Raw genomic sequence first — 55,083 nt, 5'->3', positions numbered from 1 at the left:
CGGCCAGGTTCTCGTAGTCGCCGTCGAAGTTCCAGGTGCTCTTCTTCAGCACCTCGAAGGCCAGATTGTCCTTGCGGTAGGAGGCGAAGTCGTACTTCTTCTTGCGCTCCTCGGTGTCGGTGACGTTGGAGAAGGCCACGTCGACCTTGCCGCTGTCGACGCCGACGAAGAGGTTCTCCCAGGTGAAGTTCTTGATCTCGGGCTTGAGTCCGAGGACCGCGGCCACCAGTCGGCCGAAGTCGGGTTCGGAACCGGTGAGGGTCTTCTGGTCGCTGCCCACGTAGTTGAGCGGCGCGGTTCCCGCGGGCAGGGCGCCGATGCCGATGACGAGCTTGCCGCTCTTGCGCACCGAGGCCGGCAATTCGGCGTTGATGGACTTCACCTCGGAGACCTTCAACGCGGTCTCCTTCGCCGCCCCGTTGGACAGTTGACCCACGGTGACCGTGCCCGCGGACCCGGTCTTGGCGGCGGCCTCGCTGTCGCCCCCGCAGGCGGCGAGTCCGGTGGCGAGGGTGGCGACGGCGGTCGCGGCGGTGACGCCGCGTATCAGGCCGCGTCGGGTCAGGCCGCGAAGGGAGAGGTGCGTAGGCATGGCGTGGCTGTCCTTGTCCCGCTGGTGAGCGTGATGAGAGATGAGAGTGACGAGAGAGATGAGAGTGCTGAGAGTGATGGCGGTGATCGGAGACGTCAGGAGGTCGGGAGGTCGGGGAGGTCAGAGGACGCTGGCGAGGAACTCCCGGGTCCGTTCGTGCCGGGGCCTGTCCAACACCTCGGCCGGCGGCCCCTGTTCGACGATCCGGCCACCGTCCATGAAGACGATCCGGTCGGCGACCTCCCGGGCGAAGCCGATCTCGTGGGTGACGATGACGAGGGTGGTGCCGCTGGTCGCCAGGTCCTTGATGACCGCGAGTACCTCGCCGACGAGTTCGGGGTCGAGAGCCGAGGTCGGCTCGTCGAAGAGGATGACCCCGGGCCGCAGGGCGAGGGCGCGGGCGATGGCCACGCGCTGCTGCTGACCGCCGGACAACTGCCGTGGATAGGCGCCGGTCCGGTCCCCGAGGCCCACGCGTGCGAGCAGTTGGCGGGCGGCTTCCCGGGCCGCCGGCCGGGTCAGCCTCCCGGTGGCGACGGGGGCGGCGGCCACGTTGTCGAGGGCGGTCAGGTGCGGGAAGAGGTTGAAGTTCTGGAAGACGAAGCCGATCCTGCCGCGCTGGGCGAGGATGGCGCGCTCGCCGAGTTCCTTCAGCCGTTCTCCGTCGCGCCGTACGCCGATCAGTTCGCCGCCCACGCTCACATGGCCGATCTCGGGCTTCTCCAGGTGGTTGACGACCCGGAGCAGGGTCGACTTGCCGGAACCGGACGGCCCGAGGATCACGGTGACCTCGCCGGGCCGGATGGTCAGGTCGATGCCGTCGAGGACCCGGTGGGAGCCGTACCACTTGTGGACGTCGTGCACCTCGATCGCGGCGGGGGCGGGCTTGTCGAGGGTCTGGTCGAGGGCCTGTGCGCTGCTCATACGGCGGCCTCCCGGCGCAGCCGGGCCCGCAGGTCGGCCAGGCCGGCCCGGGCTCTCGTGAGCGGTGTCGGGGGCAGGGTGCGGGTGGCGCCCCGGGCGTAGTGCCGCTCGACGTAGTACTGGACGACGGACACGGCGCTGGTCAGGAGCAGGTACCAGACGGTGGCGACCATCAGCAGCGGGACGACGTCGCCGGGATAGGTGTTGCCCATCGACTGCACCGTGCCGAACAGGTCCAGCAGGGAGACGTAGAACACCAGGGACGTGCTCTTGATCAGGCCGATCAGCTGGTTGACGTAGTTGGGGGTGATGGATCTGAGCGCCTGCGGGAAGACGATCCTGCGGAACCGGTAGACCCTGGGCAGGCCGAGCGCGGCCGCCGCCTCGTGCTGGCCCTGGTCGACGGAGAGGATCCCGCCGCGGACCACCTCGGCCGCGTAGGCCGCCTCGTTGAGGCTGAGGCCGATGACGGCGATCGCGACGTCGGTGGCGAGCTTGGACTCGTCGAAGCTGACGAAGGCCGGCCCGAAGGGCACGCCCAGGCTCAAGGTCTTGTACAGGGCACTGAAGTTGTACAGGAAGATCAGTACGACGATCAGCGGGACGGAGCGGAACAGCCAGGTGTACGTCCAGCTGACCGCGCGCAGCACCGGGCTCCCGGAGAGCCGGCCGAGCGCGAGCAGGATGCCGCCGACCAGTCCCAACACGGCGCTCAGGGCGGCGACTTCGAGGGTGACGAGGAGGCCGTCGAGGACGGTCGGGCGCAGGAACCAGTAGCGGAAGCGGTCCCATTGGTAGAAGGGGTTGGTCACCAGGCCGTGCAGGATCTGCGCGACGACGACCAGGACGACGGCGGTGACAATCCACCGCCCGGGCTTGCGCAGCGGCTGGACCCGCTGCGCGGACAGGGGTCTTGGGGGTCTCTCGACGGGTGGCGCCTCGACGAGGGAGAGGGCGGCGCCGGGGGGTTCGCTCATGGGCGGGCTCCGTGGGAGTCGGACCCGGGACGGCGGCGAGCGGCAGCGGGGCCGCGACGGCACTACGGCACGAGGCGGCACACGGGATCGCGCGGAACCGGGAGCTGGGCGGACAACGTCACCTCGCACGCCCGGTGGGCGTGCGGAATCGCGAGGGCCGGAAGGCTGGACCGGGAAGTGGAGGTCAGCCCCGACAGCGGGCTTGGCCCGGTGCGGTACACAGTGCGCTGTTGACGCGGAGCAGATCGACGGCCCGGTCGGCGACCAGGAGCTGGGTGGACGACGGTACGCAGCCCTGGGGGCGGCTCGGCGCCGTCCTGGGAGCTGCGTACATGGCGTCACCTGTCACTCTTGTGGCCCGCGTGGGGCCTCGCGCTTACCGAAATCGTCGTCCGGTCCGGTCGTCACCTGGGGCACCCCACCGCGACGCGAGGGTTGCCGGTCAGCGAGCCAGGGCTTGGCGCTGACGCTCATGACCGTTCTGAGCGGCCAGTAAGGCAGTTGAACGCCCCCCATGTCAACGTCTGTCCGCGAAGCGGACATCGACGACCCGGCCTCACCTGCCGAAAGTGTCCGGGGCGTCCGCTGCGTGGCCGGCCCAGTCCAGGATCTGGACGGCCGCTCCGGCGGCTTCCAGGCCCGCGCAGCGGCCGTGGTGGCGGCGGGCGATGCCGTCGAGGTCGAGGTGGCGGCCGAAGGCGGGGTGGGCGGCGAGGCGGCGCGCGTAGGCCCACAGGGCGCGGTGGCCGGCGATCCGGTGCACGGCACCGGCGTCGAGGTGGCAGCGGTGGACGGTGTCCAGCTGCACCAGGGTCACGAACAGGTCGATGTCGGCGGCGGTGAGCCGGTCGTCCACCAGGTACCGCTCACCGGTCAGCCGGTTCTCCAGCCGGGCCAGGGTGTCGAGCAGTACCTCCAGGGCCGCGGCCCGCTCGGCGGGGTCGGCGTCGGCCCGTCCGGCGCGCTGGGCGGCCTCCTCGACGCCTTCGGCGCACATCCGCTCGACGGCCTCGGCGACGTCCTCCGTCCCGGCCGGGTACAGGCGGGCGGCGTTGCCCTCGCGCGGGAAGCGGTCCAGGTCGCGCAGGATGTCGGGGGCGTGGGTGCTGACGATGCGTCCGGACCAGTCGTCGCTGAGTACGGGCGCGAGGGCGGGACCGGCGTAGTGGTGGGCGCTCGCCTCGTACAGCGGGTACAGCGCCGCGTGACCGCCGCCGGGGTGGTCGGGCTCGGCGGGCAGGAAGGTGACCGGACAGCTGTCGTCCAGTGCGAGGAGGCTGTGTGCGACGGCGAGGCGCAGTCCGTCGGGACAGGCGGTGGACAGATGCAGCCGGTAGCGGTGCGGCACGGCGTAGTGGCCGCTGCGCGCGTCCCGGCCGATCCGGCCCCGGAAGAGGGGGGCGGGGCGGTGGGCGGTCGAGGCGGCGGCGAGCGGAGTGATGGACATGCGTCTCCCCTGGGCGTGAGGTGCGAAGCGGACGGGCGCGCCACCGGACGTCGCCGGGCACCGGCGGGCGGTGCGCGCAAGGGGCCGGGCTCGGGGCCGGGCGATGCGGACGAGGGGCCGGGTCAGCGCCGGCCGCTGATCGCGCTGCAGACGCGCTGCAGGTCGATGTGCCGGCGGGAGGTGAGCAGGGGTGCGCGCAGCGGCGTGCGGCCCGTCCGGGCGGCGAGCGTCGCGAGGCGCGTCATGGTTCCCTACCCGTTCACTAGGATTCCCTTACTGGAGTGTCGATCCGGCTCCGGGTGACGTCAAGGGGGCGTCCACCCCTGGGACTCCGGGCTGGCGGGACCCGCCGAGGTCTCCTCAGCCACAGAAACATGTGACATAGTACTGCCGTGGCGAACCGACTGAGCTGCGATGTCGTGGTCGTCGGGGCCGGGATGGTGGGCGCGGCGTGCGCACTGTACGCCGCCCGGGCCGGTCTCGACGTGCGGGTGGTGGACCGGGGTCCGGTGGCCGGCGGCACCACCGGCGCCGGAGAGGGCAACCTGCTCGTCTCCGACAAGGAACCGGGTCCCGAACTCGAACTGGCCCTGCTGTCGGCCCGGTTGTGGGCGGAGCTGGCAAAGGAGCTGGGTTCCGCGATCGAGTACGAACGCAAGGGGGGCCTCGTGGTCGCCCGGACGCCCGGCGCCCTGGCGGCGCTGTCCGGCCTCGCCACCCGGCAGCGGGCCGCCGGCGTCGCGACCGAGCCGGTGGACGAGGACCGGCTCCACGAACTGGAACCCCACCTGGCCCCCGGATCGGCGGGCGGCGTGCTGTATCCGCAGGACGCCCAGGTCATGCCCGCGCTCGCCGCCGCGCGGCTGCTCCAAGCCTGCGGTGTCCGCCCGCACACCGGTCGCGCGGTGACGGGGCTGCTGCGGGCGGCGGACGGCTCGGTGCGCGGGGTTCGCACCGAGGGCGGCGACCTCCACGCGCCCGCGGTGGTGAACGCGGCCGGGACCTGGGGCGGCGCCGTCGCGGCACTCGCGGGCGTACGCCTGCCGGTACTCCCCCGGCGCGGCTTCGTCCTGGTCACCGAGCCGCTGCCCCGGATGATCCGGCACAAGGTGTACGCCGCGGACTACGTGGCCGACGTGGCCAGCGACTCGGCCGGCCTGCGCGCCTCGCCGGTCGTGGAGGGCACCGCCGCCGGACCGGTCCTGATCGGCGCCACGCGCGAACGGGTGGGTTTCGACCGTTCGTTGTCGCTGACGGCGGTACGGGCACTGGCGGCCGGGGCGATCGGGCTGTTCCCGTTCCTGGAGCGGGTCAGCGCGCTGCGGACGTACGCGGGCTTCCGGCCGTATCTGCCCGACCACCTCCCGGCGATCGGCCCCGATCCGCGGGTACCGGGGCTGTTCCACGCCTGCGGGCACGAGGGCGCCGGCATCGGACTCGCCACGGGAACAGGCAAGTTGATCGCACAGGCGCTCACTGGGAAGACGGCGGAGCTGGATCTGACACCGTTCCGGCCGGAGCGCTTCGACACCGAGGGAGGTCACACGCCGTGAATTCGCAGGAGTCGGCCCGGGCACGACCGGGCGAGTCCTTCACCGTCACCTTCGACGGCCGGCCGCTGGCCGCGCTGCCCGGCCGTACCGTCGCCGCCGCCCTGTGGGCGGCCGGCGTGACGGCCTGGCGCGGCACCCGCGGCGGCGGCCGCCCCCGCGGCGTCTTCTGCGGGATCGGGGTGTGCTTCGACTGCCTGGTCACCGTCAACGACCGCCCCAACCAGCGAGCCTGTCTGGTCCCGCTGCGCCCGGGCGATGTGATCCGCACGCAGCTGGGGACGGGCCGGGACGATGACTGAGCGCCCGCATCTCGCCGTCGTCGGGGCGGGCCCGGCGGGACTCGCGGGGGCACTGGCGGCTGCCGCACGGGGCGTCCGGGTGACCCTCCTGGACGCGTCCGAGCAGGCGGGCGGCCAGTTCTACCGTCAGCCCGCCCCCGCCCTCGGCGCACACCGGCCACGGACCCCGCTCCACCGCCGGCGCGCCTGGGAGCGCCTGCGCGACGGACTCGCCCGGCAGCGCGCCACCGGCCTGATCCGACACCTGACGGATCATCATGTCTGGTCGGTGCAGCGGGACTCGCCGGCCGGTCCGGTCACCGTGCACGCGTTGCGGGGCCCCGCGCAGGAGGAGGGTGTCGCCGTCCGCGCGGACGCCGTCCTGCTCGCCACCGGCGGCCACGAGTGGGTTCTGCCCTTCCCCGGCTGGACGCTTCCGGGGGTCGTCACGGCGGGCGGCGCGCAGGCCATGCTCAAGGGCGGTCTGGTGCTGCCCGGCCGGAGGGTCGTCGTCGCCGGGACCGGGCCCCTGCTGCTGCCCGTGGCCACCGGGCTCGCGGCGGCGGGCGCCCGGGTGCCGGCGCTGGTGGAGGCCGCCGATCCGGCGGCGGCCCTGCGGCGGGCGCCGGCCCTGGCCGCCCGGCCGGACAAGCTCGCCGAGGGCGCCGGGTACGCGGCCCGGCTGGCGCGGCACGGGGTCCGCGTGCTGCCCCGGCACGTCGTCGTGGAGGCGCACGGCACCGACCGGCTGACGGCGGTCAGCGTCGCCGCCCTCGGCCCCGACGGGCGGACCAGGCCCGGGAGCGGGCGCCGTATCCCCTGCGACGCCCTCGCCGTCAGCCACGGCATGCTGCCGCACACCGACCTCGCCGAGGCCCTCGGCTGCACCCTGACCGGCACCGGGGTACGGGTCGACGCCGAGCAGCGCACGGATGTGCCCGGGGTCTGGGCGGCCGGCGAGAGCACCGGGATCGGCGGCGCGGCCCTCGCCCTCGCCGAGGGCCACATCGCCGGCCGCTCGATCGGCGCCCGGCTCGCCGGCACCACCCCCAACCCGCGCGACTGGGCCGCCGCCGGCCGGGCCAGGGACCGGCTGCGCCGCTTCTGCTCGGCGCTCGACGCGATCTGCGTCCCGCACGCGGGGTGGGCCGAGACGGTCGCCGACGACACGGTGGTGTGCCGCTGCGAGGAGGTCACCGCCGGGGAGGTGCGGACGGCCGTCGACACCCTCGGCGCCCGCGACCTGCGCACCGTGAAACTGCTCAGCCGGGCCGGGATGGGCTGGTGCCAGGGCCGGATGTGCGCGCCGGCGGTGGCCGGCCTGACCGGCTGCCCGCTCACCCCGGGGCGCCGGCCGTTCGCGCGACCGGTACCGCTCGGCGTGCTGGCCGCCCTGCCCGACCACGATACGACCAAGTGATATGTCACACCTCACGTCCACCCTACCGATCGGGGGAACCCAGCCATGACCCACCCACAGCCCACGTCACCCCATCGGCCCTGGCGCGGCATCCTCGTCGCCACCGCCCTCCCTCTGCGCGACGACCACTCGATCGACTACGACCGGTACGCCGAGCACTGCTCCTGGCTGGTCGCGAGCGGCTGCGACGGCGTCGTACCGAACGGCTCGCTCGGCGAGTACCAGGTGCTCACGCCCGAGGAGCGCGCCCGGGTGGTGCGCACCGCCGTGTCCGCGGTCGGCGGTGCGCGCGTGATGCCCGGGGTCGCCGCGTACGGCTCCGCCGAGGCGCGCCGCTGGACCGAGCAGGCGGGCGAGGCCGGCTGCGCGTCGGTGATGCTGCTGCCGCCCAACGCCTACCGCGCCGACGAGCGGTCCGTCCTCGCCCACTACGCGGAGGTCGCGCGGGCCGGCCTGCCGGTGGTGGCGTACAACAACCCGGTCGACACCAAGGTCGACCTGGTGCCCGAACTCCTCGCCCGGCTGCACGGCGAGGGGCACATCCACGGCGTCAAGGAGTTCTCCGGTGATGTGCGCCGGGCCTACCGGATCGCCGAACTCGCCCCGGACCTGGACCTGTTGATCGGCGCCGACGATGTCCTGCTGGAGCTGGCCGTGGCCGGCGCCAAGGGCTGGGTGGCCGGCTACCCCAACGCCTTCCCCCGGGCCTCGGCCGAGCTGTACCGTGCCGCCGTGGCCGGGGACCTGACCACCGCGCTCCCCCTCTACCGGCAGCTGCACCCGCTGCTGCGCTGGGACTCACGGGTGGAGTTCGTGCAGGCGATCAAGTTGTCCATGGACGTCGTCGGGCGGCACGGCGGCCCCGTGCGTCCGCCGCGCCTGCCGTTGCCGCCCGAGCCGGCGGCCGTGGTCCGCGCGGCCACCGAGAAGGCCGTGGCCGCCGGACTCGTCTGACAGGGAGGCACGACCATGCGCAGCGAACTCGTCCTGCACGCCGTGGACTCGCACACGGAGGGCATGCCGACCCGGGTGATCACCGGCGGGATCGGCACCGTACCCGGCGCCTCGATGAACGAGCGGCGGCTGTACTTCCGTGAACACCGCTCGGCCGTCAAAGAGCTGCTGATGAACGAACCGCGCGGGCACCGCGCGATGAGCGGCGCGATCCTCCAGCCGCCGAGCCGCCCCGACTGCGACTGGGGGGTGATCTACATCGAGGTCTCCGGATATCTGCCGATGTGCGGGCACGGCACGATCGGGGTGGCCACCGTGCTGGTCGAGACCGGCATGGTGGAGGTCGTGGAGCCGGTGACCACCATCCGGCTGGACACGCCGGCGGGGGTGGTGGTGGCCGAGGTGGCGGTGGAGAACGGCGCCGCGCGCGAGGTGACCTTGCGGAACGTGCCGTCGTTCGCCACCGCCCTGGACCGCGAGGCCACCCTGCCCGACGGCCGCACGGTCACCTACGACCTCGCCTACGGCGGCAACTTCTACGCGATCCTCCCCCTGGACGCCTTCGGCCTGCCCTTCGACCGCTCCCGCAAGGACGACATCCTCGCGGCCGGGCTGTCCCTGATGAACGTGATCAACGCGGAGGCGGAGCCGGTGCATCCCGCCGACCCGTCCATCCGCGGCTGCCACCACGTCCACCTCTACGCGCCCGGTGCCACCGCCCGGCACTCCCGGCACGCCATGGTCATCCACCCGGGATGGTTCGACCGCTCCCCGTGCGGCACGGGAACGAGCGCGCGCATGGCGCAGCTGTACGCGCGCGGCGAACTCCCCCTGCGCACCGAGTTCGTGAACGAGTCCTTCATCGGCACCCGCTTCACCGGGCGGCTGCTGGACACCACGGAGGTCGCCGGAGTCGCGGCCGTACTGCCCAGTTTCACCGGCCGGGCGTGGATCACGGGGACCGCGCAGTATCTGCTGGATCCCACCGACCCCTTCCCGGAGGGGTTCGTCCTCTGAGAGTCCACTAGACTCCCTCCGGTGATGCGTGACATGGCACAGAATCCGCAGGACGCAGAAGGCATGCCCGTGCTCCCCCGGCTCGGCGGCCGGCGGAGCAGCTTCCGCGAGCGGGTGGCCGACGCCTTGCGCGCCGCGCTGATCGCGGGCGAGCTACGGCCCGGCGAGGTCTACTCGGCGCCGTCGCTCGCCGCCCGCTTCGGCGTCTCGGCGACCCCGGTGCGGGAGGCCATGCTGGACCTGGCCAAGGAGGGGCTGGTCGACACGGTACCCAACAAGGGCTTCCGGGTCACCGCCGTCTCCGACCGGCAGCTCGACGAGTACACGCACATCCGCGCGCTCGTCGAGATCCCGACCGTGGTGGCGCTGGCCGGTACCGCAGACCGTGTCTCGCTGGAGGCGCTGCGCCCGGCGGCCCGTGAGATCGTCACCGCCGCGGCGGCGGCCGACCTCATCGCCTACGTCGAGGCCGACACCCGCTTCCACCTCGGCCTGCTGGCCCTCGCGGGCAACGCCCATCTGGTCGAGGTCGTCGCCGACCTGCGCAAACGCTCCCGGCTCTACGGTCTCACCGCGCTGGTGGAGGCGGGCCGGCTCCTGGCCTCGGCCCAGGAACACCTGGAACTGCTGGACGCCCTGCTGGAGAGCGACAAGACCGCGGTGCACGAGATCATGACCCGGCATCTGGGACACGTCCGCAGCCTGTGGGCGTCACCGGGGAGCTGACAGCGCACCCGGGAGACACCGCCCGGGAGGCACCCTGTCAAAGGACGCCGCACATCTGGCGGCGCAAGGGTCCAAAAACGACGCTTTTTGCACGATTCGGCGAGCCGGACGGGACAAGGAGCGGCGATTTTGAGCCGGACAGAAGCGTCCCCGACCATGGGCCGGTCCCGGCGATCCCGGGAACGTCAGTTCCATGAGAGGCGCACCACCCATGCACAGCACCGGAACCGTACCGAAGTCGGCTCCGGCCTCCTCGGAGACCCGCCCGGTTCCCGTCGAAGACCCCCACGGCGACACCGGCAGACATGCCCGCCGGTTCGGCCTGCCCGTCGCCACCGCCCTGGTCATGGGCAACATCATCGGTGGGGGCATCTTCCTGCTCCCCGCCTCCATAGCCCCCTACGGCACGGTCAGCCTGCTCGCCTTCGGTGTGCTCACCGTCGGCGCCATCGCCCTGGCACTGGTCTTCGGCCGGCTCGCCGCACGCGACCCCCGCACCGGCGGTCCCTATGTCTACGCCCGCGAGGCCTTCGGCGACTTCGCCGGCTTCCTCGCCGCCTGGTCGTACTGGATCACCACCTGGGTGTCGAACGCGGCGCTCGCCGTCGCCGCCGTCGGCTACCTCGACGTGCTGGTCCCGGTCGGCGGCCACGCCTGGACGGCGTGCCTGGCCGCCCTCGCCCTGCAGTGGCTGCCCGCGCTCGCCAACTTCGCCGGCACCCGCTACGTGGGCGCCGTGCAACTGGTGGCCACTGTCCTGAAGTTCGTCCCGCTGCTGCTCGTCGCGGTGGGCGGCCTGTTCTTCTTCGACCCGTCCCGGCTGGGGCCGTTCAACTCCAGCGGTCACGGAGCCGTGGGGGCGGTGAGCGCGTCCGCGGCCCTGCTGCTGTTCTCCTACCTCGGCGTGGAGTCCGCCGCCGTCAGCGCGGGCGAGGTCGAGAACGCCCGGCGCAACGTCGGGCGGGCCACCGTCATCGGCACGGCGGGAGCCGCCCTGGTCTATCTGCTGGGCACTCTGTCCGTCTTCGGGACGGTGCCGCACGACCGGCTGGTCACCTCCACCGCACCCTTCTCCGACGCCGTGAACACGATGTTCGGCGGCAGCTGGGGCGGCACGGCGGTGGCCCTGGCCGCGCTGGTGTCGATGACCGGCTGCCTGAACGGCTGGACGCTGCTCAGCGCCCAGACCCCGTACGCGGCGGCGAAGGACGGCCTGTTCCCGGCGGCCTTCGCGCGGCGGCGCCGGGGCGTGCCGACGGTCGGCGTCGCGGTGACCGTCGTCCTCTCCTCGCTGCTGACCGCGTACAACTACCTCTCCGGCTCGGGGCAGGTCTTCGAGGTCCTGGTGCTCGTCACCACGTTCACCGCGACCGTGCCGTATCTGCTGGCGGCGGCAGCGCAGATCTTCCACCTCGTCTCCGGCCGGGGCCCGGTCGACCGGGCGCGGCTGGTCCGGGACTCGGTGATCACCACGGTGGCGGCCGTCTTCTCCCTCTGGCTGATGGCGGGCGCCGGTTACGCGGCGGTCTACCAGGGCGCGCTGTTCCTGTTCGCGGGAGTCATCGTGTACGCGATCCTGGCGGCCCGCCGGCAGCGGGGGCCGGCCGGGGCCCCCGAGGACGCCAGGACGGCCGATACCACCGGGTCCGCCTGACCGCTCGGTGCCGGCTGTCGGCTGCCGGCGCATACGAGAACCGGGAGGCGCCGAGCGGGCGCCTCCCGGTCGAGGTCGACGGCGAGGAAAGCGAAGGAACTGGTTTCGTTAAAGGAGTTGAGAAGGAAGCCCCTTCATGGCCTCGCCGCGGGCAACGCTAGCACTCAGCCCGGGATCAGGTCGCGCAGATTTTCGAGGGTGATGATCCGTGAGTCCGGATGCAGTCCCTCGGGACGTTCGAGGCCGATGTACATCACGGGCTCGTCCGGGACCGGCTCACCGTCCCACAGGTCGGCGGTCGTGGTGCCGCCGGACATCAGGTCGACCAGGTATCCCACCGTCAGCTGCTCGCGCTCCACGATGGCGCGCACCACCTTCGACACGGATGCCTGGTTCTCCTCGACCCGGTTGGCCGACGAGATGCCCTTCAGATACAGGTGCAGCCACTTCGCGCGCCACCGGCCGTCGCCCCCGCGCTGGAACACCAGCGGCAGCGCGACCCGGCCCATCCCCCGCAGCTCCGACTTCATCCGCACCGTGCGCGGCTCGAACGGCCGGCCCTTCTGCTCGTCGTCGCGCAGCATGAAGCCGAAGAACGACTCCTCGACCTCCTCGAAGCCTTCGCCGGCGTAGATGTTCACCTGCGGGACGATGAAGGTGCCGCGCACTCGGCCCAGGGACAGGCTGATGAACTCCGAGGCCCCGTCGGGAGCCTCGGTGATGTCGCCCGAATGCCTCCCTCCGACGGCACTGAGCGACGTGTAGGAGAGCCAGGAGTCGGTGCTGTAGTCGGCGTGCAGAAGCAGCGCGGACAGGTCGTAGTCGGTCCGGTCCCTGGTCTGCTTCCAGTACACGAAGAAGCGCAGCTGTTCGCCGTCGACCGCGGAGACCGACCCTCGCGGCAGTACGCCGAGCCCGGCCGCGGTTGCCCGGCCGCTGAGCGGAAGCGCCACGTCGAGGACATCGGGGCCGAGCAGCAGCCGGCCCGGCGCCGGGAGCCGGCGACGCATCTCGGCGTCGAGGGCGGCGATCAGACGATCGCGGTCCGCGGCCGGTACCGGCGGCCGGAAGTCGGGGGTCACCCAGGCGCGGCCCCGGCGGTTGACGAAGATCCGGGGTTCGCCGCTCTCACGTGCCCGGTTGTGGAGATGCTCGCGGACCGAGAGCACGACCCGGCCGGAGACGTGGGGAGCGGCCCGCACCGCGGCGGCCACCACCGCGTCCCGTTCCTCCTGGTCGGCGGCGATGCGCAGCAGGAGGTCCAGTGCGCGGAACAGCTTGCCGGGAGCGGACGTCAGCGATTCCGCCGCCCCACGGACGTCGCGGGCGTCGAGCAGCTTCTCGATCCGGCTGTCGAAGGACGGTGCCTCCTTCTCGCCCCGCGCGACCGCGAACACATCGGCCGCGTGCGGCCAGCGCGGGTACTCGTGCGGGTGGAGGCGTTCGCCGAGCCGTTTGAAGGGCTCCCGGTGCGCGTGCACATCGGCGAGCTTCGCGGGGTTCGCGGCGATCACGGCGTCGAGCCCCGCGAGCAGTCCCCGCCGCAGCGGCCGCGACAGCGCCCGAAACCGGGTCGGCTCCCGCAGCGTCACGTCGCCGCCCGACAGCGCGCAGGCCAGCCGCAGCACATCGGTGACGGTGTCGAGGAGGAGGTCCGCCCCGACGCCGAGCCGGGCCTCGTTGATGATCGCCCGGTTCTCCCGGACCGGGATCGCCTCCGGCTGGGGGCCGAGCGCGCACCGCTCGGCGAGGGCCTTGAGGTCGCGCAGGTCGTCCTCGCCCAGCGGGGTCGCGCTGCCGGCCAGGGCCAGGTAAAGGTCGGTGAGCTCGTCGTCCAGGTCCCGGCCGAGATGCAGGACGGTGATCCGGTCGCCCGCCGAGGCGATCAGTTCGTCCTGCGCCGCGAGCATGTCCTCGTAGGTGTGCTGGTACCGGCCGTACGTGGGGAGGCTGAGCAGGTCCAGCACCCCGTCGGCCAGCTGCGCCGACACGCTCTCGCGCGACTTGTCGTCGCCGAGTGCCTTCGCCACGCACCGCATCCAGAACTCTTCGGTGTCCGGCACGTTCGCCGGGAAGTCGATGAAGTACGCGTTGTGCCGGACGTGGTCGCCCACCATCTCGCTCACGGTGCGCAGCGTCCGCTTGGCGGTGTGCACGACCGCGGCCTCGGACAGCCCCGCCAGGCGCTCGAGCAACTCCGCCGAGAGCTTGAACCCCACGGATGCCAGCGCCGCGTCGAACTGCCGTGCGGCGACGGCTCCTTCCCCGGCGGAGCCCCTGGGGAAGGAAAGGCGGTGGGTGTGCCGGATGACCAGCGATTCGAAACTGTGCGCCATTCCGGGATGATCGCAGAGGTGCGCGAGCCGGTGCACGGGAGTTTTCGTACGCAATTCGACACTGGCGACCCCTCGCCCGAGCAGGTCGCCGACGCCATCCGTCTCCCCAACGCAACCACCGGCCCCGAGAGGCCACTTGGAGAGGGAAAACGCAACTTCGACATGGTTCGCGCAGGCGGCTACCTTCACCTGGTCCCCGGCGATCGCCCACGGTCGCAGGGGAGTTCCCCCAGCCTGAGCCACCCGCGGGTCCACACCAGGCACCCCCGACCAGGGAGAGACGCATGCCCCGTCTTGCGCTGTACACGTTCGGTGTCCTGAAGTCACCTCTCGCCGATCCCGCACCTCTCACGCACGAGTTCTACGACATCGGTGGGGCCGTCTACCGGCAGTTCAGCCGGCAGCCGGGGTACCTCGCGCACGCTGAAGCGGCAGACGGTGACCGGGGCATGCTCTTCGGGGCCGACTGGGGTGCGTGGGGAGAGTTCGCCGTACCGACTTGGTACGGCAAGGGCCGTACGGCGGAGACCACCGCGCTGGCCGCGACCCTCTCGCTCTGGACCGACCTCGGCCCCGCCTTCGACGCCGTCTACACCGGTGTGCACCGTGAGGCGCTGAACAGGCGTTACGACTGGTTCGAGAGGACAGGGCACCCGAATCACGTGGCCTGGTGGATCTCCGACGGCGTGATACCCATCTGGCAGGACGGGGTGTCCAGGCTGGAACACCTGCGCGACCACGGCCCCGCGCCGCACGCCTTCACCTTCCACCACTCGTACGCCCCGGACGGAACCAGGATCGAAGGCAGCGGAGCGAAGAGTGACCAGGTTCGCCGACCCCCGTCCCCACCTGGTTCCCAAAAATGATCAAGGGCCGGTTTCGGATGCCTCCGAAACCGGCCCTGACCTGCGACTGTCTCCAGTCGGGACGACAGGATTTGAACCTGCGACCCCTTGACCCCCAGTCAAGTGCGCTACCAAGCTGCGCCACGTCCCGCCGCGCTCTCACCCGGGATGCCCCGTGTGATCACGCAGGTCAACCCTACCGCACCGGCGCCGGTGCCGGTGTCCGTGTCGGCTCCGCCGGGGCGGCGTCCAGGGCGGGGGCGGGGCGGCGGGCCGGGACGAGGAGGGCGGCGCCGGCCGCCGCCAGGCACAGGAGGGTGAGCAGGGCCCAGCCGTGGGTGTAGCCGGAGGCGTAGGGCAGGCCGGAGGGCTGGAGCCGCCCGGTGACCAGGACGCTGGTGAGCGCGGCGCCGATGGAGCCGCCTATGGTGCGGAGGTTGGCGTTCATGCCGGTCGCGGCGCCGGTCTGCTCGGGCGGGACGCTGCCCACGACGAGGTTGGCCATCGAGGCGAAGGCCAGTCCGATACCGAGCCCGAACAGACCGGCGACGACGGCGATCTGCCACTGCGCGTCATGCCAGAGGGTAAGGAAGCCGCAGGCCAGCGCGCCCAGCGCGGCACCCGTGGCGAGCAGGGCCTTGGCGCCCACGCGCGGTTCCAGCCGGCCGGCGAGGACACCGGAGACGAACATCGCGACGAGCATCGGCAGCATGAGCAGGCCCGAGGCGGTGACGCCGGCGCCGAAGCCGTAGCCGGCCGCGGAGGGCGTCTGGACGAATCCGGGCAGGAAGGACCAGATCGCGTACATGCCCGCGCCGAACAGGAGGGCGGCCGTGTTGGTCGTCCACACCGCGGGCTGCCGCATGACGCGCAGGTCGATCAGCGGGCTGCGGGAACGGGCCTCGGAGGTGAGCCACAGGGCGAACAGCACGGCGGCGGCGGTGAACAGGGCGAGCACCTTCGGCGAGCCCCAGCCCCAGTGGCCGGCCTGGCTCAGCGGGAGCAGAAGGGCGACCAGCCAGGCCGAGAGCAGCGCGGCACCGGACCAACTGATCCTCCCCTGGGCCCTCTTGGGCGACTCGGGAACATAGCGCAGGGCGATCACGACGGTCGCGGCGACGATCCCGACCGGGATCCAGAACAGCCAGCGGTAGTCGAGCGCGGAGACGATCGGCCCGGCGGCCACCATGCCGACGCCGCCGCCCGCGGCGATCACCGCGGAGAGGTTGCTGATGCTGCCGGCGACCTCGGCCGCGGCGAACTCGTCCCGGATGATGCCGAAGGACAGCGGGAAGAGGGCGCCACCGACGCCCTGGACGACCCGGGCGACGATGAGGACGCCGATGCTCGGGGCCAGCGCGGCGAGCAGACAGCCGGCGAGGACGGTCACCAGGACGGCGACGAGCGTGCGCTTCTTGCCGGCGAGGTCGCCGACCCGGCCGAGTATGGGGGTGAAGACCGACGCGGACAGCAGGTACGCCGTCATCACCCAGGTCGCGGTGGACTGCGAGGTGTGCAGGGCGTGCTGCACGGTCGGCAGGGCCGGTGCGATCAGCGACTGCAGCATGGAGAAGACGCCTGCACCGGTCGCGAGGACCGCGAAGGTGAGGCGGGTGGACGTGCGGGGCATGGGGAAGCCTCTCCGGAATCCGGGACGCGGAGGACGGGCATGACAGGAAGCGGGCCGGACGGCCCGTGCGACAGGGGCGCGCGGGCTGGACGGCCCGAGCGACAGGCATGCGGCGGGCCGGGCACCCGGACGCGTCCGTCCACGGTGCGGCCACCTCCGCACTGCTAAAGTGGAGGTACCCCTCCACTGTAACGGAGGTACCCCTCCGTTTCAAGGAGCGGAGGGGTACCCCCGGTTCACTGGGCCGCGAGCCCCGCCGCGAGCCCCGACCCTTCCCGCAGGAGGCAGCAGTGACGGCCACGCCGTTCCCCGTCGGCGAGATCGTGGCGACCCGCCGGCCGCACCGCAAGGACGCCGCCCGCAATTACGACGCCCTGCTCACCGCCGCCCGCGAGGCGTTCGCGGCGCACGGCTCGGAAGCCTCCCTGGAGGACATCGCCCGCCGCGCGGGCGTGGGCATCGGCACGCTGTACCGCAACTTCCCCACGCGCCGCGACCTCTTCGAGACCGTCTACGCGGACGAGGTGAACGTCCTGTGCCGGGCCGCCGTGGAGCTGGCCGGGCGGGAGCCGTGGGAGGCGCTGACCGCCTGGCTGGACCGGTTCGCCGGCTACATGGTCACCAAGCGGGCGGTGCGCGAGGCCCTGGACAACCAGTCGGACATCTTCACGGCCTGCCGTGACTCCATGTACGCCGCCGGCGGACCGCTCCTGGAGCGCGCCCAGCGGGCGGGCGTGGTGCGCGCGGACATGGACTTCAGCGATCTGCTGCGGATGGTCGCCGGGATCACCGCGACCGCCTTCGACGACGACGCCCAGCGCGACCGGGTCCTCGCGATCGCCCTGGACGGGGTGCGCGCCGTCCGCTGAGCCGCGCCCGCCGAGGGCCCGTGCGCGCGTGGCCGGCCGACCCACCGCCCTACTTGATGAGCGCGTTCGCCACCACCACGATCACCCCCAGCAGCGCGTCCCCCAGCCCGACGAGTACGGCGCCCGGCCAGCGCCGCGCCGACCAGCGGGCGGTGATCAGGCCGAGCACGAACAGGATCATGATGTTGAGGACGAACGCCACGAACTCGACGCCCTTGGCCGGCCACCACTTCCACCGCGCTCCGGCGAGCAGGAAGACCGTGGGCAGGACGGCCGCGACGAGCGGCCACTCGTTGCGCAGGGCCCGCAGGAGGTCCCAGCCGCGGTGCGGGACGCGCTCGGCGATGTAGTGGGCGTAGCCGTGGGCGAGGGCGGAAGCGCACGCGGTCACCAGCACCCACGCGGCGTCGTAACCACGGACCTCGGCGGAGGTGTGCCCGTACTGGGTGAGCGCCGCGACCATCGAGCTGGCGAGGACGGCGCCGTACACCCCGCCGAACAGCACGATTTCGCGTGAGTCGTGCCGGCGCGGCGGTGCCGGGCCGGCCGCCGGGGAGTCAGCCATGCTCCCCACGATCACCCGCCCCCCACGCCCCCGCCAGTCCGCCCCCGGTCCCCGCCGCCGGTTCGGGCCCGCACACCCCCGGCGGTCCGTGCGTCCGACGAAGTGTCCGCCGACCAGGCCCGATGCCCCACACACTGTCCACGGCGGCGGAGGGCGGACGCTCGCTAGGGTCGGCGGCATGACGCACAGTTTCGCCCTGCACATACCCGACGCCTGTCTCGAACCCGAGCCCCTCGACCCGGAGCAGATCGTCTCCGGGAACCCGGAGGTGACCGGCAAGGTGGTGTGGGAGTCCCCGGACGGCCGGCAGCTCCGCGGGATCTGGCAGATCACCCCGGGCGTGGTCACGGACACGGAGGCGGACGAGCTGTTCGTGGTGGTGAGTGGCTCGGCGACGATCGAGGTGGAGGGCGGTCCCACGCTGACCGTGGGGCCCGGCGACATGGCGGTGCTGCGGGCGGGTGACCGGACGACGTGGACGGTGCACGAGACGCTGCGCAAGGCGTACGCGATCAACCTGTAGGGCCGCTGCGGGCGAACCCGGCCGGGGCGACCCGGCCGGGACCCGGCCCCCCGGCACGGTGACGCGCCGGCGGTACGAGGGCCACCCCCTCCGGCACCCCCTACGGAAGCCGGCCCACCGGCACGGGTGGCGGCCCCGTCGTTCCCCGGATCTTCAGCATCGGCACGGCCAGCAGCTCGCGCCCCTCGCCCGCCGTCCGCTCGAAGCGGTCCAGCAGACAGCGGGCGGCGCGCCGGCCCAGCTCGTGCGGGGCGGTGTCGACGGTGGTCAGCCACACGTGCCGCAGCCGCGCGATGCTGGTGTTGTCGTAGCCGACGACCGACACGTCATGCGGCACGCTCAGGCCCAGTTCCCCGGCCGCCGAGAGCGCGCCGACCGAGGCGATGTCGTTGACGGCGAAGAGGGCGGTGGGCCGCTCGGGGCGGCCCAGCAGCCGTACCGTCCCTCGGTAGCCGCCCTCCTCGGTGAGGTCGCCGGGCTCCACCAGGGGTTCGGCGCCGTGCTCCCGCATGGCCGCCTCGAAGCCGCGCCGGCGCAGCGCTCCGACGGCGCCGTGGCCCGCGAGGTGGGCGATCCGGCGGTGGCCGAGGCCGAGCAGGTGTTCCGTGGCGAGGCGGGCCCCGCGCTCGTCGTCCCCGGCGACGACGTCCACGCCGGGCGGCCGGGGCTCGCGGGCGCCCGCCACGACCACCGGTATCCGCCGCGCGAGGGCGTCGAGGCCGTCGGCGTCCGGGACCGTGCCGACCACCACCAGCCCGTCGACGCCGAGGTCCAGGAAGGGCTCGGCGAGGCGGTGGCCGGTCCGCCGGTTCAGGCGGGCGTCGGCGAGAAGCATGTGCAGGCCGGCCGTGTGGAGCACGGAGTCCAGGCCGTCGAGGAGGTCGACGAACCAGGGGTTGCGCAGGTCGTCGAGGAGGACTCCGACCGTGCGCGTGCGCTGTTCGCTCAGGCTGCGGGCGGCGGCGTTGGGCCGGTAGCCCAGTTCGCGCACCGCCCGCAGGACGGCGTCCCGCTTCTCCGCACGGACCGGACCCGAGCCGCGCAGCACCAGGGAGACCAGTGACTTCGACACTCCGGCCCGCTCGGCCACGTCACGGATCGTCGGAGGTCTCATGGGATGGACCGTTCCATGCGGCCGAGCCCGTGTCAAAGGGCGACGTCAAAGGGAACCTTGGCACGGTCGGAGGCGATCGGGCTTGCACGCCGGGCGCTTGACAGGGCCTGCATGTCCGGACATGGTGACCGGGACAGGTGATGGACCGGTCCAAAAAGGGGCTGTCATGGTGGATGAGCTCGGTGTGGCCGTCGTCGGATTCGGCTGGATGGGACGGGTGCACACCCAGGCGTACGCCCGGCTCCCGCACCACTACCCCCGGCTGCCGCTGCGGCCGCGGCTGGTCACGGTCGCCGAGGAGGTGCCGGGGCGGGCCGAGGAGGCCGCCGAGCGGTTCGGGTTCGCCTCCGTCACCCGCGACTGGCGGGAGGTGGCCGCCGACCCGCGCGTGCGGGCCGTCAGCATCACCGCGCCGAACTTCCTGCACCGTGAGATCGGCGTGGCGATGGCCGAGGCCGGCAAGCACATCTGGATCGAGAAACCGGTGGGTCTGACCGCCGAGGACGCGCGGGCGGTCGCGGACGCGGTCGCCGGAGCCGGTGTGCAGGGCGCGGTCGGCTTCAACTACCGCAACGCGCCCGCCGTCGAGGCCGCCCGCGACCTGATCGCCGACGGCGGGATCGGGGCGGTCACGCATGCCCGCGTCCGTCTGTTCAGCGACTACGCGGCCCACCCGGACTCCGCGCTGACCTGGCGGTACGAGCGAAAGCGCGGGGGCAGCGGGGTGCTCGGCGACCTGGCCTCGCACGGCGCCGACCTGGCCCGTTTCCTGCTCGGCGAGATCGTCTCCCTCACCGCCGACACCGCGATCTTCGTGCCGCGACGGGCCCGTCCGGCCGGCGCCACCGCCGGTCACACCCTCGCCTCCGGCGGCGCACCGGGCCCGGTCGAGAACGAGGACTACGTCTCCTGCCTGCTGCGCTTCGCCTCCGGCGCCCGCGGGGTCCTGGAGGCCTGCCGGGTCTCGGTGGGCGAGCAGAACGGCTACGGCTTCGAGGTGCACGGCACGAAGGGCGCGGTGTTCTGGGACTTCCGCCGGATGAACGAGATCGGGGTCAGCCGGGGCACGACGTACCAGGACCAGCCGGTGAGCACGGTGTACGTCGGCCCGGGCGCCGGGGAGTTCGCCGCGTTCCAGCCGGGCGCGGCCAACGCGATGGGCTACGACGATCTGAAGGTCATCGAGGCGTACCGGTTCGTCCGCTCCATCGCCGAGGGCAGTCCGTACGGTGCGACGCCGACGGACGCCGTGCGCGCCGCGGCCGTGCTCGACGCGATGGAGCGGTCCGCTCAGCAGCGCTCCTGGGTGGATGTGGCCGGTGGCTGAGCGAGCCGCGCGACACCTGCGGCGAGGGCGTCGACCACCGGGCGCGGGGGTACGTCGGCCCCGCCGGTGGTGCGGGCCGGCAGCGGCAGTTCCACCTGGACGCCGCCCAGGCGGGCGAGGTTGACCGGGTTGCGGGGGTGCAGGCCGCGCAGGGCGGGCGGGATCTCCGCCAGGTCGGTGACGGCCTGGAACCGGGGCGCGAGGGCGAGCAGTTCCTCGGCGAGGACGGTCGCGGCCTCGCGGTTGCCGCCGCCCAGGAAGAGGGTGTCCCAGGCGTGGGGTCGCATGTGGCCGTGCAGGGAGACGGTCAGCCGGACGCCGTCCAGGAACTCGCGCAGGAGCGCGCTGCGGGCCGCCACCATGCGCGGGGAGGGGATGTGCACGGGCCGACGGGCCCCGGGCTGGGTGAAGACGAGGCTGGTGGCGCCGCAGCGACGGGCCACGAGGGCGGCCAACTCGGCCGTGCCCCCTTCGTTGCTGCCATGCAACGCCAGCAGGCCGACGCCGTCGCCCGGGACGAGCGTGGCCAGCAGCGGTACGCCCTCGATCTCCACGTACTCGGTGCGGCTCATCGGAACTCCTCGCGCCGGGGCGGCGTCATTCGGCCGGCCGCGCGGGCATGTTGTACGGGGTGACGACCTGGATCGCGGACGGCAGCGCCGGTCCGGCCGGGGGCAGCGCGCCGTGGGCGCGCATCACGTGGTGGCAGGCCTCGCGCAGGTCCTGGCGCAGATCGTGGTGGAGGACGGCGGACAGCCGGTGCTCGCGCAGCAGGCGGGTGTTGACGTGGTCGAGGTCGTGGGCGACGAAGACCGCGCAGTCGCGGCCGGCGTCGGCGAAGGCGCGCAGGGTGGCGTCGTTGCCGCCGCCGATGGAGTACACGGCCCGGATCTCCGGGTCGCGGACGAGGGCCGCGCGGACGAGGTCGTACTGCGTGGCGTCCAGACCCTGGCCCTCGGTGATCTCGACCAGGGTCCGCTCGGGGTGCCGGGCCCGCATCACGCTGCGGAACCCCATCTCCCGCTCCTCCTCGTTGCGGAAGAAGCCGCTGCTCAGGCTGGTGAGGACGTTGCCGGGGCGGTCGCCGAGCCACTGACCCATGAGGTAGGCGGCGGTCGCGCCGGCCGCCCGGTCGTCGATGCCGACGTAGGCGAGGCGGCCACTGGCGGGCAGGTCGGTGACGAGGGTGACGACCGGGACACCGGCGGCTCTCAGCCGTCCGACGGCCGCGGTGACCTCGGGAACGTCCGGTGCCTTGAGGATCACGCCCTGCGAGCCACGCCGGGCGATCCGGTCCAGGGTGGCGACCAGTTCGCGGACCGGCCCGGTCTCGCGGAAGTGGAAGCGGCAGCGCACCACCGCGGGGTGCAGGGCGGGCAGTTCCGCCTCCAGCGCGGCGCGTACGGCGGTGGTGAACCGCTCCGGCGCCTGCGCCACGACGTCGGCCATGAAGGTGCGTCCGACCAGCCGGACCTGGGTGCGCTGCCGGTCGAGGTCGGCGATGGCCCGGCGCACCTCCCGGGCGGTGTTCTCGCGCACTCCTCCCCTGGCGTTCAGCACGCGGTCCACGGTGGCCTCGCTCAGGCCCGCCTGTCGGGCGATCTCCCGGATCGGGAACGGATGGCCCATGGGCTCGGCTCCTTGAGGGGTTTTTGATGGTCGCGTGCTGGTTGTTCGAGGGGTTTGTACTGACAAGAATGACAGCACCGCGCCGTTCCCGTGCCGAAAGAAGGACACCGGGCGGACTCGACCGACTTCCCCCGCGACCCGTTCGCTCTCAAGGAGCACTAGGAGCAGTATGCGCATCGGAATTCTCGGCCTCGGCCGCATCGGCGCCTTCCACGCCGAGACCCTGTCCGCCCTGGCCGGCGTGGAGTCGCTCGTCGTCGCCGACCCGTTCGCGGACGCCGCCAAGGCCGCGGCCGAGCGGTTCGGGGCGCAGGTCGCCGACTCGCCGGAGGCGTTGCTGGCGGCCGGGGTGGACGGGCTGGTGATCGCGGCGGCCACCGACGCGCACCCCGAGCTGATCCGGGCCGGTGTGGCGGCGGGCGTGCCGGTGTTCTGCGAGAAGCCGGTGGCCCGCACCATGGCGGAGGGCGTCGCCGTGCTGGAGGCCGTGCGGGGCCGTGGCGTCCCGGTCCAGATCGGCTTCAACCGCCGCTTCGACGCGGGCTTCGCCGCCGCGCGGACGGCGGTACGGTCCGGTGAGCTGGGCAAGCTGCACACGGTCCGCTGCACCACCCTGGACCCGGCGCCCCCGCCGCCCGCCTATGTGGCCGCCTCCGGTGGGATCTTCCGGGACTGCTCGGTGCACGACTTCGACATCCTGCGCTGGGTGACGGGTCGCGAGGTCACCGAGGTGTACGCGGTGGGCGGCAACCGGGGAGCCGCCCACATCGCGGCGACGGGAGACGCCGACACCACCGGCGCGCTGCTCACCCTGGACGACGGCACCCTCGCGGTGGTCTCCAACTCCCGCCACAACGGGCGGGGTTACGACGTGCGGATGGAGTTGCACGGCTTCACGGACTCGGTCGCCGTCGGTCTGGACGACAAGCTGCCGGTGCGCTCGCTGGAGCCCGGCGTGAGCTTCCCGGCCGGTGTGCCGCACGACTTCTTCATGGACCGGTTCGCCGCCGCCTACCGTGCCGAACTCGCCGCGTTCACCGAGGTCGTGGCCGGCGTCCGCCCCTCCCCCTGCACGATCGAGGACGCCCTGGAGGCGGGCTGGATCGCCGAGGCCTGCACCCTGTCCCGGCAGCGGCACCGTCCGGTGACGCTCGCGGAGGTGCGCGGGACCTGACCGCGACAGGCCCGCCACACGGCCCGCCGCCGGACAACCCGCCATCGGGCGTCCGTCGGCGGGCACCGCGTCACCGGGCGTCCGTCAGCGGGCAGTGCGTCGGTGAACGTCCCGTCGGCGGGCGTCCGTCGGCGGGCACTCCTCGTCGAGTGATCCGTCGGCGCGCAGTGCGTCTACGGCGGTGCGGGCGGGCGCTTCGCCCGCGCCTTTCCCCGCGCGGACGGTTCGGGACCGCGCCATGGCCGAGCGGGCTCACGGCGCGGTCCCGTACCGCGGCTCACAGGCAGTAGCGCACCAGCCACTCGTCGGGATTGTAGGAGTCCCGCGCCGGGTCCCGGGGCAGGGCCTGGCGTGTCTCCACCGTGTCCTCGGGCCGCACCCGCTCGGGCAGCGTCCCGAACCGGGTGTGTCGGGCGCTCTCGGCGGCGTCCGGCGCCGGTTCCCCGTCCCTCACGTGCGGTTCGTGCTCGGCGTTCGCCTGTTGTGTCATCTCGGCCTCCCCGGGATCGTCGAACCCGTACCCGCCTTGGACGTCGCCATGGGGATTTCGGTTGCGGGTGCGGGCGCCGCCGGGTGGAGTCGGCGGATTTCCGGTGTGCCGCCGCCCCTTCGAGGCGGCGGCACGCCTCAGGCGCCGCAGGAGCGCAGGAAGCGGCGGGTGCGCACCGCGATCGGCAGGGGCTTGTCCGGCTCGCACGGGTACATGTCCTGCTCGACGATCGCGAACAGCTCGACCCCGAGCCGCTGCGCCGCCTCCAGTACGGGCTCCAACGCCGGTACGCCCAGCGGGGGTTCGCACATCACACCCCGCTGCACCGCGGGCCCGAACGGCACCTCGCCCGCGACCACCTCGGCGAGGATGTCCGGGTCGACCTGCTTGAGGTGCAGGTAGCCGATGCGTTCGCCGTAGGTCTCGATCAGCTTGACGCTGTCACCGCCGCAGTAGGCGTAATGCCCGGTGTCCAGGCAGAGGTTGACCAGTTCGGTGTCGGTGGAGTCGAGGAAGCGTTCGACGTGCCGCTCGGTGTCGAGGTGGGTGTCGGCGTGCGGGTGCACCACGAGGTCGAGGCCGTAGGTGTCCTTGACCTCGTGGCCGAGCCGCTCCATGCCCTTGGTGAGATGGGCCCACTGCTCGGCGGTCAGCTCGGGCGGCTCCAGGATCTCGGCGGTCTTGTCGTCCCGCCAGAAGGACGGGATCACCACCAGGTGCCGCGCACCCATCGCCTGGGTGAGCGCGGCCACCTGGGCGACGTGTTCCCAGGTCTCCCGCCAGACCGCCGGGCCGCGGTGCATACCGGTGAAGACGGTGCCCGCCGACACCTTCAGGTTCCGTCGGGCGACCTCTTCGGCGAGGCGTGCCGGATCGGTGGGGAGGTAGCCGTAGGGGCCGAGTTCGATCCAGTCGTAGCCCGCCTCGGCGACCTCGTCGAGGAAGCGTTCCCAGGGAACCTGCCGCGGGTCGTCGGGGAACCAGACACCCCAGGAGTCGGGGGCGGAGCCGACCCGGATGCGGTCGAGGGAGGCCGGGTGCGTCATGTCAGGTGGTCCCTTCCTCGGCGGCCGTCAGCGGTGCGGTGAGGTCGCCGTCCTCGGGCAGTTCCGCCACGTCGACGCCGCGCACCTGGGCCAGCTCGTGCTTGAGCGCGGCGAGTTCCGTGCCGCCCGCCATGTGGTTGGTCAGCTCTTCCAGGCTCACCTCGCCGCGGTCCGCGCTCAGCTCCAGGGTGCCGAGGCGCAGCACGCTGAAGTGGTCGCCGACCATATAGGCGTGGTGGGGGTTGTGGGTGATGAAGATGACGCCGAGGCCGCGGTCACGGGCGGCGGCGATGTATTTGAGCACCACACCGGACTGCTTGACGCCCAGGGCGGCCGTCGGCTCGTCCAGGATGAGGACGCGGGCGCCGAAGTGGACCGCGCGGGCGATCGCCACGCATTGGCGCTGGCCGCCGGAGAGGGTGCCGATGGGCTGTTCCAGGTCGTCCAGGAGGATGCCCATGTCGCGCAACTCCTGGTCGGCGGTCTTCTTCATACGGGCGATGTCGAGGCGACGCAGGGGCCAGGGGCCCCGGGTCAGCTCGGAGCCGAGGAAGAAGTTGCGCCACACGGGCATGAGCGGGACGGTGGCCAGGTCCTGGTAGACCGTGGCGATGCCCCGGCCGAGGGCATCGCGGGGGCTGGCGAAACGCACCGGCAGCCCGTCCACCAGGAACTCGCCCTCGCTGTGGTGGTGCAGCCCGGAGATGATCTTGATGAGGGTGGATTTGCCGGCGCCGTTGTCGCCGAGCACACAGGTCACCCGGCCGGCGTGGACCGTGAGGTCGACGCCGTGCAGGGCACGGATGTTGCCGTAGGACTTGCCGGCGCCGCGCAGTTCGACCAGGGGGCCGTCCGCCGGGGAGGGGGTGTCCCGCAGAATGGCGCCGTGCGCTGGGGTTCCGTTGTCAGTCATCGGTCACCTCCGGGTCGCCGTGCGCTGGACCCATAGATTGATCAGGACGGCACCGAGCAGCATCACGCCGAGGAATGCCTTGAACCAGTCGGGGTTCCAGCCGGCGTAGACGATGCCCTGCTGCACCATGCCGAACATGAAGGCGCCGAAGACCGGGCCGATCGCGGAGCCGTAGCCACCGGTGAGCAGACAGCCGCCGATGACGGCCGCGGCGATGTAGATCAGCTCCTGGCCGACGCCCTCGCCCGACTGCACGGTGTTGAACGAGAACAGGTTGTGCATGCCGACGAACCAGGCACCGAAGCCGACCAGCATGAACAGCGAGATCTTGGTGAAGGCGACCGGGACGCCGACGGCCCGGGCGCTGTCCTTGTTGCCGCCGACGGCGAAGATCCAGTTGCCGTACTTGGTGCGCAGCAGCACCCAGGTGGCCAGGGCCGCGAAGACCAGCCACCAGACCACGGTGATCTTCACCTGGACCCCGCCGACGTCGAACGACGAGGCGAAGACCTTCCTTGCCTGGTCGAAGCCGTCCATGTCGCTGATGTCGTCGGTGGCGACGTTGCCGGTGACCGACTTGGTCACGGCGAGGTTGACGCCCTGCAGGATCAGGAACGTGCCGAGGGTGACCAGGAAGCTGGGCAGTCCGGTCTTGACCACCATCCAGCCGTTGAAGGCGCCGATCGCGAGGGAGGCGATCAGGGCGACGATGACGCCGGACCACACGTTCAGGGTCAGCTGGTAGCTGAGCATGCTCGCGGTGAGCGCCGAGGTGATCACGGCGACACCGGCGGACAGGTCGAACTCGCCGCCGATCATCAGCAGGGCGACCGGCAGCGCCATGATCCCGATGGTGGACGACTGGTAGAGGATCGTGGCCATCGAACTGCCCTGGCGGACCGAGGGCGCGACGATCAGGAAGAAGACCAGGACGGCGGCGGCGCCGAGGAAGACGCCCACCTCGGGCCGGGCCAGCAGCCGCAGCGCCGGCGAGCGATGGGCGGTGCGCCCGTCGGTGGCCTTCGGGCCGGACCCCGGCGGCTTGCCCACCGCTGGCTCTGCCTGCTGGGGCATGCTCATCACCGGGTGCCCTTCGCGGCGTACTCGGCGACCTTGTCGACGTTGGACTTGTCGACGAAGGCCGGACCGGTGAGCACCGGCTGCTCGCCGCCGCCGCTGTAGTTGCCGTTGTTCTTGTAGAGCCAGAGGGAGTCGACCGCCAGATAGCCCTGGAGGTAGGGCTGCTGGTCGACGGCGAACTCGATGCCGCCGTTCTGGACGCCCTTGACCAGTTCCTTGTTGAGGTCGAAGGTGGCCACCTTGGCCTTGCTGCCCGCGTCGGCCACGGACTGGACCGCGGTGAGGGCGAACGGGGCGCCGAGGGTGACGACGGTGTCGATGGAGCTGTCCTGCTTCAGCTTGGCCGTGATCGTCGACCTCACGGACGGCATGTCGGTGCCGTTGACGTACAGCGTCTGCGTGTCGCCCTTGAACGTCTTCCTCACCCCGTCGCAGCGCTGGGTCAGTCCCACGTTGCCCTGCTCCTGGATCACACAGGCGATCCTCTTGGCGCCGGTGGTGTTCAGCTTCTTGCCAAGGGCCTCGCCCGCGACGTTCTCGTCCTGCCCGAAGAACTCCAGCAGACCGAGGTTCTTCCAGTCGCTCAGGCCCGAGTTGAGGCCGACGACCGGGATGCCGGCCCCTTCCGCCTTCGCGAGCACGTTCTTCATGGCGTCCGGCTTGGCCAGGGTGACCGCGATGCCGTCGACCTTCTGGTCGATCGCGTTCTGCACCAGGTTGGCCTGGTTGCCGGCGTTCGGGTCGGCCGAGTAGACGAGCTTGACGTTGTCCTTGGCCGCGGCGGCCTCGGCGCCCTTGCGGACGGTGTCCCAGAAGGTGTCGCCGGGTGCCTGGTGGGTGATCAGGGCGACCGTCATCCGGGGGGTGTCCGCCTTGCCGGCCGCGGCGTTCGCCGCGGCCTCCTCGGCCTTCTTGCCGCCATGGCTGCTCGCGCAGCCCGTGAGGGTCAGGGCCGCCGCGGCGGCCGCGGCCACCCACGGCGCCGGCCTGCGGGAGCGCGAGCGAGAAGAGCGGTCCATCTTTCCTTGCACCTCACTGTGCGACGGGGGAGGAACGCTGTTGCGTTGGGACGGGATCCAAGTCCGTGACGGGCCCACTGTCAATACTTTGTTAAGACATCATTTCACTCAAAGGTCCGAATGTAAGCACAAATCCGAGGTGCTCCTCGCGCGCACACCCCGTCTGCCCAGTACACCGCAGCCGACGCCGGACGGCACCGGCGTCGGCACCGACCCTGGTGACGATTACGTTTCGGGCAAGAGCCCACGGGGTGCTACGCGCCTATTGACGGGTGCGCGGGCGGCGGGCTGTCATTACGCCCATCATGTTCGGTCGAGTTGGTTTCTGAGCGGTTTCGATGACCTTGCCCTGATCAGCTCATCCCCTGGCCGAACCCTGATTCCTCAGGAGCCGCCATGCGCCCCTCCCCGTCCGGTCGGTCCGCCCTCGCTCCCAGCCGCCGTTCACTGCTGCGCACGGCGGGCGGCGCCGCCCTGCTCGCCGGTGCCGGGACACCCCTGTTGACCGCCTGCGGCGGCAGCGGTTCCTCGGCCGACCCCAAGACCGTCACCCTCGGCTCCAACGCCTCGGACGCGGTACCGAAGAAGGCCTTCGAGAGCGTCTACGCGGCCTTCGGCAAGCGGTCCGGCATCCGCGTCGCCGTCAACACCAAGGACCACAACACCTTCCAGGAGCAGATCAACTCGTATCTGCAGGGCACACCGGACGACGTGTTCAACTGGTTCGCCGGCTACCGCATGCAGTTCTTCGCGGCGAAGAAGCTGGCCACACCGCTCGACGACGTATGGACCGGGATCGGGGACGCCTTCCCCGAGGCGATGAGGAAACTCAGCAAGGGCGAGGACGGCAAGTACTACTTCGTGCCGATGACGACGTACCCCTGGGCGGTCTTCTACCGCAGGAGCGTCTTCCGGCAGTACGGCTACGAAGTACCCACCACCTGGGACGACTTCGTGGCGCTGCTGAAGCGGATGAAGAAGGACGGCCTGGTCCCGCTCGCCTTCGGCGACAAGGACGCCTGGCCGGCGATGGGCACCTTCGACCAGATCGACTTCCGCCTCAACGGCTACGACTTCCACGTCGGGCTGATGGCGGGCAAGGCCTCCTGGACCGACGCCCGGGTGAAGGCCGTCTTCGACCACTGGGCCGAGATCCTCCCCTACCACCAGGACGGATTCATGGGCCGTACCTGGGAGGACGCGGCACAGACACTGGTGGCGAAGAAGGCGGGCCTGTACCTCCTCGGCTCCTTCGTGGCCCAGCAGTTCACCGACAAGGCCGACCTGGACGACCTGGACTTCTTCGCCTTCCCTCAGATCGACCCGGCGCACGGCCAGGAGACGGTCGAGGCGCCGACCGACGGCTTCATGATGAGCAGGTCACCGAAGAACCACGCGGGTGCCGTGAAGCTGCTGGAGTACCTCGGCAGCCCGGCGGCCGAGGCGCTCTACCTCAGAACCGACCCGAGCGTGGTCGCCGCCTCGAACAAGGCCGACACCTCCGCCTACTCGCCCCTGCAGAAGAAGGCGTTCGAGATGATCGGCGCCGCCAAGAACCTCACCCAGTTCATGGACCGCGACAGTCGCCCCGACTTCACCTCCACCGTGATGCAGCCCGGACTGCAGAAGTTCCTCCAGAACCCAAAGGGTGTGGACGGCCTGCTGTCGTCGATCGAACGCCAGAAGAAGACCATCTTCGCGTCCTCGTGAGCGGCGCCGTGACCACCGACACGACGACCAAGAGCCCGGGGCCGGCCGCCACGCCGCCCCCGGGCGCCGCGCCCCGGAAGAGGCGGGTCACACAGGGCCACCGCCGGCTGCTGACCCGTCGCGACCGCCTCACGCTCGCCGTGATGGCGGGTCTGCCCACCCTCCTGCACGTGGCCCTGGTCTGGGTCACCGCCATTGCCTCGGTCCTACTCGCCTTCACCACCTGGGACGGCATCGGCTTCGACTCGATCCGTTGGGTGGGCCTGGACAACTTCCGCCAACTCTTCGCCGACAACCCGCAGTTCTGGCCCGCCGTCCAGCACAACATCATCTGGTTCGTCGTACTGATCCTCGTCCCGACGCCCTTCGGCCTGTTCCTGGCCTTGCAGCTGGACAAGCGGATCCGGCTCAGCCGGGTCTACCAGACCGCGTTCTTCCTGCCGGTCGTCATCTCGATGGCCTGCATCGGATTCGTCTGGCAGCTCGTCTACAACCCGGACACGGGCCTGATCAACAGCATCCTCGGCGCCAACAGGCCGGGGCACTACATCGACTGGATCGGCGATCCCGACCTGAACCTGTGGGCCGTCCTCGTCGCCGCGTCCTGGCGGCACACCGGCTACATGATGATCCTGTACCTGGCCGGCCTGAAGAGCGTCGACCCCTCGCTGCGGGAGGCGTCCGCGCTGGACGGCGCCGACGAGTGGCAGTCGTTCAGACACGTCGTCTTCCCCACCCTGCGGCCGACCAACACGGTCGTCCTCGTCGTCACCGTCATCGAGGCACTGCGCGCCTTCGACCTGGTCTTCGTCTTCAACAAGGGCGCCCAGGGCACCGAGTTGCTGTCGATCCTGGTCACCGACAACATCATCGGCGAGTCCAGCCGCATCGGTTACGGCTCCGCCATCGCCGTCGTCCTGCTGGTGATCTCCCTCGCCGTGATCATCCCGTATCTGATCGCGGCCTTCCGGAAGGAGCGGCGCGCATGAGCGGCACCACCACCGCCCCGCCGAAGCGGCGCGCCCCGGTCCGCCCCGCGCGCGTCCTGCTGCACGTCTTCCTCTCCGGCACCGCCCTGGCCTGGCTCGCGCCGCTGCTGTGGGCGGTCTTCTCCGCCCTGCGCCCGTACGGCGAGACGAGCGACAAGGGCTACGTCTCCTGGCCGGACACGCTGAACCTGGACAACTTCACGCATGCGTTCCAGCAGTCGGACATGGCGCACTACTTCGGCAACACGCTGATCATCGCGGTCCCCGCCGTACTCCTCACCCTCTTCCTGTCGTCGATGGTGGCCTTCTACGTCAGCCGCTTCGACTTCCGCCTCAACCTCGCCCTGCTGCTGGTGTTCACGGCCGGCAACCTGCTGCCGCAGCAGGTCGTCATCACGCCGCTGTACCGGCTGTACCTGCTCACCGACCTGCCGGGCGTCACGGCGAGCGGCAAGCTGTACGACTCCGCGCTCGGCCTGGTCCTCATCCACGTCGCGTTCCAGTCGGGATTCTGCGCGTTCGTGCTGAGCAACTACATGCGCTCGCTGCCGCACGAGCTGACCGAGGCGGCACTGGTCGACGGCGCCTCGGTGTGGCGGGTGTACTGGCAGATCACCCTGCCGCTGTGCAAGCCGGCGATGGCGGCCCTCGCCACCCTGCTGTCGATCTGGATCTACAACGACTTCTTCTGGGCGCTGGTGCTGATCTCGACCGGCGAGAACATGCCGATCACCTCGGCGCTGAACAACCTCTCCGGCCAGTACTTCACCGACCCCAATCTGGTCGCCGCGGGCTCCCTGCTGACGGCGATCCCGACCCTGGTCGTCTACTTCGTGCTCCAGCGTCAGTTCGTCAGCGGGCTGACCCTGGGCTCCGCCAAGGGCTGAGCACCAAGTCCGTTCTGTCGCCCGGCAGTTGACCGGCGCATGGCCCTTGCGGTGTCGTCCCACCCCTGGTGGGATGCGCGGCAGCACGAACGACGTCGGCCCGGAGGTGTCCTGTGCTGCGAGCGATCCTGACGGCGGGCGCGGTCATCGCCGCGCTCCTCGCCCCGGACACCGCCCACGCCGCGGAGTCCGGGCAGGGCATACCCCGGCTGACCGACGGGCACGGGCGGGTGCTCACCCTGCGCGGCTGGAACATCGAGGACAAGACGCACCGGGGTGCGGCGGCGCTGTCCGAGATCACCGAGCGCCACTTCCGCGACCTGCGGGCCCAGGGCTTCGACTTCGCCCGGCTCCTGGTCTTCTGGGACGACCTGGAGCCCCGGCCGGGACACTACAGCCAGGCCTACCTGGGCAAGATCGAGCGGATCCTGGACTGGGCCGAGCGCTACGGCGTCAAGGTCCTGATCGACGCCCACCAGGACGTCTTCGGGCCCGCCTTCGGCCACCGCGGCATACCCGCGTGGGCGACCAGGACCGACGGACTGCCGTTCACCGCGCACCCGGACGACTGGTTCGCCGAGTACTTCGAGCCCGCCGTGGAGCGCGCCTTCACCCACCTCTACGACGACCCGGACCTGCGCCGCGCCCAGGTCCGGATGTGGCGGACGCTGGCCGCCCGCTTCGCCCACCACCCGGCCGTGTTCGGCTACGACCTGATCAACGAGCCCATGGGCGAGCCGCGCCCCGGCGAGGACCGGGCGACGGCCGCCCGGCGGATCGAACGCGATCAGCTGACGCCGATGTACAACCGCCTGGCGGACGCGGTCCGTTCGGCCGACCGGGACGCCTGGGTGTTCGTCGAGCCGACGCCGGTCGTGGGCGAGGGCGTACCGACCGGCCTCGGGCGCGTCCACGGCCCCCGGATCGTGTACGCGCCGCATTTCTACGACACCGCCATGGAGGCGGGCGCGGACTACGATCCCGGGGCCGGCTGGATCGAGGCGTACGAGCGGGCCGTCACCGAGTACCCGAGGCGGTACGGGGTCCCGGTGGTGGTCGGTGAGTGGGGGCCGCCCGACAGCACGCTGCCCCACATGGGCCGCTTCTACCGTGACGCGATGGCCTCGCTCGGCCGCTACGCCTCCGGCTGGGCGGGGTATGTGTGGTGCTACGGCGGTGGATACTGCGCGGTCGACGACACCGGCGCATTCCGGCCGCACAAGGAGCTGACCGCCGAGCCCTACGCCGAGCGCGTCGCGGGCACGCTCCGCTCCGCCGGGTTCGACGCGGATCGGGGCGTGTACCGGCTTCGGTTCCGCTCGGCGCCGCACCACCGGTCGGTGAGCGTGCTCTCCCTGCCGGCCGGCACCTGGCACGTCACGGCCCGGGGCGGCGCGACGGTGGTCCGCGAGTGCGCCGGCCGGGCACTGCTGCGGGCCGCACCGGACCGCACGGTGACCGTCACCGTCACCCGGGTCCGACCCGACCGGCCGGGGAGCCGCCCCTCGTCGGCGGCTGACCGCGAGGGCCGCTCCCCGTCAGCACGGGGTGCGGTCGCGGTGCGGCGAGCGGGCCCAGGGCCTCGGTGAGCCGGAGGACGGCGGCCGCGGCGCCCCTCCAGAGAGCCCAGCGCGGTCAGCAGCCACTGTCTGCGGTGGCCGGGCAACGGCTCGCCAAGCGCCCAGCGCAACAGGGGAAGGGCCTCCCCGACCCGACCCTCCCGGACGGCTCCCGGCCAGGACCCGGACGATTGCCTCGGATTCGTTGTCGACCGCACCGGAGCAGCGGTGCGACGCGACTGGGACCGCGTGCTGTACGGCCCCGGGCACCCGTGCCGGCGTGGCCCGACACCCTGGGCATCGCGCCTGCCCAGCCCGAACTCGCCGATGCGGACTCCAACGGAAGACCGTACCCGCCGGGCGGGGCCAACTCGCCGGATCTGCTCTGAACGAGGGCGGCAACCAGCCCCTGGCTCAGTACTTCTCTGCCCCTGCTTTCCTGTCGACCTGTTGCTTCTCGGCGGTGACATGGCTGTTACGGCCTGTGAAGCCGCCCTGGCGGACGGCGCCTCCGCCCGAGGTCGGCGAGCCCCGACGGCCGGCTGTGGTGGGCGCCGCGGCGCGTAGCCTCGGGGCCAGTACCGCGCGCAGCGCCGGGGTCAGGCTGTGACGGATCTCGGACGGCGTGAGGGCGGCGGGGGTGGGGAGGGGGTTGAGGTAGCGGGTGTAGATGAGGCCGCCGAGGATCGTCACTACGGCCGTGGCGCGGGCGGTAGCGTCCCGGCCGCCGAGAAATTCAACGAGCCGGGCCAGCAGCTCGCGTTCCAGGTATTCGCGGATCACCTCGGCGGCTTCGTCGCCCTGGATGGTGAGCCGCTGGAAGCCGGCGTCCTCCCACAGGTCGGTCACCGCGTCGATCAGGCGGTCGGGGAGGGTGGCCGGATCGCCGCCGAGGACGTCGTCCACCGCCAACGCATTGGCGCACTGGAACTGCATCACGTCCGCGAACAGGCCCTTTTTCGAGCCGAAGTGGTACGCGATCAGCGCCGGGTCGACTCCGACGGCCCCCGCCACCGCGCGCAGGGTGGTGCTCCGGTAGCCGTGCTCCAGGAACAGTGAACGGGCCGCCGAGACGATCGACTCACGGGTCGGCGGGTTGCCGCGAGGGCGGCCTCGGGTGCGGGCGGGGGCAGGGACGGCGTTATTCATCAGCGTTGAGCCTGCGTTGAGCGAGCAGCACAGTCAAGGGCGTTCCCGCCACCACACGAAGGGATGACCCGACACCATGCGTATCGCAGTCTTCGGCGCCAACGGACCGACCGGCCGCCGCCTCACCGAGCAGGCCCTGGCCGCCGGCCACGAGGTCGTCGCCGTGACCCGCAGACCCGGCTCCCTGTCCGCGCGGCCCGGCCTTGCCGTGGCCGTCGCCGACGCCACCGACCCGGCGGCTGTCGACGCCGCGATCGACGGCACGGACGCCGTCCTCTCCGCGCTGGGCGCGCGCTTCAGCAAGGGGACCATCACCACGTACTCCGTGAGCGCCACCGTCATCACCGGGGCCATGGCCCGCCACGGCATCAAGCGGCTGCTCGCCGTCAGCTCCAGCATCGCCGACCCGAACTGGCGCCCTACCGGCGCGCATTTCTTCAACCATGTGCTCGACCCGCTGGTGAACCGACGTCTCGGCCGTACCCTCCACGAGGACATGCGCCGTATGGAGGCCGTGATCCGTCAGACGGGCCTCGACTGGACCTTCGTCCGGCCTTCGGGCCTGTTCGAGCACCCCGTCGTCACGGACTACCACACTGCCGAGACCAGCGCCGACGGCGTCTTCACCGCCCGTGCCGACCTCGCCGCGAGCATGCTGCGCGAAATGACGGAGCGGCGGTACGTCCGTACGGCCATGGGCGTCATCACCACGGCCGTGAAGCCGAACATCGCCAAGCTGATCTGGAACGAGGGCGTGAAGAAGAAGTGAGCCGCCCCACCTTCCAACTTTCGTCCGTCGCACGAGCGTTCCTCACTCTCCCGCACACGGCCACCCTCACCACCCTCCGTCCCGACGGCACTCCGCACGTCACCCCCGTCCGCTTCACCTTCGACGCGACCACCGGCCTGGTCCGGGTGACCACCCGGGCGGGGGCCCGCAAGGCCCGGAACGTGAAGGCGGCCGGCCCGGCGGCCCGTGTAGCGCTCTGTCAGGCGGACGGCTTCCGCTGGATCACACTCGAAGGCCGGGCCGCCGTCACCGATGCCCCCGCTCACCTGGCCGAGGCGGTCCGCCGCTATACCGTCCGCTACCGCGCGGACCCGCCCACCCCCCTGGACCTGGTCGTCGTCGAGATCGCCGTCGACCGCGTCCTGAACCTCAACCTCTGAATGCCCCGTATCGAAAGCGAAGTGACACCGCCATGCCCACCCTCCCCGTCCTCGATTCCACCCTCTATTACCGCGAGTCCGGCGACCCCGACGGGCTGCCCTTCGTCTTCCTTCACGGCAACCCCACCTCCTCCCACCTGTGGCGGAACGTCCTGCCGGGGGTGGCCGCGCCCGGCCGCCGCCTTCTGGCCCCCGACCTCATCGGCATGGGTGAGTCCGGCAAGCCCGACCTCGCCTACTCCTTCGACGACCACGCCCGCTACCTCGACGCGTGGTTCGACACCCTCGGCCTTACCGACGCCGTCCTCGTCGGCCATGACTGGGGCGGCGCGCTCGCTTTCGACCGCGCCGCCCGCCTCCCGGGCACCGTCCGCGGCCTCGCCTTCACGGAGACCATCATCAAGCCGCTGGTCGGCGACGAATTCCCCGAAGCCGGGCGGAAGTTGTTCGCTCTCCTACGCACCCCGGGGGTAGGCGAGGAGATGATCCTGGAGAAGTCGCTGTTCATCGAGGGGCTCCCGGACACACTCGCCACCCCGCTCGACCCTGCCGACCTGGAGGTCTACCGCCACCCCTTCCCGACCCCGCACAGCCGCCGCCCGGTACTGGCGTGGACGCGCATGATGCCGCTGGACGCCGAGCCCGCCGACGTCGTGGGCCGCATCGAGCGGTACGACGCCTGGCTGGCCGCCAGCCCCGAAGTCCCCAAACTGCTCGCCGCGTTCGAGCCGGGACCGGGCTCGATGACCGACCAGGGGACCGTGGCCTGGTGCGAGGAGAACATCGCGTGCCTGGAGGTCTCCCGCCACGGCCTGGCCGGCCACCACTCCCCGGAGGACCGCCCCGAGGAGCTGGCCTCGGCGATCAACGACTGGGCAGACCGTCACGGGCTGGCACGCCCGTAGGCATCCTGGATCACGGCGGTGCCGATCCGCGCCCCTCGACCCCATCCCGGACCTGTGCGAACTACGCGCCGGCGTCGTCCTCCACCAGTTCGAAGCCTCCACGCAGCGCACCTTGACCGCGTCAAGGTGCGCTACAGCCCCTTCAAAATGCACTGGTCCTCAAGCGGTCCCCAAGAATGATCAAGGGGCCGCTTCAGATCTCCTCTGAAGCGGCCCCTGACCTGCGACTTCGAAAAGTCGGGACGACAGGATTTGAACCTGCGACCCCTTGACCCCCAGTCAAGTGCGCTACCAAGCTGCGCCACGTCCCGATGCGCTCACTCACGGTGACCCGCGTGATCGCGCGAACAGCACTTTACCCCACCCGCGGGGGTGCGCCGAAAGCACCCGGGCGGCGCGGGGGACAATCGGCCGTATGACGATCGCAGGCGCGGGCGACGGCCGGGGCGGGGACACCGACGGCCGGGACCGGGACGTGGACGGACGGGCCCGCAGTACGCGCCCCCGGGACGGGCTCGGCCGGCCGCTGCCCCACGGCGTCGAGGGCGTCCCGCGGCAGCCCGAGGGTGTCGTACGGACGCCCTCGGAGACGGTCGCCGAGGCGCAGGCGCTGCTGGACGCCGGGAAGCCGTTCCACGCGCACGAGGTGTTCGAGGACGCCTGGAAGTCGGGCCCCGAGGACGAGCGCGCGCTGTGGCGGGGGCTGGCCCAGCTGGCGGTGGGACTCACACATGCGGCGCGGGGCAACGCGGTCGGCGGTGCCCGGCTGCTGCGGCGGGGAGCGGGCGGGGTCGAGGAGTGGGCGGCCCGGCGGGGCGCGGACCGGCCCCACGGGATGGATCTGCCCGGGCTGGCCGGCTGGGCACGCGAGCTGGCCGGGCGCGTGGATCGGGGGGCGGGTCCGGTGGACGCGCGCGCCGAGGCACCCCGGCTGACAGGGCACGCGTCCGGATGACGCCCGCCGGGGCGCGCCCGCGGCCGGCGGGAGATGCGGAGCCGGTCGCCGGGCCGCCGGGGGCGTGCGGCAGACTCGGGGCGTGCGAAAGATTCATGTCATCGGTATCGGTGCGGGCGACCCCGACCAGCTGACCCTCCAGGCGGTCCGGGCGCTGCGGAACACGGACGTGTTCTTCCTGCTCGACAAGGGTGAGGTGAAGAGCGATCTGACCGGGCTGCGCCGGGACATCCTGGACGCGCATCTGCCCGAGGGTTCCTATCGGGTGGTGGAGGCCCGGGACCCCGAACGCGACCGGCGGACGAGCGGGGCGGCGTACCCCTCGGCCGTCGAGGACTGGCGCAGCGCGCGCGCCGGGATCTACGAGCGGCTGATCGGCGAGGAGCTGGGCGAGGACGGCACCGGCGCCTTCCTGGTGTGGGGGGACCCGGCGCTCTACGACAGCACGCTCGGCATCCTCCAGGAGATCCTGGAGCGCGGCACGGTGGTGTTCGACTACGACGTGGTGCCCGGCATCAGCAGCGTCTCCGCGCTGGCCGCACGGCACCGCACGGGCCTGAACCGGGTGGCGCGCCCGGTGCAGATCACCACGGGCCGGCGGCTGGCCGAGGGCTTCCCGGACGGAGTGGAGGACGTGGTCGTGATGCTGGACGCCCAGCAGACGTTCACGCGCTACGCGGACCAGGACATCGACATCTACTGGGGGGCGTATATCGGCACCCCGGACGAGATCCTGGACTCCGGTCCGATCGCCGAGGCGGCACCGCGCATCGAGCGGCTTCGGGAGGAGGCGCGCGAACGCAAGGGCTGGATCATGGACACGTATCTGTTGCGCAGGAACCCCGGCGGAAGCTGAGGTCCGCGGTGGCGCCGGCCGGCGCTACCGCAGCAGCAGCTGTACGCCGCCCACGACCGTCGCGGCGATCACGAGCCGTTCGAAGAGCCGCTGGTCGATCCGGTGCACCGCCCACTTGCCGAACAGTGCCCCGGGCACGACGAACACCACGAGCGCGGCGTCCAGGAGCAGGGAGTGGCCGTCGATCAGGCCGAGCCCGGCGCTGAAGGGCACCTTGGACACGTTGACGACGAGGAAGAAGAAGGCGGACGTGCCGAGGAAGCCGAGCTTGCGGAAGCCGGCGGAGAGCAGGTACATCGACATCACCGGGCCGCCCGCGTTCGCGACCATGGTCGTGAAGCCGCCCAGGACGCCGTACGAGCGGGCCTTCATCCGGCCGGCCCGGGTGGTCACCGCGTCCGGTTCGTCCGCCGCCTCGGCCCGGCGCCGCCGCCACAGCGTGACGCCGGCCATCAGCAGCAGGATCGCCCCGATCGAGGTCCGTACGATCCCGTCGTCGGCCCACACCAGGAACAGCGTGCCGGCCACCACTCCCGCCGCGACGGCCGGGAACAGCCGCCACAGCGTGGGCCAGTGGGCGTGCCGCCGGTAGGTGAGGACGGCGAGTACGTCGCCGGCGATCAGGAGGGGCAGCAGGACGCCGGTGGAGGCGCGGGCGGGCAGGACCGCCGCGAAGATCGCGAGGCTGACCGTGTTGGCCCCGCTCACGGCGGTCTTGGAGAAGCCGACGAGCAGGGCCGCGGCGGCGAGCGCGGCGAACTCCCAGCCGGATATGTGCCAGAGCGTCATCGTGTTCATGCGGAGGCCGATGCTATGCGCACGCATCGGCCCGCGCGGCACCGTCTCGCCGTTCGGTCCGTCGGGGCCTCTCGGTCACGGGCGGCCGGTGTAGCGCGTCCGCAACTCCCGCTTGAGCACCTTCATGCTCGGTCCGAGCGGCAGCGTGTCGGTGAACTCCACGCGCCGCGGGTACTTGTGCCTGCCCAGGTGCTCCTTGGACCACTCGGTGAGGGCGGCGGCGTCGGGGGCGGCGCCCTGCGCGGGTACGACGACCGCGCACACCTCCTCGCCGTGCAGTTCGTCAGGCAGGCCGATGACGGCGACCTGGGCGATGCCCGGGTGGCGCATCAGGACCTCCTCGACCTCCCTCGGGTACACGTTGTAGCCGCCCCGGATGATGACGTCCTTCTTGCGGTCGACGATCCGCAGGAACCCGTCGTCGTCCTTGGTGCCGAGGTCACCGGTGCGGAACCAGCCGTCCACCAGCGCCTCGGCGGTGGCCTCGGGGCGGCCGAGATAGCCGGAGAAGACGTTGTGGCCGCGGATGACGACCTCGCCCACCTCACCGGCCGGCAGCAGTTCGACGCGCCCCTCGACCTCGGCGCGGGCGATCTCCACGTCGATGCCCCACAGCGGGTGGCCGATGGTGCCGGCCCTGGTGCCGAAGACGGGCTGGTTGACGGTGGCCGTCGGCGAGGTCTCCGACAGCCCGTACCCCTCGTGGATCTTCGCCCCGAACGCGGCCTCGAACCGCTCCAGCACGGCGACGGGGAGCGAGGCCCCGCCCGAGACGCACACCCGCAGCTCGGGCAGCGCGGCGGCGTCGGCGGCCGCCGCGGCGAGGGCGACGAACATGGTCGGCACGCCGTGGAAGGTGTTCACGCCCTCCTCGACCATCAGCTCGATGGCGCGGGCCGCGTCGAAGCGGGGCAGCAGGACGAGCGTGGCGCCCGCCCGCCAGGTGGAGTTGAGGGAGACGGTCTGGCCGAAGGCGTGGAACAGCGGCAGCGCGCCGAGGGCGATGTCGTCGGCGCGGATGTCGTTGGCGTCGAAGGCGTTGACGGTCGCGTTCATCACCAGGTTGAAGTGGCTGAGCACGGCGCCCTTGGGGACGCCGGTCGTGCCGCTGGTGTAGAAGATCACGGCGGGGTCGTCGGCGGCCCGGGTGACGTAGGAGGCGAGCGGCTCGGCGTCGGCCGCGAGCTTGTCGAACTCCTCGCCGAGGACGACGACTCGGGCCCCGGCGGCGGCAGCGGCGGCCCGGCCGGTCTCCGCCTGGGCGGGGTGTGCGAGCAGCAGCGTGGCACCGCTGTCCCGGAGGACGTGTTCGACCTCCTCGGCCGACAGCAGCAGGTGCACGGGGACCACGACCGCGCCGGTCGCGGCGATCGCGTAGTAGGCGACCGGGAACTCGGCGGTGTTGGGGGCCATGAGGGCGACCCGGTCGCCGGGCCGTACGCCGAGGCCGGTGAGCGCCCCCGCCCGGGCGAGCGCCGCGCGCCACACCTGGGCGAAGGAGAGCCGCAGTTCGCCTTCGACGAGGGCCGTCTTGTCGGGGCGGCGCCGGGCGTTCTCGGCGAGGATGGCGGCGACGGACAGGGTTGCCATGGAGTGGTGCTCCGTTTCCTTGCTGCGGCTCGTGTACCGAATCCCCTGTCGGGGAGCCCCCGTTGCTGGTTGCCGGGTGGCTCGTCAGGGCCTCTCGACCAGCAGCGCGCTGCCCTGGCCCACGCCCACGCACATGGTGGCCAGGCCCCGTGCCGCGCCCGTGCGGCGCATGCGGTGCAGCAGCGTGGTGAGGATGCGGGCGCCGGAGCAGCCGAGGGGGTGGCCCAGCGCGATGGCTCCGCCGGTGGGGTTCACCAGGTCGGGGTCGATGCCGAGCTGGTCGACGCAGGCGAGCGCCTGTGCGGCGAACGCCTCGTTGAACTCGGCCTCTTGGAGGTCGTCGATCCCCCAGCCGGCCCGGGCGAGGGCCTTGCGGGTGGCGGGTACCGGGCCGATGCCCATCACGTCGGGGTGGACGCCGGCCGAGGCGCCGGCGACATAGCGGCCCAGTGACTCCAGCCCCAGCTCGTGCAGGGCCTCCTCGCCGACCAGCAGCAGACCGGCCGCGCCGTCGTTCATCGGCGAGGCGTTGCCCGCGGTGACCGTGCCACCCGGGCGGAAGACCGGCTTGAGCCGGGACAGCTTCTCCAGCGAGGTGTCCTCGCGGACGCACTCGTCCTGCCGGACCACGATGCCGTCCGGGCGCTCGACGGGCAGGAGTTCGTCGTCGAAGTGGCCGTCCTTGCGGGCGGCGGCGGCGCGTTGATGGCTGCGCAGGGCGAACTCGTCCTGGCGCTCCCGGGAGACGCCGTAGCGCCCGGCGACCTCTTCGGCGGTCTCGCCCATGGAGAGCAGGCCGTGCAGGTCCTTCATGGCGGGGTTGACCAGCCGCCAGCCGAGCCGGGTGTCGTACGTCTCGATGCGCGGCGGCAGTGCCTCGTCGGGGCGGGGCAGGACGAAGGGGGCGCGGCTCATCGACTCGGAGCCGCCCGCGATCACGATGTCGGCCTCGCCCGCGGCGATCGTCCGCGCGGCGGCGGTGACCGCTTCCAGACCGGAGGCGCACAGCCGGTTCACCGTGGCGCCGGGCACCGACTCGGGTAGCCCGGCGAGCAGGGCGGCCATGCGGGCGACGTTGCGGTTGTCCTCGCCGGCCTGGTTGGCCGCGCCCCAGTAGACGTCGTCGATCCGGGCGGGGTCGAGGGCGGGGACGTCGGCGACCAGACGGCGGATCACGGTGGCCGCCAGGTCGTCGGGCCGGACGGCGGACAGGGCGCCGCGCAACTTGCCGATGGGGGTGCGGCGGGCGGCCGCGAAGTGGACGGGACGCACGGCTGGGACTCCTGACCTACGACGCTGTGGATCAGCTGAGCACCGCGTTCGGCGGTGCTCGACGAGAAGATTAATTAGCACTGCTAGTTTTGGACTATAGACCGTGGACCGGCCCGCTGGGAAGATCCTCCCGAACCTCGACAGCGCAGTTGGAGGAGACATGCCCCACGTCCGCGAGCACGTCGTCGGCGGCACCCTCGGCACGGTCGCCGTGCGCGAGTGGCCGCACCCGGCCCCCCGCTACCTCGCCCTCCTCGTGCACGGCTACGGCGAGCACGCGGGCCGCTACGAGGAGCCGGCCGCCGTGCTCACCGGCCACGGCGCAGCGGTGTACGCGCCCGACCACATGGGACACGGCAGGTCGGCCGGCGAACGGGTGGTGATCGAGGACTTCGAGGACGTGGTCACCGATGTGCACGCGGTGGCCGACCTGGCCCGGGCCGCCCACCCCGGCCTGCCGCTGGTGCTGGTCGGCCACTCCATGGGCGGACTGATCGCGGCCCGCTACGCCCAGCGGTACGGCCCGGAACTGAGCGCCCTGGTGCTGTCCGGTCCGGTGATCGGCTCGTGGGAGCTGCCGGTACGGCTGCTGGCCCTCGACGAGATCCCGGACACCCCCGTCAGCCCGTCCTCGCTCTCCCGCGACCCGGCCGTGGGCGCCGCGTACGCCGCCGACCCGCTGGTCTGGCACGGCCCGATGAAGCGGCCGACGCTCCAGGCGTTCGTCCGCACCCTGGAGACCGTCGAGCGGTGCGGTGACGTGGGCCCGCTGCCCCTGTTGTGGCTGCACGGGGAGGACGACCGGCTGGTGCCGCTGGCGGGGAGCCGGCCCGGGGTGGAGCGGCTCGCCGGGGGACGGCTGACCGAGCGGATCTTCCCGGGCGCCCGGCACGAGGTGTTCCACGAGACGGACCGCGAGCGGGTTCTCGCCGAGCTGGTCCGCTTCCTGGACCATGTCCCCGCGCTGGCGCCGCCGCGCTGATCCACGGCGCGCCCACCCGGCGGCGCCCGACCCTCCCCTCGGCGCCCCGCGTCCGGTACGGCGCCGCTGAGCAGGCCTGTTTGCGCCGCGCCGACGTGGGGCACCCGCCCTTTCGGACATGACCGCAGACCACGGACGAAAGGGGACGCGCGCACCATGACCGTGATCAAGAGCACGCTGCCCGAGAAGGCCCTCGGCATCACCGGAACGGCCCTGCAGGACACCCTGGTGGACCTGCTCGGCCTGTCGCTGGTCGGCAAGCAGGCGCACTGGAACATCGTCGGGCCGCGCTTCCGGTCGATCCACCTCCAGCTGGACGAGGTGGTGGCGGCGGCCCGCGCCCACTCGGACACGGTCGCCGAACGCGCCGCCGCGCTGGGCGTGTCTCCGGACGGCCGCCCGGAGACGATCGCCTCGACCTTCGCGCTGCCCGGCACCAAGGACGGCTGGCTGCGTGACACCGAGGTGGTGGAGCTGATGGTGTCGACGCTTCACACGGCGGTGACGCGGCTGCGCGAGCGGATCGAGGCCACGGAGAAGGCGGACCCGGTCACCCAGGACCTGCTGATCTCCATCACGGCCGACCTGGAGAAGCAGCGCTGGATGTTCGAGGCCGAGAACCAGACGCGCGACGCCGGCTGACCACCGTACGGACGGAAAGGAGACACCCATGGCCGACGCCCTCGAACTCGACACGCTGTGGGAGGACTTCCACCGCGCGGTGAACATGACCTCCGCGGAACTGGCGGCCTGGCTCCGGGTCCAGGACGCCACCGAGGAGGCCGAGGCCCTGCCCGACCAGGCGGGTTCGCCGACCGGGCAGCACGTCCTCGCGATCCTCCAGAAGCGGCGCACCGACCTCACCGACGACGACATCCGGGTGATGTACGAGGTCGTCGACACGGTGGAAGACCTCGCGGACCCGGAGAACGAACCCGAGCGCGAGACGACGCCGCAGGACACCCACCGCCGGCACCGGCTGATGACGCTGGGCCACGACCCGCTCAAGCCGTAGTGCGGCCGTGACCCGTGACGAACGTGTCGTGCGCGAGCTGGTGTCCGAGCACGGGCGGACGTACGCGGAGGAGGCGGGCATCCTCCTGAAGGACACCCCGCAGCCGCTGTACCGGCTGCTCGTGCTCTCCCTGCTGCTGAGCGCCCGGATCCGGGCCTCCGTCGCGGTGGCCGCCGCCCGGGCCCTGCACGAGGACCATCTCGACAGCCCGCGCCGCATGGCCGACGCCGACTGGCAGCGGCGGGTGGACGCGCTGGGCCGCGGCGGCTACCGCCGCTACGACGAACGCACGGCCACCCAACTCGGCGACGGCGCCCGGCTGTTGCTGGAACGCTGGGGCGGCGACCTGCGGCGGCTGCACGCGCAGGCTGATGGCGACACCGGTGAACTCGGCCGCCTGCTGCGGGAGCAGCCCGGTATCGGCCCGGCCGGCGCCGACATCTTCCTGCGCGAGGCGCAACGCGTCTGGCCGGACATCGCCCCCTGTCTGGACGCCAAGGCGCTGTCCGGGGCGGAGCGGCTGGGCCTGCCGAAGAATCCGGAGCGGCTGACCGAGCTGGCCGGGGACGCCGAACCGGCCGTGCTGGCCGCCGCGTTGGTGCGGTCCGCACTGGACAAGGAGGTGGCCGAAGACTGCCTCCGCCGCGCCGCGTGATCGTGCCGGACCGCTGCTCGCACGCCCCGCAATGACGCCCGGGACCGGCCGAGCGGAGAAACGGGCGCGTGTCGGGGACCCACGCGAGCGCGCTACCGCTCGGCACCCCGGGGGCGTGACCCGGTACGCGCAGGCCGACGCCCACGATCCGCGGCGGGCGGCGTGACCCTGGTAGCCCGCACCCACGCCGAGGTGGGCACGTTCTTCCACCCTGACCCCCGTGCCGTCCAGGCCGGCGGAACGTCCCGAAGGCGCCCCGAACCGCCCATGGTGCGCGTTTCCCGGGACAGCGCGATCACCGGGCGGCACAATGACGACGTGGCACCGCACGCGAGAGGGACGGCGACGTGACCGAAGGGCGACCCGTGACGGCCGGCGCGGCCCGGCTGAACACGTCCGTGGCGCACAACGCCCGGGTGTGGAACTACTGGATCGGCGGCAAGGACCACTACGAGGTCGACCAGCGGGTCGGCGAGCATGTCGCGGGGATGTTCCCGGTGATCCGGGCGGTGGCCCGCGCGGACCGGGAGTTCCTGGCGCGTGCGGTCGCCTTCCTGGCCGGCGAACGCGGGATCCGGCAGTTCCTCGACATCGGCACCGGCCTGCCCACCGTGGAGAACACCCATGAGATCGCGCAGCGGATCGCCCCCGAGTCGCGGGTCGTGTACGTCGACAACGACCCGATCGTGCTCGTGCACGCCCGTTCGCTGCTCACCAGCTCGCCCGAGGGCGTCACGGACTACCTCGACGCCGACGTGCGCGACCCGGACGCCATCGTGCGGGGGGCCGGCGCGACCCTGGACCTGGACCGACCGGTCGCGGTGATGCTGCTGGGCATCCTGAACTTCGTGCCGGACACCGGCGAGGCCCGCCGCGTCGTGCGGCGGCTGATGGCGGCGGTCCCCTCCGGCAGCCACCTCGTGCTCACCCATCCCACCCACGACCCCGACGTGGGCGGCGAGGGCAACGCCGCCGCGATGGAGTTCTGGAACGCCAACGCCACCCCGCCGATCACCGCCCGCGGCCGGACGGAGATCGCCGGGTTCCTCGACGGTCTCGACCTGGTCGAGCCCGGCCTGGTGCCGTGCTCGCAGTGGCGTGCGGAGCCGGCGGCCGCCGCGGTGCCGCAGTTCGGCGCGGTGGCCGTGAAACGCTGACCCCGCCCGCACGCGCCGCCGAGCCGTGAGGCCGCCGAGGAGGACGTATGACGACTTTCGCCGACCCCGTGCCCGGCGGGCGGCGCGGCGAGGTGCGCCGGGCCGCCACACTCGGCGCCGCCCTGGCCGCGCGGGGCGTACGCGGCATCGTCCTCGCCTACGTCGACACCGCCGGCGTCGGCCGGGTCAAGACGATCCCGACGGCCCGGCTGGAGGCCGCCGTGGCCTGGGGCGTGGGCATGTCCCCGGTGTTCGACACCTTCCTCGCCGACGACTCGATCGTCACCACCGACGTCCTCGGCTCCCCGGACGGCGACCTCAGGCTCTACCCCGATCTCGACCGGCTGGTGGCGCTGGCCGGACAGCCGGGCTGGGCGTGGGCACCGGTGGACCGGATCACCCAGGAGGGCGCCCCGCACCCCGGCTGCTCCCGCACCTTCCTGCGCCGGACGGTGACCGGCGCCGCCGAGCGGCACGGCCTCGCCTTCAAGGCCGCCGTCGAGATCGAGTGGGCGGTCGGGCTCGCCTCGGCACCCGCCGGGGAGTTCGTCCCGGCGGCCCGCGGACCGGCGTACGGCGCGATCCGGCAGATCGAGCTGAGCGACTACACCGCCGACCTGCTGGCCGCGTTCGCCGCGCAGGACGTGGACGTCGACCAGCTCCACCCCGAGTACGCGGCCGGTCAGTTCGAGGTCTCGGTGGGCGCGCTGGACCCGGTGGCGGCGGCCGACCGCAGCGTCCTGGTGCGCCAGACGATCCGGGCGGTGGCGCAGCGGCACGGCCTACGGGTGTCGTTCGCGCCCGCAGTGTCCGCCGAGAGCGTCGGCAACGGCGGCCATCTGCACCTGTCCTGCTGGCGCGGCGGAGCGAACCTGCACGCGGGCGGCGAGGGCCGGTACGGCATGACGGCGGACGCGGAGGCCTTCGCGGCCGGGGTGCTCGCCCACCTCCCCGCGCTGACGGCGGTCACCGCGCCCAGCCCGGCCAGTCATCTGCGGCTCAGGCCCTCCCGCTGGGCGGGCGTGTTCACCGGCTGGGGCCGCGAGACCCGCGAGGCGGCGCTGCGGATGATCACGGGCATGGCGGGCCGCCAGGAAAGGGACGCCAACATGGAGGTCAAACCGGTCGACCTGGCCGCCAACCCGTATCTGGCCCTCGGCTGTGTGATCGCCGCGGGTCTCGACGGCATCACGGCGTCCCGCACGCTGCCCGAGGAGATCACCGGCGACCCGGCCCGCTACGGCCCCGAGGAGGCGGCGGCCCTCGGCGTACGACGGCTGCCGCAGTCGCTGCCCCTCGCCGTGGCGGAGTTCCGGGCGGACCGGGTGCTGCGGGACGCGCTGGGGCCGGTCCTCGCGGACGCCGTGAGCGCCGTACGCCTCGGGGAGGCGGCCGCCGTGGCCGACCTCGACGACGCCCAGGTGGCGGCGGCCTACCGCTGGAAGTACTGAAGCGATGGCCGGCACCCGGGGACCGGTCCACGAGGCTCTCGCCGAGCTGCCTTTGGTGGACCACCACTGCCATGGCGCCGTGACGGCCGATCTCGCCGCCGACGCGTTCGAGTCCCTCATCACCGAGGGCGAGGCCTGGCCCGGCGTCTCGCCGTTCGACAGCCCGGTCGGCGTGGCCGTACGCCGCCACTGCGCGCCCCTGCTGGGCCTGCCCCGGCACGCGCCGCCGGCCGACTATCTGGCCCGCCGCTCGGCGCTCGGCTGGCAGGAGGTCAACCGCCGCTTCCTGACGGCGGCCGGCGCGGAGATGTTCTGCGTGGACACCGGCTACGCCCCGCGCCCGGTGACCACACCCGCCGAGCTGGCCCGCTCGGCCGGGTCCGCCGCCTGTGAGGTCGTACGGCTGGAGCAGCTGGCCGAGGCGGTGGCCGCGCGGGGGGTGGAGGCGGACGAGTACGCGGCCGAGTTCCGCCGGGCCGCGCACGAGGCCGTCCGCCGGCCGGGGGTGGTGGCCGTGAAGTCGATCGCCGCCTATCGCACCGGATTCGCCCTGGACCCCACGCCTCCCACGGACGCCGAGGTGACCGAGGCCGCCCGCGGGCTTGCACCGGGCGGCCGGCTCACCGACCCCGTCCTGGTGCGGCACCTGCTGTGGACCGCCGTCGACCTGGGTCTGCCCCTCCAGCTGCACACCGGCTTCGGCGACGCCGACGTACGGCTGCACCGCGCGGACCCGGCCCTGCTCACCGACTGGCTGCACCTGACGGCCGGCACCGTGCCGGTACTCCTGCTGCACTGCTGGCCCTACCACCGCCAGGCCGCCTATCTGGCCACGGTGTTCCCGCAGGTGTACCTGGACGTGGGGCTCGCCCTGCACTACACCGGCCCGGCCCGCTGCCGGGCGGTGCTGGAGGAGGCCCTGGAGATCACCCCGTTCCGCAAACTGCTGTACAGCTCGGACGCCTATGGTGTGGCCGAGTTCCACCACCTGGGCGCGCTGTCCTTCCGGCAGGGGCTCGCCGACCTGCTCCAGGCCCGGGTGGACGCCGACGAACTGAGCCTGGCCGACGCCCTGCGGATCGGAACCTGGACGGGCCGCGACAACGCCCGCCGACTGTACGGACCGCCCGTATCCGACGCAGCCCGTGAACCCAGCGGGCCACCCACCCGGAAAGTATGATCAAGCAATGTCTGACATCACCGAGACCACGCCCGGCTGGCTGACCACGGACGAACTGGAGATGGCCAGGGCCCGGATGCCGATCCTGTACGTCGAGGCCGTGCCCGTGCGCGTGGACGACAGCGGCGAAGTCACCAGTATCGGCCTGCTGTTGCGCATCGGCCCGGACGGCACGGTCAGCCGGACCCTGGTCTCCGGCCGCGTCCTGCACCACGAGCGGGTCCGCGACGCGCTGCTGCGCCACCTGGAGAAGGACCTCGGCCCGGTGGCCCTCCCCCGCGTCCCCGCCTCCCTCCAGCCCTTCACGGTCGCCGAGTACTTCCCCACCGCGGGGATCACGCCGTACCACGACCCGCGGCAACACGCGGTGTCCCTGGCCTACGTGGTGCCGGTGGCCGGTGACTGCCGTCCCCGGCAGGACGCGCTTGACCTGGTCTGGTTCACCCCGCAGGAGGCCGCCTCACTGGCCCTGCAGAGCGAGATGCCGGGCGGGCACGGGGTACTGCTGAAGCAGGCCCTGGCGCACGTCGGCGTGACCTACTGAACCGCGGCGGCGGTGGCTCGCGGCCCTGAGCGGCCCCGAGCCGCCGCCCCTCAGACCCGGACGCGCTCCTCGTCGCCGGGCGCCGTGCCGTCCACCGGTTCCAGGCCGCTGGTGCAGAAACCGCACCGGCGCGCCCTGGCGGGGACGGGGTTGAGGCACTGCGGGCAGTCACGCTTGTCCGCCTGGACGTCCTGGTGCGGTGCGAAGCGCTGGTGCAGCTTGTTGATGGGCAGCACGACGAGGAAGTACACGGCGCAGGAGACGAGCAGGAAGCTGATCGTCGCGTCGATGAAGCCTCCGTAGGGGAAGGACGTCCCGCCGACCGTGAAGGCCTTGTGGCTGAAGTCGCCCGTCGCTCCGGCGGCCAGGCCGACGATCGGCGTGAGGAACGCCTTCACGAATCCGCTGACGACGGCGGTGAACGCGGCACCGATCACGATGCCGACCGCCAGATCGACGACGTTCCCGCGCAGCACGAAGCTCCGGAACCCTCCCAGCAGATCCTTCACCAGCCCGCATCCCTTCCGCTCGGTACTTTCGCAGGTCGTGTTTCCTGTGCCGCGCGGTACATGCGTTCCTTCGCCGCTCTCGGACTTCCGCCGCGGCCCGGTCAGTGCGCGGCGCGGTAGCGGTGCTCGGGGCGTCCGGTGGCTCCGTAGCGCAGTTCGAGCCGGACCATGCCCTCCTTGACCAGGTAGGACAGATAGCGCTGGGCCGTGGCGCGGGAGACCCCCGTGCGTTCGGCGGCTTCCGCGGCCGACAGGGCGTCGCGCGCGGTGCGCAGGGTCTGGTGCAGGAGGGCGAGCGTCGGCGCGGAGTGGCCCTTGGCGGGGACGCGCGGCACGGCCGGCGGGCGGGCGGCGCTGAACAGGGCGTCCACATCGGCCTGTTCGGTCTCGGGGGCCGTGCCCAGGGCGTCCATACGGTGCTGGAGCTCGCGGTAGGCGCTGAGCCGCTCGGCGAGATCGGGTGCGCCGAAGGGCTTGACCAGGTAGCCGACGGCGCCGAGTTTCATCGCGGTGCGCACCGAGGTGATGTCCCGGTCGGCGGTGATCATGATGGCGTCGGGACGGTCGCCGCCCTCGTCTCCGCTCAGCCGGCGCAGCACGTCGAGTCCGCTGCCGTCCGGCAGGAAGACGTCGAGCAGCAGCAGGTCCGGGTGGAGGTCGCGTACCGCGTCCAGCGCCGCGACCACGGTCGCCGCCTGGCCGACCACCTCGAAGCCCTTGACGCGGGACGCGTAGTCGCAGTGGATGCGGCTGACCCGGAAGTCGTCGTCCACCACCAGGATCCGGATCACCAGCGGTCGCCTCCCGCGCCGGCGCCCCGCGCGCCGACCGGCACCGGCAGAGCCGTCGTGAACAGGGCGCCCCGCGCGGCCGGGGCGGTGTCGGGCACGGGCAGCGTCAGGGTGAAGACCGCGCCCGGCCCTTCGCCGACCGTGATCGTGCCGCCGTGCCGCTGCACCAGCCGGTGGACGAGGGCGAGTCCGAGGCCGCGCCGGGCGGTGCCCCGGTCCGGCCGGGTCGACCAGCCGTCCTCGAAGATCGACTCGGCGGAGCCCGGCGGGATGCCCGGCCCGGTGTCGGCCACCTCCACCCGCACCGCGTCGACGGCCTCGATCAGCGACAGCCGCACCTCGGGACCGCCGGGCCGCGCCGGTCCGGTCGCCGACGCGTCGATCGCGTTGTCGAGCAGGTTGCCGACGATGGTGAGCAGCCGGCGCAGGTGCGGCGGGTTCTCGCTCAGGGCGGAGTCGTCGCTGAGGACGATCCCCACCCCGCGTTCCGCGGCCACCGTGATCTTGGCGACGATCAGTCCCACGAGCAGCGGGTTGCCGATCCGTTCGCGCACCGACTCGGTCAGCGCCTGCTCGGCGCCGGCCGTCTCGACGGCGAACTCGTAGGCGGCGGCGTGGTCGCCGATGTCCAGCAGCCCGGCCACCGTGTGCATCCGGTTGGTGAACTCGTGCTGCTGGGCGCGCAGCGCGTCGGTCAGCCCGCGCACCGAGTCCAGTTCGCGCAGCAGCCCGATGAGCTCGGTGCGGTCGCGCACGGTGACCACGGCGCCCAGTTCACGGCCGTGCAGGGCCACCGGCATCCGGTTGACGACCAGGCAGTGGTCGTCGGTGAGCACGCTGATGTCGCTGCCGCTCAGGGTGCCGTCCAGGGCGCGGCGCAACCGTCCGTCCGCCAGCACCTCCTCCAGCGTGCTGCCGAGCGCGGTGCCGAGGCCGAGCAGGTCGCGTGCCTCGTCGTTGACGACCGTGATCCTGCCGTCGGGGTCGAAGGCGACGACCCCCTCACGGATGCCGTGCAGCATCGCCTCGCGGTCCTGCAACAGCCCGGCGATCTCCTCCAGTTCCAGCCCGAACGTCGTCCGCTTGAGCCGCCTGGCCAGCCAGAACGCGGCCGCCGAGCCGAGCGCGACGGCGATGGCGCTGTACAGGCCGAAGGTGGGCAGCTCGCGCCACAACTCGCCCAGCACATAGTGCTCGGGGATGCCCGCGGACACCTCGCCGACCAGCTTGCCGGTGGGCCCGTACAGCGGAGCCTTGCCGTTGGCGGAACGCCCGGTCGCGCCCTCGTCGGTGCCGACGTGGGGCCTGCCGTCCAGCACCACGATCGCATCGCCCGTCGGGTCGCCGATCAGCGCCGGGTGGGGGTGGGAGTGGCGGATACCGCGCAGGTCGAGCACGACGACGTACGACGCGCCCGACGCCTTGCGGATCCGTTCGGCCACGGTCTGCACCACGTCGCCGCCGCCCCCGTACTGCATGGCGTGCCGGATCTGCGGTTCGGCGGCGGTGTTCCGCGCGATGTCGAGCGCCCGCTGCTCGTAGGTACGGTCGATCTCGGCCCGCTGCGCGAAGGCGAACAGCACGAAACCGATCAGCCCGGTCAGCGCCAGGATGACCAGCTGGTTGGCCAGGATCCGTGCGGAGAGCCGCCCCTTCGCGCCACGGCCGACCAGCATACGGATGGGTTTCACCGGTGTCTCTCGCCTGTCGTACGGCTGCCGGGCCCGGCTCCTGTGCCGTACCCGTGGTGGCGTGATTGTGCCCCCGGCACCGGCCTTCTGCCCAGCCCCGGATCGCTGAGCAGAACGAGCAGAAGTCCGGCTAACACGGCTAACGCGGGATACGGACGAAACAGCGACGTAACACTCGGCCGCCTCTAGCGTCTGCCTTCCTCGACCCCCGAGGTTCGACCCCCGAGGTTAGGAAGGAGACGGCCCCAGATGCCTTCTCGAAGCGGCGCCCCGGTGAGTCCGGTCGCCGGGAAAGCCGGTCAGGACAGCGCGCGAGTCGAGATCTCCGGGCTCACCAAACGGTTTCTGACGCCGGCCGGCGAGGTGTTCACGGCGCTGCGGGATGTCTCGTTCACCGTGGAGCCCGGCCAGTTCTGCGCGGTGGTGGGCCCGACCGGATGCGGCAAGTCGACGACGCTGGGCATGGTGTCCGGGCTCGACCGCCCCAGCGAGGGCTCGGTCAGGGTCGGCGGCCGTGAGGTGGACGGCGTCACCGACGGCGTCAGCTTCATGTTCCAGGCCGACGCCCTGCTGCCGTGGAAGACCGTGCTCGGCAACGTCCTGATGGGCCCCGTCTTTCGCGGGGTGCCCAAGCGGCAGGCCCAGGACTCGGCGCGCGACTGGCTGCGCCGGGTGGGCCTCACGGGGTTCGAGGACCGCTATCCGCACCAGCTCTCCGGCGGTATGCGCAAGCGGGTGGCGATGGCCGCCGCGCTGATCAACGAACCCCGGATCCTGATCATGGACGAGCCGTTCGGTGCCCTGGACGTGCAGACCAAGGCGATCATGTCGACCGAACTGCTCGGCCTGTGGGAGCAGATCCGGCCGTCGGTCATCTTCATCACCCACGACCTCGACGAGGCCGTGGCGCTCGCCGACCGGGTCGTCGTCATGACGTCCAGTCCCGGGTCGGTCAAGGCGGTCTTCGACATCGACCTGCCGCGCCCGCGCGGCTCGGTCCAGGAGATCCGCTTCCAGCCCCGCTTCATCGAACTCCAGCACCGGATCTGGGACTCGCTGCGCGAGGAGGTGGAGCGCGCCTACGCACGCACCGCAGGAGGTACGGCATGAGCACGACGTCCGCTGTTTCCCCGGCGCCCGTCGAGGGCGACGCACAGCTCTCGGCCGGAGCTGCCGCCAAACGCGCTCGCCGGCGCCGCGTCGCCCTGGTGTGGGCGGGCCGGATCGGCCTCGCGGTCCTCGTCATCGGCGGCTGGCAGGCGTTCACCACCTGGGGGATCGTCGACCCGTTCTTCTTCGGGCAGCCCTCGGGCATCGCCGAACGGCTGGCCGAACTCTTCCAAGACGGCACCGAGTTCGGGTCCTTCTACGCGAACATCTGGACGACGATCCAGGAGGCGCTGGTCGGCTTCGCCCTCGGGGCCGTCACCGGAGTGGTCTTCGGGGTCGCGCTGGGCCAGAGCCGCTTCCTCGCCGACGTCCTCGGCCCCTACATCAAGATGGTCAACGCGATCCCGCGGATCGTCCTCGGCTCGATCTTCATCGTCGCGTTCGGCATCGGTGTGCTGCCGAAGATCCTGCTCGCCGCGGTGCTGGTGTTCTTCATCGTCTTCTTCAACGCCTTCCAGGGCGTGCGCGAGGTCGACCGCAACATCCTCGCCAACGCCAAGGTGCTCGGCGCCTCCCCATCGCAGATCATCCGGCACGTCACCGTGCCCTCCGCGCTCACCTGGATCATCGCCAGCCTGCACAGCGCCTTCGGTTTCGCCATCGTCGGCGCGCTGGTCGGCGAGGTGCTCGGCGCGCAGAGCGGCCTGGGCCTGGTCATCAAGACCGCGCAGAACAACTTCGACCCCAACGGCGTGTTCGCCACGATGCTCGTCATCTCGGTCATCGTGCTCGGCGCCGAGTGGGTGATCGGCAAGCTTGAACACCGGCTGCTGGCCTGGCGCCCGCCGGCCCCCTCCGAGGCGTCCAACGCCCTCTGACCCGCCGCCTCCCCTCCGCCCCCTCCCCCGTTCTTCCCTGTTCCACCTCACCGAAGGAATGTGGCCTGCCATGTCCAGACGACCCGCCACCGTTGCCGCGTCCGTCCTCGCCGTTCTCACCCTCGGCGCGGTAAGCGCCTGTTCCGGCAACTCCGGCAGCGGCGCCGCGAGCGGCGGCTCCGGCGGCACACCGACCGTCAAGCTCATGGTCGGCGGCATAGACAAGCAGATCTACCTGCCCTACCAGCTCGCCCAGAACCTCGGCTTCTACAAGAAGTACGGCGTCGACGTCCAGCTCAGCACCGAGCAGGACGGGGGTGTCGGCGCCGAGGCGGCCATGGCCTCGGGGCAGGTGGACATGGCGGGCGCCTGGTACAACCACGCGATCGAGTTCCAGGCGAAGGGCAAGGCGGTCGAGGACGTCGTCCAGCTCTCCGGCGCACCGGGCGAGCGGGAGATGTGCACCAAGAAGTCGGGCGTCACCTCGGGCGCCGACCTCAAGGGCAAGACCCTCGGCGTCACCGATCTGGGCTCGGGCACCGACACACTCACCCAGGTCCTCGCCGCCAAGAAGGGCGTCAAGACCAGCCAGTTCCACCGGATCCAGGTCGGATCGGGCTCCACCGCCATCGCCGCCCTGCAGAACGGCAAGGTCGACTGTGTGATGACGACCCAGCCGACGGTCGCCGCGATCCTGAAGAAGGGCGTCGGCACCTCCGCGATCGACCTGGCCACCACGCAGGGCGCCACGGCGGCCATGGGCGGCGCCTACCCCGCCGCCGGCGTGCTCGCCCGCACCGACTGGGTGAACTCCCACAAGGCCACGGTGCAGAAGGTCGTCGACGCACTCGTCGCCACGATGCACTGGATCAACACCCACAGCGCGGCCGACATCGCGAACAAGCTGCCGGCGTCGTTCGTGTCGAACCAGCTGGTGACCAAGGCCGACTACGTCTCCGCCCTGACCGCGGACAAGGGCCAGTTCCTCCCCGACGGCATCATGCCGGCCGGCGGCCCGAAGACCTCACTGGCCACGGAGCGACTCGTCGGCAACGTGAAGGGCTCGGTGGACCTCGGCAAGACGTTCACCAACGAGTTCGCCCTCAAGGCCAACAAGACCGAGGGCCTCAAGACCACCACCACCCCGGCGGGACCGACCGGCTGACCCCCGCCCCGCA

The 55,083-nt window shown here is 72.1% G+C and carries 55 protein-coding genes, 2 tRNA genes and 1 riboswitch (1 of these 58 only partly in view); of the genes, 32 read left to right on the top strand and 25 right to left on the bottom strand.

Going from position 1 to position 55,083, the window contains the following annotated elements; translation table 11 throughout:
- The 5 genes from ACIBA9_RS00540 to ACIBA9_RS00520 all read right to left on the bottom strand — a co-directional run.
- Window positions 1–592: the 5' portion of an ABC transporter substrate-binding protein gene (locus ACIBA9_RS00540; RefSeq protein WP_399359164.1), read on the bottom strand. Its footprint begins 443 nt before the window's first position; 592 of the gene's 1,035 nt are visible here — the first part of the coding sequence; it begins with the start codon at window positions 590–592; its stop codon lies off the left edge, out of view.
- A 120-nt stretch (window positions 593–712) separates the two neighbouring features.
- A complete protein-coding gene (locus ACIBA9_RS00535; RefSeq protein ID WP_399359163.1) occupies window positions 713–1,516 on the bottom strand; it encodes an amino acid ABC transporter ATP-binding protein in 804 nt (267 codons plus the stop codon).
- Complete coding sequence (locus ACIBA9_RS00530; protein WP_399359162.1) at window positions 1,513–2,493, bottom strand: amino acid ABC transporter permease; 981 nt, start codon at window positions 2,491–2,493, stop codon at window positions 1,513–1,515. Before ACIBA9_RS00530 ends, ACIBA9_RS00535 begins: the two co-directional genes overlap by 4 nt.
- A gap of 367 nt (window positions 2,494–2,860) precedes the next feature.
- Window positions 2,861–2,971, bottom strand: a riboswitch (SAM riboswitch).
- A 78-nt stretch (window positions 2,972–3,049) separates the two neighbouring features.
- A complete protein-coding gene (locus ACIBA9_RS00525; protein WP_399359161.1) occupies window positions 3,050–3,940 on the bottom strand; it encodes a glutathione S-transferase C-terminal domain-containing protein in 891 nt (296 codons plus the stop codon).
- A 122-nt stretch (window positions 3,941–4,062) separates the two neighbouring features.
- Window positions 4,063–4,185, bottom strand: a complete 123-nt coding sequence (locus tag ACIBA9_RS00520; protein ID WP_399359160.1) for a putative leader peptide — start codon at window positions 4,183–4,185, stop codon at window positions 4,063–4,065.
- Window positions 4,186–4,332: 147 nt separating this feature from the next.
- Here ACIBA9_RS00520 and ACIBA9_RS00515 point away from each other — a divergent pair, with 147 nt between their 5' ends.
- The 7 genes from ACIBA9_RS00515 to ACIBA9_RS00485 all read left to right on the top strand — a co-directional run bounded on the left by ACIBA9_RS00515 (window position 4,333) and on the right by ACIBA9_RS00485 (window position 11,542).
- Window positions 4,333–5,493: an NAD(P)/FAD-dependent oxidoreductase gene (locus tag ACIBA9_RS00515; RefSeq protein WP_399359159.1), complete on the top strand. Its 1,161-nt coding sequence runs from the start codon at window positions 4,333–4,335 to the stop codon at window positions 5,491–5,493.
- Window positions 5,490–5,792, top strand: coding sequence for a (2Fe-2S)-binding protein (locus ACIBA9_RS00510; RefSeq protein WP_399359158.1), 303 nt, complete (start codon window positions 5,490–5,492; stop codon window positions 5,790–5,792). Before ACIBA9_RS00515 ends, ACIBA9_RS00510 begins: the two co-directional genes overlap by 4 nt.
- Window positions 5,785–7,191, top strand: a complete 1,407-nt coding sequence (locus ACIBA9_RS00505; RefSeq protein WP_399359157.1) for an NAD(P)/FAD-dependent oxidoreductase — start codon at window positions 5,785–5,787, stop codon at window positions 7,189–7,191. The genes ACIBA9_RS00510 and ACIBA9_RS00505 overlap by 8 nt, the downstream gene beginning before the upstream one ends.
- Before the next feature lie 45 nt (window positions 7,192–7,236).
- Window positions 7,237–8,145, top strand: a complete 909-nt coding sequence (locus ACIBA9_RS00500; protein ID WP_399359156.1) for a dihydrodipicolinate synthase family protein — start codon at window positions 7,237–7,239, stop codon at window positions 8,143–8,145.
- Window positions 8,146–8,160: 15 nt separating this feature from the next.
- Entirely contained in the window at window positions 8,161–9,162 is a 1,002-nt protein-coding gene (locus ACIBA9_RS00495; RefSeq protein ID WP_399359155.1) for a proline racemase family protein, read from the top strand.
- Window positions 9,163–9,186: 24 nt separating this feature from the next.
- The gene (locus ACIBA9_RS00490) at window positions 9,187–9,888 is read left to right on the top strand and encodes a GntR family transcriptional regulator (protein ID WP_399359154.1); all 702 of its coding nucleotides are present in this window, start codon (window positions 9,187–9,189) and stop codon (window positions 9,886–9,888) included.
- Window positions 9,889–10,099: 211 nt separating this feature from the next.
- Entirely contained in the window at window positions 10,100–11,542 is a 1,443-nt protein-coding gene (locus ACIBA9_RS00485; RefSeq protein WP_399359153.1) for an amino acid permease, read from the top strand.
- A 164-nt stretch (window positions 11,543–11,706) separates the two neighbouring features.
- On the opposite strand, the gene ACIBA9_RS00480 is transcribed toward ACIBA9_RS00485, so the two are convergent.
- On the bottom strand, window positions 11,707–13,878 hold the full coding sequence (locus tag ACIBA9_RS00480) for a hypothetical protein (RefSeq protein ID WP_399359152.1): 2,172 nt from the start codon (window positions 13,876–13,878) through the stop codon (window positions 11,707–11,709).
- A gap of 284 nt (window positions 13,879–14,162) precedes the next feature.
- Here ACIBA9_RS00480 and ACIBA9_RS00475 point away from each other — a divergent pair, with 284 nt between their 5' ends.
- A complete protein-coding gene (locus ACIBA9_RS00475) occupies window positions 14,163–14,744 on the top strand; it encodes a DUF3291 domain-containing protein (protein ID WP_399359151.1) in 582 nt (193 codons plus the stop codon).
- A 56-nt stretch (window positions 14,745–14,800) separates the two neighbouring features.
- On the opposite strand, the gene ACIBA9_RS00470 is transcribed toward ACIBA9_RS00475, so the two are convergent.
- Both ACIBA9_RS00470 and ACIBA9_RS00465 read right to left on the bottom strand, forming a co-directional pair.
- Window positions 14,801–14,874, bottom strand: a tRNA-Pro gene (locus ACIBA9_RS00470).
- 45 nt (window positions 14,875–14,919) lie between these two features.
- Window positions 14,920–16,353, bottom strand: a complete 1,434-nt coding sequence (locus ACIBA9_RS00465; protein WP_399359150.1) for an MFS transporter — start codon at window positions 16,351–16,353, stop codon at window positions 14,920–14,922.
- 290 nt (window positions 16,354–16,643) lie between these two features.
- On the opposite strand from ACIBA9_RS00465, the gene ACIBA9_RS00460 reads away from it, so the two are divergent.
- Complete coding sequence (locus ACIBA9_RS00460; protein WP_399359149.1) at window positions 16,644–17,222, top strand: TetR/AcrR family transcriptional regulator; 579 nt, start codon at window positions 16,644–16,646, stop codon at window positions 17,220–17,222.
- A gap of 49 nt (window positions 17,223–17,271) precedes the next feature.
- On the opposite strand, the gene ACIBA9_RS00455 is transcribed toward ACIBA9_RS00460, so the two are convergent.
- Window positions 17,272–17,787 carry a hypothetical protein gene (locus ACIBA9_RS00455; RefSeq protein ID WP_399359148.1) on the bottom strand — a complete coding sequence of 172 codons (516 nt, stop codon included), beginning with the start codon at window positions 17,785–17,787 and terminating at the stop codon, window positions 17,272–17,274.
- 178 nt (window positions 17,788–17,965) lie between these two features.
- Here ACIBA9_RS00455 and ACIBA9_RS00450 point away from each other — a divergent pair, with 178 nt between their 5' ends.
- Window positions 17,966–18,310, top strand: coding sequence for a cupin domain-containing protein (locus ACIBA9_RS00450; RefSeq protein ID WP_399359147.1), 345 nt, complete (start codon window positions 17,966–17,968; stop codon window positions 18,308–18,310).
- 100 nt (window positions 18,311–18,410) lie between these two features.
- On the opposite strand, the gene ACIBA9_RS00445 is transcribed toward ACIBA9_RS00450, so the two are convergent.
- Complete coding sequence (locus ACIBA9_RS00445) at window positions 18,411–19,424, bottom strand: LacI family DNA-binding transcriptional regulator (protein WP_399359146.1); 1,014 nt, start codon at window positions 19,422–19,424, stop codon at window positions 18,411–18,413.
- Window positions 19,425–19,590: 166 nt separating this feature from the next.
- Here ACIBA9_RS00445 and ACIBA9_RS00440 point away from each other — a divergent pair, with 166 nt between their 5' ends.
- Complete coding sequence (locus tag ACIBA9_RS00440; protein WP_399359145.1) at window positions 19,591–20,751, top strand: Gfo/Idh/MocA family protein; 1,161 nt, start codon at window positions 19,591–19,593, stop codon at window positions 20,749–20,751.
- Here the strand turns inward: ACIBA9_RS00440 and ACIBA9_RS00435 are convergent.
- Window positions 20,715–21,323 (bottom strand): poly-gamma-glutamate hydrolase family protein, encoded by a 609-nt coding sequence (locus ACIBA9_RS00435; RefSeq protein WP_393898795.1) that lies wholly within the window; start codon window positions 21,321–21,323, stop codon window positions 20,715–20,717. The genes ACIBA9_RS00440 and ACIBA9_RS00435 overlap by 37 nt on opposite strands.
- 25 nt (window positions 21,324–21,348) lie before the next feature.
- Window positions 21,349–22,380: a LacI family DNA-binding transcriptional regulator gene (locus ACIBA9_RS00430; protein ID WP_399359144.1), complete on the bottom strand. Its 1,032-nt coding sequence runs from the start codon at window positions 22,378–22,380 to the stop codon at window positions 21,349–21,351.
- Window positions 22,381–22,549: 169 nt separating this feature from the next.
- Here ACIBA9_RS00430 and ACIBA9_RS00425 point away from each other — a divergent pair, with 169 nt between their 5' ends.
- Window positions 22,550–23,554 carry a Gfo/Idh/MocA family oxidoreductase gene (locus ACIBA9_RS00425; protein ID WP_399359143.1) on the top strand — a complete coding sequence of 335 codons (1,005 nt, stop codon included), beginning with the start codon at window positions 22,550–22,552 and terminating at the stop codon, window positions 23,552–23,554.
- A 277-nt stretch (window positions 23,555–23,831) separates the two neighbouring features.
- On the opposite strand, the gene ACIBA9_RS00420 is transcribed toward ACIBA9_RS00425, so the two are convergent.
- From ACIBA9_RS00420 to ACIBA9_RS00400, 5 genes are all read right to left on the bottom strand, one after another.
- Complete coding sequence (locus ACIBA9_RS00420) at window positions 23,832–24,044, bottom strand: hypothetical protein (RefSeq protein WP_362152023.1); 213 nt, start codon at window positions 24,042–24,044, stop codon at window positions 23,832–23,834.
- Between the two features lie 137 nt (window positions 24,045–24,181).
- Window positions 24,182–25,090 (bottom strand): sugar phosphate isomerase/epimerase family protein, encoded by a 909-nt coding sequence (locus ACIBA9_RS00415; RefSeq protein WP_399359142.1) that lies wholly within the window; start codon window positions 25,088–25,090, stop codon window positions 24,182–24,184.
- Window position 25,091: 1 nt separating this feature from the next.
- Entirely contained in the window at window positions 25,092–26,003 is a 912-nt protein-coding gene (locus ACIBA9_RS00410) for an ATP-binding cassette domain-containing protein (protein WP_399359141.1), read from the bottom strand.
- Between the two features lie 3 nt (window positions 26,004–26,006).
- Window positions 26,007–27,083, bottom strand: coding sequence for an ABC transporter permease (locus ACIBA9_RS00405; protein ID WP_399359140.1), 1,077 nt, complete (start codon window positions 27,081–27,083; stop codon window positions 26,007–26,009).
- Complete coding sequence (locus tag ACIBA9_RS00400; protein WP_362152033.1) at window positions 27,083–28,102, bottom strand: sugar ABC transporter substrate-binding protein; 1,020 nt, start codon at window positions 28,100–28,102, stop codon at window positions 27,083–27,085. The genes ACIBA9_RS00405 and ACIBA9_RS00400 overlap by 1 nt, the downstream gene beginning before the upstream one ends.
- 396 nt (window positions 28,103–28,498) lie before the next feature.
- Between ACIBA9_RS00400 and ACIBA9_RS00395 the strand changes: the two genes are divergently transcribed.
- The 4 genes from ACIBA9_RS00395 to ACIBA9_RS00380 all read left to right on the top strand — a co-directional run bounded on the left by ACIBA9_RS00395 (window position 28,499) and on the right by ACIBA9_RS00380 (window position 33,277).
- Entirely contained in the window at window positions 28,499–29,812 is a 1,314-nt protein-coding gene (locus ACIBA9_RS00395) for an ABC transporter substrate-binding protein (RefSeq protein ID WP_399359139.1), read from the top strand.
- 8 nt (window positions 29,813–29,820) lie between these two features.
- The gene (locus tag ACIBA9_RS00390) at window positions 29,821–30,801 is read left to right on the top strand and encodes a carbohydrate ABC transporter permease (RefSeq protein ID WP_399359138.1); all 981 of its coding nucleotides are present in this window, start codon (window positions 29,821–29,823) and stop codon (window positions 30,799–30,801) included.
- Complete coding sequence (locus tag ACIBA9_RS00385; RefSeq protein ID WP_399359137.1) at window positions 30,798–31,688, top strand: carbohydrate ABC transporter permease; 891 nt, start codon at window positions 30,798–30,800, stop codon at window positions 31,686–31,688. The genes ACIBA9_RS00390 and ACIBA9_RS00385 overlap by 4 nt, the downstream gene beginning before the upstream one ends.
- A 113-nt stretch (window positions 31,689–31,801) precedes the next feature.
- A complete protein-coding gene (locus ACIBA9_RS00380) occupies window positions 31,802–33,277 on the top strand; it encodes a cellulase family glycosylhydrolase (protein WP_399359136.1) in 1,476 nt (491 codons plus the stop codon).
- Between the two features lie 384 nt (window positions 33,278–33,661).
- Here ACIBA9_RS00380 and ACIBA9_RS00375 read toward each other — a convergent pair whose 3' ends face one another.
- Complete coding sequence (locus ACIBA9_RS00375; RefSeq protein ID WP_399359135.1) at window positions 33,662–34,396, bottom strand: TetR/AcrR family transcriptional regulator; 735 nt, start codon at window positions 34,394–34,396, stop codon at window positions 33,662–33,664.
- Between the two features lie 76 nt (window positions 34,397–34,472).
- On the opposite strand from ACIBA9_RS00375, the gene ACIBA9_RS00370 reads away from it, so the two are divergent.
- Genes ACIBA9_RS00370 through ACIBA9_RS00360 form a run of 3 tightly spaced genes read left to right on the top strand, consistent with a single transcriptional unit; the run spans window position 34,473 to window position 36,471 of the window.
- Entirely contained in the window at window positions 34,473–35,165 is a 693-nt protein-coding gene (locus ACIBA9_RS00370) for an NAD(P)-dependent oxidoreductase (protein WP_399359134.1), read from the top strand.
- The gene (locus tag ACIBA9_RS00365; RefSeq protein ID WP_399359133.1) at window positions 35,162–35,566 is read left to right on the top strand and encodes a pyridoxamine 5'-phosphate oxidase family protein; all 405 of its coding nucleotides are present in this window, start codon (window positions 35,162–35,164) and stop codon (window positions 35,564–35,566) included. Before ACIBA9_RS00370 ends, ACIBA9_RS00365 begins: the two co-directional genes overlap by 4 nt.
- A complete protein-coding gene (locus ACIBA9_RS00360; protein ID WP_399359976.1) occupies window positions 35,563–36,471 on the top strand; it encodes a haloalkane dehalogenase in 909 nt (302 codons plus the stop codon). Before ACIBA9_RS00365 ends, ACIBA9_RS00360 begins: the two co-directional genes overlap by 4 nt.
- A gap of 237 nt (window positions 36,472–36,708) precedes the next feature.
- Here ACIBA9_RS00360 and ACIBA9_RS00355 read toward each other — a convergent pair.
- A tRNA-Pro gene (locus ACIBA9_RS00355) sits at window positions 36,709–36,782 on the bottom strand.
- 104 nt (window positions 36,783–36,886) lie between these two features.
- Here ACIBA9_RS00355 and ACIBA9_RS00350 point away from each other — a divergent pair.
- The gene (locus ACIBA9_RS00350; protein WP_399359132.1) at window positions 36,887–37,426 is read left to right on the top strand and encodes a DUF309 domain-containing protein; all 540 of its coding nucleotides are present in this window, start codon (window positions 36,887–36,889) and stop codon (window positions 37,424–37,426) included.
- 82 nt (window positions 37,427–37,508) lie between these two features.
- Window positions 37,509–38,282: a precorrin-6A synthase (deacetylating) gene (cobF, locus tag ACIBA9_RS00345; protein ID WP_399359131.1), complete on the top strand. Its 774-nt coding sequence runs from the start codon at window positions 37,509–37,511 to the stop codon at window positions 38,280–38,282.
- 24 nt (window positions 38,283–38,306) lie between these two features.
- Here cobF and ACIBA9_RS00340 read toward each other — a convergent pair whose 3' ends face one another.
- The 3 genes from ACIBA9_RS00340 to ACIBA9_RS00330 all read right to left on the bottom strand — a co-directional run bounded on the left by ACIBA9_RS00340 (window position 38,307) and on the right by ACIBA9_RS00330 (window position 41,942).
- Window positions 38,307–39,080: a sulfite exporter TauE/SafE family protein gene (locus ACIBA9_RS00340; RefSeq protein WP_399359130.1), complete on the bottom strand. Its 774-nt coding sequence runs from the start codon at window positions 39,078–39,080 to the stop codon at window positions 38,307–38,309.
- 75 nt (window positions 39,081–39,155) lie between these two features.
- The gene (locus tag ACIBA9_RS00335) at window positions 39,156–40,670 is read right to left on the bottom strand and encodes a long-chain fatty acid--CoA ligase (RefSeq protein WP_399359129.1); all 1,515 of its coding nucleotides are present in this window, start codon (window positions 40,668–40,670) and stop codon (window positions 39,156–39,158) included.
- A gap of 84 nt (window positions 40,671–40,754) precedes the next feature.
- Window positions 40,755–41,942: a thiolase family protein gene (locus tag ACIBA9_RS00330; protein ID WP_399359128.1), complete on the bottom strand. Its 1,188-nt coding sequence runs from the start codon at window positions 41,940–41,942 to the stop codon at window positions 40,755–40,757.
- 160 nt (window positions 41,943–42,102) lie between these two features.
- Between ACIBA9_RS00330 and ACIBA9_RS00325 the strand changes: the two genes are divergently transcribed.
- From ACIBA9_RS00325 to ACIBA9_RS00290, 8 genes are all read left to right on the top strand, one after another.
- Complete coding sequence (locus ACIBA9_RS00325; RefSeq protein ID WP_399359127.1) at window positions 42,103–42,924, top strand: lysophospholipase; 822 nt, start codon at window positions 42,103–42,105, stop codon at window positions 42,922–42,924.
- 156 nt (window positions 42,925–43,080) lie between these two features.
- Window positions 43,081–43,566, top strand: a complete 486-nt coding sequence (locus ACIBA9_RS00320; protein WP_399359126.1) for a Dps family protein — start codon at window positions 43,081–43,083, stop codon at window positions 43,564–43,566.
- A gap of 28 nt (window positions 43,567–43,594) precedes the next feature.
- Window positions 43,595–43,939 (top strand): DUF3140 domain-containing protein, encoded by a 345-nt coding sequence (locus ACIBA9_RS00315; protein WP_362152063.1) that lies wholly within the window; start codon window positions 43,595–43,597, stop codon window positions 43,937–43,939.
- Between the two features lie 7 nt (window positions 43,940–43,946).
- Window positions 43,947–44,594 (top strand): endonuclease, encoded by a 648-nt coding sequence (locus ACIBA9_RS00310; protein ID WP_399359125.1) that lies wholly within the window; start codon window positions 43,947–43,949, stop codon window positions 44,592–44,594.
- Between the two features lie 347 nt (window positions 44,595–44,941).
- Window positions 44,942–45,751, top strand: a complete 810-nt coding sequence (locus ACIBA9_RS00305; protein ID WP_399359124.1) for an SAM-dependent methyltransferase — start codon at window positions 44,942–44,944, stop codon at window positions 45,749–45,751.
- Window positions 45,752–45,798: 47 nt separating this feature from the next.
- Window positions 45,799–47,202: a glutamine synthetase gene (locus ACIBA9_RS00300; RefSeq protein ID WP_399359123.1), complete on the top strand. Its 1,404-nt coding sequence runs from the start codon at window positions 45,799–45,801 to the stop codon at window positions 47,200–47,202.
- A 4-nt stretch (window positions 47,203–47,206) separates the two neighbouring features.
- Window positions 47,207–48,382, top strand: coding sequence for an amidohydrolase family protein (locus tag ACIBA9_RS00295; RefSeq protein WP_399359122.1), 1,176 nt, complete (start codon window positions 47,207–47,209; stop codon window positions 48,380–48,382).
- A gap of 7 nt (window positions 48,383–48,389) precedes the next feature.
- Entirely contained in the window at window positions 48,390–48,926 is a 537-nt protein-coding gene (locus tag ACIBA9_RS00290) for an NUDIX hydrolase family protein (protein ID WP_393898811.1), read from the top strand.
- A 50-nt stretch (window positions 48,927–48,976) separates the two neighbouring features.
- Here the strand turns inward: ACIBA9_RS00290 and mscL are convergent, their stop codons facing one another.
- The 3 genes from mscL to ACIBA9_RS00275 all read right to left on the bottom strand — a co-directional run bounded on the left by mscL (window position 48,977) and on the right by ACIBA9_RS00275 (window position 51,917).
- A complete protein-coding gene (mscL, locus tag ACIBA9_RS00285) occupies window positions 48,977–49,426 on the bottom strand; it encodes a large conductance mechanosensitive channel protein MscL (RefSeq protein ID WP_399359975.1) in 450 nt (149 codons plus the stop codon).
- Window positions 49,427–49,536: 110 nt separating this feature from the next.
- Window positions 49,537–50,226 (bottom strand): response regulator, encoded by a 690-nt coding sequence (locus tag ACIBA9_RS00280; RefSeq protein WP_362152081.1) that lies wholly within the window; start codon window positions 50,224–50,226, stop codon window positions 49,537–49,539.
- Complete coding sequence (locus ACIBA9_RS00275) at window positions 50,223–51,917, bottom strand: ATP-binding protein (protein ID WP_399359121.1); 1,695 nt, start codon at window positions 51,915–51,917, stop codon at window positions 50,223–50,225. Before ACIBA9_RS00275 ends, ACIBA9_RS00280 begins: the two co-directional genes overlap by 4 nt.
- Window positions 51,918–52,166: 249 nt before the next feature.
- Here ACIBA9_RS00275 and ACIBA9_RS00270 point away from each other — a divergent pair, with 249 nt between their 5' ends.
- The 3 genes from ACIBA9_RS00270 to ACIBA9_RS00260 all read left to right on the top strand — a co-directional run bounded on the left by ACIBA9_RS00270 (window position 52,167) and on the right by ACIBA9_RS00260 (window position 55,070).
- On the top strand, window positions 52,167–53,027 hold the full coding sequence (locus ACIBA9_RS00270; RefSeq protein WP_399359120.1) for an ABC transporter ATP-binding protein: 861 nt from the start codon (window positions 52,167–52,169) through the stop codon (window positions 53,025–53,027).
- Complete coding sequence (locus ACIBA9_RS00265) at window positions 53,024–53,905, top strand: ABC transporter permease (RefSeq protein WP_399359119.1); 882 nt, start codon at window positions 53,024–53,026, stop codon at window positions 53,903–53,905. Before ACIBA9_RS00270 ends, ACIBA9_RS00265 begins: the two co-directional genes overlap by 4 nt.
- A 70-nt stretch (window positions 53,906–53,975) precedes the next feature.
- On the top strand, window positions 53,976–55,070 hold the full coding sequence (locus ACIBA9_RS00260; RefSeq protein ID WP_399359118.1) for an ABC transporter substrate-binding protein: 1,095 nt from the start codon (window positions 53,976–53,978) through the stop codon (window positions 55,068–55,070).
- The last annotated feature ends 13 nt before the right edge of the window (window positions 55,071–55,083 follow it).

The sequence above is a fragment of the Streptomyces sp. NPDC051452 genome (assembly GCF_044454765.1).
Lineage (GTDB): Bacteria > Actinomycetota > Actinomycetes > Streptomycetales > Streptomycetaceae > Streptomyces.
Note: the sequence above shows the minus strand (reverse complement) of the source record. Positions and strands in the feature narration are given on the sequence as shown.

Bases quoted from the DNA above. Each gene is read 5' to 3' on its own strand.
- ACIBA9_RS00525 (WP_399359161.1), bottom strand. From the start codon at position 3,940: ATGTCCATCACTCCGCTCGCCGCCGCCTCGACCGCCCACCGCCCCGCC.
- ACIBA9_RS00405 (WP_399359140.1), bottom strand. From the start codon at position 27,083: ATGAGCATGCCCCAGCAGGCAGAGCCAGCGGTGGGCAAGCCGCCGGGG.
- ACIBA9_RS00370 (WP_399359134.1), top strand. From the start codon at position 34,473: ATGCGTATCGCAGTCTTCGGCGCCAACGGACCGACCGGCCGCCGCCTC.
- ACIBA9_RS00495 (WP_399359155.1), top strand. From the start codon at position 8,161: ATGCGCAGCGAACTCGTCCTGCACGCCGTGGACTCGCACACGGAGGGC.
- ACIBA9_RS00535 (WP_399359163.1), bottom strand. From the start codon at position 1,516: ATGAGCAGCGCACAGGCCCTCGACCAGACCCTCGACAAGCCCGCCCCC.
- ACIBA9_RS00290 (WP_393898811.1), top strand. From the start codon at position 48,390: ATGTCTGACATCACCGAGACCACGCCCGGCTGGCTGACCACGGACGAA.
- ACIBA9_RS00340 (WP_399359130.1), bottom strand. From the start codon at position 39,080: ATGAACACGATGACGCTCTGGCACATATCCGGCTGGGAGTTCGCCGCG.
- ACIBA9_RS00530 (WP_399359162.1), bottom strand. From the start codon at position 2,493: ATGAGCGAACCCCCCGGCGCCGCCCTCTCCCTCGTCGAGGCGCCACCC.
- ACIBA9_RS00490 (WP_399359154.1), top strand. From the start codon at position 9,187: ATGCGTGACATGGCACAGAATCCGCAGGACGCAGAAGGCATGCCCGTG.
- ACIBA9_RS00420 (WP_362152023.1), bottom strand. From the start codon at position 24,044: ATGACACAACAGGCGAACGCCGAGCACGAACCGCACGTGAGGGACGGG.
- ACIBA9_RS00445 (WP_399359146.1), bottom strand. From the start codon at position 19,424: ATGAGACCTCCGACGATCCGTGACGTGGCCGAGCGGGCCGGAGTGTCG.
- ACIBA9_RS00505 (WP_399359157.1), top strand. From the start codon at position 5,785: ATGACTGAGCGCCCGCATCTCGCCGTCGTCGGGGCGGGCCCGGCGGGA.
- ACIBA9_RS00260 (WP_399359118.1), top strand. From the start codon at position 53,976: ATGTCCAGACGACCCGCCACCGTTGCCGCGTCCGTCCTCGCCGTTCTC.
- ACIBA9_RS00425 (WP_399359143.1), top strand. From the start codon at position 22,550: ATGCGCATCGGAATTCTCGGCCTCGGCCGCATCGGCGCCTTCCACGCC.
- ACIBA9_RS00465 (WP_399359150.1), bottom strand. From the start codon at position 16,353: ATGCCCCGCACGTCCACCCGCCTCACCTTCGCGGTCCTCGCGACCGGT.
- ACIBA9_RS00455 (WP_399359148.1), bottom strand. From the start codon at position 17,787: ATGGCTGACTCCCCGGCGGCCGGCCCGGCACCGCCGCGCCGGCACGAC.
- ACIBA9_RS00430 (WP_399359144.1), bottom strand. From the start codon at position 22,380: ATGGGCCATCCGTTCCCGATCCGGGAGATCGCCCGACAGGCGGGCCTG.
- ACIBA9_RS00325 (WP_399359127.1), top strand. From the start codon at position 42,103: ATGCCCCACGTCCGCGAGCACGTCGTCGGCGGCACCCTCGGCACGGTC.
- ACIBA9_RS00315 (WP_362152063.1), top strand. From the start codon at position 43,595: ATGGCCGACGCCCTCGAACTCGACACGCTGTGGGAGGACTTCCACCGC.
- ACIBA9_RS00410 (WP_399359141.1), bottom strand. From the start codon at position 26,003: ATGACTGACAACGGAACCCCAGCGCACGGCGCCATTCTGCGGGACACC.
- ACIBA9_RS00480 (WP_399359152.1), bottom strand. From the start codon at position 13,878: ATGGCGCACAGTTTCGAATCGCTGGTCATCCGGCACACCCACCGCCTT.
- ACIBA9_RS00335 (WP_399359129.1), bottom strand. From the start codon at position 40,670: ATGGCAACCCTGTCCGTCGCCGCCATCCTCGCCGAGAACGCCCGGCGC.
- ACIBA9_RS00295 (WP_399359122.1), top strand. From the start codon at position 47,207: ATGGCCGGCACCCGGGGACCGGTCCACGAGGCTCTCGCCGAGCTGCCT.
- ACIBA9_RS00520 (WP_399359160.1), bottom strand. From the start codon at position 4,185: ATGACGCGCCTCGCGACGCTCGCCGCCCGGACGGGCCGCACGCCGCTG.
- ACIBA9_RS00270 (WP_399359120.1), top strand. From the start codon at position 52,167: ATGCCTTCTCGAAGCGGCGCCCCGGTGAGTCCGGTCGCCGGGAAAGCC.
- ACIBA9_RS00265 (WP_399359119.1), top strand. From the start codon at position 53,024: ATGAGCACGACGTCCGCTGTTTCCCCGGCGCCCGTCGAGGGCGACGCA.
- ACIBA9_RS00450 (WP_399359147.1), top strand. From the start codon at position 17,966: ATGACGCACAGTTTCGCCCTGCACATACCCGACGCCTGTCTCGAACCC.
- ACIBA9_RS00385 (WP_399359137.1), top strand. From the start codon at position 30,798: ATGAGCGGCACCACCACCGCCCCGCCGAAGCGGCGCGCCCCGGTCCGC.
- ACIBA9_RS00435 (WP_393898795.1), bottom strand. From the start codon at position 21,323: ATGAGCCGCACCGAGTACGTGGAGATCGAGGGCGTACCGCTGCTGGCC.
- ACIBA9_RS00300 (WP_399359123.1), top strand. From the start codon at position 45,799: ATGACGACTTTCGCCGACCCCGTGCCCGGCGGGCGGCGCGGCGAGGTG.
- ACIBA9_RS00485 (WP_399359153.1), top strand. From the start codon at position 10,100: ATGCACAGCACCGGAACCGTACCGAAGTCGGCTCCGGCCTCCTCGGAG.
- ACIBA9_RS00500 (WP_399359156.1), top strand. From the start codon at position 7,237: ATGACCCACCCACAGCCCACGTCACCCCATCGGCCCTGGCGCGGCATC.
- ACIBA9_RS00350 (WP_399359132.1), top strand. From the start codon at position 36,887: ATGACGATCGCAGGCGCGGGCGACGGCCGGGGCGGGGACACCGACGGC.
- ACIBA9_RS00375 (WP_399359135.1), bottom strand. From the start codon at position 34,396: ATGAATAACGCCGTCCCTGCCCCCGCCCGCACCCGAGGCCGCCCTCGC.
- ACIBA9_RS00475 (WP_399359151.1), top strand. From the start codon at position 14,163: ATGCCCCGTCTTGCGCTGTACACGTTCGGTGTCCTGAAGTCACCTCTC.
- ACIBA9_RS00440 (WP_399359145.1), top strand. From the start codon at position 19,591: ATGGTGGATGAGCTCGGTGTGGCCGTCGTCGGATTCGGCTGGATGGGA.
- ACIBA9_RS00400 (WP_362152033.1), bottom strand. From the start codon at position 28,102: ATGGACCGCTCTTCTCGCTCGCGCTCCCGCAGGCCGGCGCCGTGGGTG.
- ACIBA9_RS00320 (WP_399359126.1), top strand. From the start codon at position 43,081: ATGACCGTGATCAAGAGCACGCTGCCCGAGAAGGCCCTCGGCATCACC.
- ACIBA9_RS00415 (WP_399359142.1), bottom strand. From the start codon at position 25,090: ATGACGCACCCGGCCTCCCTCGACCGCATCCGGGTCGGCTCCGCCCCC.
- ACIBA9_RS00395 (WP_399359139.1), top strand. From the start codon at position 28,499: ATGCGCCCCTCCCCGTCCGGTCGGTCCGCCCTCGCTCCCAGCCGCCGT.